Source organism: Actinocatenispora rupis, assembly GCF_016861975.1.
GTDB classification, from domain to species: Bacteria; Actinomycetota; Actinomycetes; order Mycobacteriales; family Micromonosporaceae; genus Actinocatenispora; species Actinocatenispora rupis.
In genome coordinates this window covers 113416-171086 of the sequence record NZ_BOMB01000003.1, presented here as the reverse complement: position 1 = coordinate 171086, position 57671 = coordinate 113416, and the positions used below count along the sequence as shown (strand labels likewise).

The 57671-nt window shown below is 74.1% G+C and carries 51 protein-coding genes (2 of these 51 only partly in view); 20 read left to right on the top strand and 31 right to left on the bottom strand.

Annotation, left to right across the window (positions count from 1 at the left end):
- Positions 1-210: the 5' portion of an aldo/keto reductase gene (locus Aru02nite_RS03510; RefSeq protein ID WP_203654828.1), read on the bottom strand. 732 nt of this gene lie to the left of the window's left edge; the window shows 210 of its 942 coding nt (coding positions 1-210); it begins with the start codon at positions 208-210; the stop codon falls past the left edge of the window.
- The gene (locus Aru02nite_RS03505; RefSeq protein ID WP_203654827.1) at positions 207-1064 is read right to left on the bottom strand and encodes an EamA family transporter; all 858 of its coding nucleotides are present in this window, start codon (positions 1062-1064) and stop codon (positions 207-209) included. The genes Aru02nite_RS03510 and Aru02nite_RS03505 overlap by 4 nt, the downstream gene beginning before the upstream one ends.
- 62 nt (positions 1065-1126) lie before the next feature.
- Between Aru02nite_RS03505 and Aru02nite_RS03500 the strand changes: the two genes are divergently transcribed.
- A complete protein-coding gene (locus Aru02nite_RS03500) occupies positions 1127-1636 on the top strand; it encodes an Lrp/AsnC family transcriptional regulator (RefSeq protein ID WP_203654904.1) in 510 nt (169 codons plus the stop codon).
- 73 nt (positions 1637-1709) lie between these two features.
- On the opposite strand, the gene argG is transcribed toward Aru02nite_RS03500, so the two are convergent.
- Together argG and Aru02nite_RS03490 are read right to left on the bottom strand one after the other, a co-directional pair.
- Positions 1710-3152 carry an argininosuccinate synthase gene (argG, locus tag Aru02nite_RS03495; RefSeq protein ID WP_203654826.1) on the bottom strand — a complete coding sequence of 481 codons (1443 nt, stop codon included), beginning with the start codon at positions 3150-3152 and terminating at the stop codon, positions 1710-1712.
- A gap of 103 nt (positions 3153-3255) precedes the next feature.
- On the bottom strand, positions 3256-4056 hold the full coding sequence (locus tag Aru02nite_RS03490) for a DUF2785 domain-containing protein (RefSeq protein WP_203654825.1): 801 nt from the start codon (positions 4054-4056) through the stop codon (positions 3256-3258).
- 73 nt (positions 4057-4129) lie between these two features.
- On the opposite strand from Aru02nite_RS03490, the gene dinB reads away from it, so the two are divergent.
- Entirely contained in the window at positions 4130-5317 is a 1188-nt protein-coding gene (dinB, locus tag Aru02nite_RS03485; protein WP_203654823.1) for a DNA polymerase IV, read from the top strand.
- 219 nt (positions 5318-5536) lie between these two features.
- On the opposite strand, the gene Aru02nite_RS03480 is transcribed toward dinB, so the two are convergent.
- Positions 5537-6334 carry a GntR family transcriptional regulator gene (locus tag Aru02nite_RS03480; RefSeq protein ID WP_203654818.1) on the bottom strand — a complete coding sequence of 266 codons (798 nt, stop codon included), beginning with the start codon at positions 6332-6334 and terminating at the stop codon, positions 5537-5539.
- A 147-nt stretch (positions 6335-6481) separates the two neighbouring features.
- Between Aru02nite_RS03480 and Aru02nite_RS03475 the strand changes: the two genes are divergently transcribed.
- The 4 genes from Aru02nite_RS03475 (at position 6482) to Aru02nite_RS03460 (ending at position 11171) form a co-directional block, all read left to right on the top strand.
- Positions 6482-7654 (top strand): amidohydrolase, encoded by a 1173-nt coding sequence (locus Aru02nite_RS03475; protein WP_203654817.1) that lies wholly within the window; start codon positions 6482-6484, stop codon positions 7652-7654.
- A gap of 97 nt (positions 7655-7751) precedes the next feature.
- Entirely contained in the window at positions 7752-9050 is a 1299-nt protein-coding gene (locus Aru02nite_RS03470; protein ID WP_203654816.1) for an MFS transporter, read from the top strand.
- 52 nt (positions 9051-9102) lie between these two features.
- Positions 9103-9969 (top strand): NAD-dependent protein deacetylase, encoded by an 867-nt coding sequence (locus Aru02nite_RS03465; RefSeq protein WP_239076380.1) that lies wholly within the window; start codon positions 9103-9105, stop codon positions 9967-9969.
- Complete coding sequence (locus tag Aru02nite_RS03460) at positions 9966-11171, top strand: lanthionine synthetase LanC family protein (RefSeq protein WP_203654813.1); 1206 nt, start codon at positions 9966-9968, stop codon at positions 11169-11171. The genes Aru02nite_RS03465 and Aru02nite_RS03460 overlap by 4 nt, the downstream gene beginning before the upstream one ends.
- Positions 11172-11324: 153 nt before the next feature.
- Here the strand turns inward: Aru02nite_RS03460 and Aru02nite_RS03455 are convergent, their stop codons facing one another.
- The 6 genes from Aru02nite_RS03455 to Aru02nite_RS03430 all read right to left on the bottom strand — a co-directional run bounded on the left by Aru02nite_RS03455 (position 11325) and on the right by Aru02nite_RS03430 (position 17538).
- On the bottom strand, positions 11325-12218 hold the full coding sequence (locus Aru02nite_RS03455; protein ID WP_203654811.1) for an amidohydrolase family protein: 894 nt from the start codon (positions 12216-12218) through the stop codon (positions 11325-11327).
- Entirely contained in the window at positions 12215-13324 is a 1110-nt protein-coding gene (locus Aru02nite_RS03450; protein ID WP_203654809.1) for a metallophosphoesterase family protein, read from the bottom strand. Before Aru02nite_RS03450 ends, Aru02nite_RS03455 begins: the two co-directional genes overlap by 4 nt.
- Entirely contained in the window at positions 13321-13797 is a 477-nt protein-coding gene (locus Aru02nite_RS03445) for a hypothetical protein (protein ID WP_203654808.1), read from the bottom strand. Before Aru02nite_RS03445 ends, Aru02nite_RS03450 begins: the two co-directional genes overlap by 4 nt.
- A gap of 112 nt (positions 13798-13909) precedes the next feature.
- Positions 13910-14845, bottom strand: a complete 936-nt coding sequence (locus Aru02nite_RS03440; RefSeq protein ID WP_239076368.1) for a glycoside hydrolase family 191 protein — start codon at positions 14843-14845, stop codon at positions 13910-13912.
- A 165-nt stretch (positions 14846-15010) separates the two neighbouring features.
- Entirely contained in the window at positions 15011-16762 is a 1752-nt protein-coding gene (locus Aru02nite_RS03435) for an Hsp70 family protein (RefSeq protein WP_203654806.1), read from the bottom strand.
- Entirely contained in the window at positions 16759-17538 is a 780-nt protein-coding gene (locus Aru02nite_RS03430; protein ID WP_203654804.1) for a hypothetical protein, read from the bottom strand. Before Aru02nite_RS03430 ends, Aru02nite_RS03435 begins: the two co-directional genes overlap by 4 nt.
- 108 nt (positions 17539-17646) lie before the next feature.
- Between Aru02nite_RS03430 and Aru02nite_RS03425 the strand changes: the two genes are divergently transcribed.
- The 3 genes from Aru02nite_RS03425 (at position 17647) to Aru02nite_RS03415 (ending at position 21065) form a co-directional block, all read left to right on the top strand.
- Positions 17647-18741: a phosphotransferase gene (locus Aru02nite_RS03425; protein ID WP_239076366.1), complete on the top strand. Its 1095-nt coding sequence runs from the start codon at positions 17647-17649 to the stop codon at positions 18739-18741.
- A 168-nt stretch (positions 18742-18909) separates the two neighbouring features.
- A complete protein-coding gene (locus Aru02nite_RS03420) occupies positions 18910-19818 on the top strand; it encodes a S66 peptidase family protein (RefSeq protein ID WP_203654802.1) in 909 nt (302 codons plus the stop codon).
- A 503-nt stretch (positions 19819-20321) separates the two neighbouring features.
- On the top strand, positions 20322-21065 hold the full coding sequence (locus Aru02nite_RS03415; RefSeq protein WP_203654800.1) for a S66 peptidase family protein: 744 nt from the start codon (positions 20322-20324) through the stop codon (positions 21063-21065).
- 49 nt (positions 21066-21114) lie between these two features.
- Here Aru02nite_RS03415 and Aru02nite_RS03410 read toward each other — a convergent pair whose 3' ends face one another.
- On the bottom strand, positions 21115-21966 hold the full coding sequence (locus Aru02nite_RS03410; RefSeq protein WP_239076364.1) for a TrmH family RNA methyltransferase: 852 nt from the start codon (positions 21964-21966) through the stop codon (positions 21115-21117).
- A gap of 102 nt (positions 21967-22068) precedes the next feature.
- On the opposite strand from Aru02nite_RS03410, the gene Aru02nite_RS03405 reads away from it, so the two are divergent.
- The 5 genes from Aru02nite_RS03405 to Aru02nite_RS03385 all read left to right on the top strand — a co-directional run bounded on the left by Aru02nite_RS03405 (position 22069) and on the right by Aru02nite_RS03385 (position 27420).
- Complete coding sequence (locus Aru02nite_RS03405; RefSeq protein WP_239076362.1) at positions 22069-22626, top strand: GNAT family N-acetyltransferase; 558 nt, start codon at positions 22069-22071, stop codon at positions 22624-22626.
- Between the two features lie 99 nt (positions 22627-22725).
- Complete coding sequence (locus tag Aru02nite_RS03400; RefSeq protein ID WP_203654798.1) at positions 22726-24513, top strand: ABC transporter ATP-binding protein; 1788 nt, start codon at positions 22726-22728, stop codon at positions 24511-24513.
- A 9-nt stretch (positions 24514-24522) separates the two neighbouring features.
- Positions 24523-25011, top strand: a complete 489-nt coding sequence (locus tag Aru02nite_RS03395) for a MarR family winged helix-turn-helix transcriptional regulator (RefSeq protein ID WP_203654796.1) — start codon at positions 24523-24525, stop codon at positions 25009-25011.
- Positions 25012-25170: 159 nt separating this feature from the next.
- Positions 25171-26346, top strand: a complete 1176-nt coding sequence (locus tag Aru02nite_RS03390; RefSeq protein ID WP_239076359.1) for a metallophosphoesterase — start codon at positions 25171-25173, stop codon at positions 26344-26346.
- 90 nt (positions 26347-26436) lie between these two features.
- Entirely contained in the window at positions 26437-27420 is a 984-nt protein-coding gene (locus Aru02nite_RS03385; protein ID WP_203654792.1) for a L,D-transpeptidase, read from the top strand.
- A gap of 210 nt (positions 27421-27630) precedes the next feature.
- Here Aru02nite_RS03385 and Aru02nite_RS03380 read toward each other — a convergent pair whose 3' ends face one another.
- A complete protein-coding gene (locus tag Aru02nite_RS03380; protein ID WP_203654790.1) occupies positions 27631-28359 on the bottom strand; it encodes an SDR family NAD(P)-dependent oxidoreductase in 729 nt (242 codons plus the stop codon).
- Positions 28360-28593: 234 nt separating this feature from the next.
- Here Aru02nite_RS03380 and Aru02nite_RS03375 point away from each other — a divergent pair, with 234 nt between their 5' ends.
- Both Aru02nite_RS03375 and Aru02nite_RS03370 read left to right on the top strand, forming a co-directional pair.
- The gene (locus tag Aru02nite_RS03375; protein WP_239076358.1) at positions 28594-29277 is read left to right on the top strand and encodes a nucleotidyltransferase domain-containing protein; all 684 of its coding nucleotides are present in this window, start codon (positions 28594-28596) and stop codon (positions 29275-29277) included.
- Positions 29274-29735 carry a phosphatase domain-containing protein gene (locus Aru02nite_RS03370; RefSeq protein WP_203654787.1) on the top strand — a complete coding sequence of 154 codons (462 nt, stop codon included), beginning with the start codon at positions 29274-29276 and terminating at the stop codon, positions 29733-29735. Before Aru02nite_RS03375 ends, Aru02nite_RS03370 begins: the two co-directional genes overlap by 4 nt.
- Positions 29736-29974: 239 nt before the next feature.
- Here the strand turns inward: Aru02nite_RS03370 and Aru02nite_RS03365 are convergent, their stop codons facing one another.
- Genes Aru02nite_RS03365 through Aru02nite_RS03350 form a run of 4 tightly spaced genes read right to left on the bottom strand, consistent with a single transcriptional unit; the run spans position 29975 to position 33558 of the window.
- On the bottom strand, positions 29975-30613 hold the full coding sequence (locus Aru02nite_RS03365; RefSeq protein ID WP_203654786.1) for a response regulator transcription factor: 639 nt from the start codon (positions 30611-30613) through the stop codon (positions 29975-29977).
- The gene (locus Aru02nite_RS03360) at positions 30610-31884 is read right to left on the bottom strand and encodes a sensor histidine kinase (RefSeq protein ID WP_239076356.1); all 1275 of its coding nucleotides are present in this window, start codon (positions 31882-31884) and stop codon (positions 30610-30612) included. The genes Aru02nite_RS03365 and Aru02nite_RS03360 overlap by 4 nt, the downstream gene beginning before the upstream one ends.
- A 12-nt stretch (positions 31885-31896) precedes the next feature.
- Positions 31897-32637 (bottom strand): ABC transporter permease, encoded by a 741-nt coding sequence (locus Aru02nite_RS03355; protein ID WP_239076355.1) that lies wholly within the window; start codon positions 32635-32637, stop codon positions 31897-31899.
- Positions 32638-32649: 12 nt separating this feature from the next.
- A complete protein-coding gene (locus tag Aru02nite_RS03350; protein WP_203654784.1) occupies positions 32650-33558 on the bottom strand; it encodes an ABC transporter ATP-binding protein in 909 nt (302 codons plus the stop codon).
- A 323-nt stretch (positions 33559-33881) separates the two neighbouring features.
- Between Aru02nite_RS03350 and folE the strand changes: the two genes are divergently transcribed.
- Positions 33882-34463, top strand: a complete 582-nt coding sequence (gene folE, locus Aru02nite_RS03345; protein ID WP_203654893.1) for a GTP cyclohydrolase I FolE — start codon at positions 33882-33884, stop codon at positions 34461-34463.
- Positions 34464-34562: 99 nt separating this feature from the next.
- Here the strand turns inward: folE and Aru02nite_RS03340 are convergent, their stop codons facing one another.
- A complete protein-coding gene (locus tag Aru02nite_RS03340; RefSeq protein ID WP_203654783.1) occupies positions 34563-34700 on the bottom strand; it encodes a hypothetical protein in 138 nt (45 codons plus the stop codon).
- Between the two features lie 269 nt (positions 34701-34969).
- Between Aru02nite_RS03340 and Aru02nite_RS03335 the strand changes: the two genes are divergently transcribed.
- The gene (locus Aru02nite_RS03335; RefSeq protein WP_203654782.1) at positions 34970-35200 is read left to right on the top strand and encodes a GntR family transcriptional regulator; all 231 of its coding nucleotides are present in this window, start codon (positions 34970-34972) and stop codon (positions 35198-35200) included.
- A gap of 7 nt (positions 35201-35207) precedes the next feature.
- Complete coding sequence (locus Aru02nite_RS03330; protein WP_203654780.1) at positions 35208-35459, top strand: winged helix-turn-helix domain-containing protein; 252 nt, start codon at positions 35208-35210, stop codon at positions 35457-35459.
- Between the two features lie 9 nt (positions 35460-35468).
- On the opposite strand, the gene Aru02nite_RS03325 is transcribed toward Aru02nite_RS03330, so the two are convergent.
- The 4 genes from Aru02nite_RS03325 to Aru02nite_RS03310 form a co-directional block, all read right to left on the bottom strand.
- Complete coding sequence (locus Aru02nite_RS03325) at positions 35469-37769, bottom strand: hypothetical protein (protein WP_203654779.1); 2301 nt, start codon at positions 37767-37769, stop codon at positions 35469-35471.
- Between the two features lie 89 nt (positions 37770-37858).
- Positions 37859-38812 (bottom strand): glycosyltransferase family 2 protein, encoded by a 954-nt coding sequence (locus Aru02nite_RS03320; protein ID WP_203654778.1) that lies wholly within the window; start codon positions 38810-38812, stop codon positions 37859-37861.
- 386 nt (positions 38813-39198) lie between these two features.
- A complete protein-coding gene (locus Aru02nite_RS03315; protein WP_203654777.1) occupies positions 39199-42018 on the bottom strand; it encodes an FAD-binding and (Fe-S)-binding domain-containing protein in 2820 nt (939 codons plus the stop codon).
- A gap of 42 nt (positions 42019-42060) precedes the next feature.
- Positions 42061-44919, bottom strand: a complete 2859-nt coding sequence (locus tag Aru02nite_RS03310) for an AfsR/SARP family transcriptional regulator (RefSeq protein ID WP_203654776.1) — start codon at positions 44917-44919, stop codon at positions 42061-42063.
- Between the two features lie 257 nt (positions 44920-45176).
- On the opposite strand from Aru02nite_RS03310, the gene Aru02nite_RS03305 reads away from it, so the two are divergent.
- Positions 45177-45986 (top strand): hypothetical protein, encoded by an 810-nt coding sequence (locus tag Aru02nite_RS03305; protein ID WP_203654775.1) that lies wholly within the window; start codon positions 45177-45179, stop codon positions 45984-45986.
- 75 nt (positions 45987-46061) lie between these two features.
- Here Aru02nite_RS03305 and Aru02nite_RS03300 read toward each other — a convergent pair whose 3' ends face one another.
- The 9 genes from Aru02nite_RS03300 to Aru02nite_RS03260 all read right to left on the bottom strand — a co-directional run.
- Positions 46062-46826, bottom strand: coding sequence for an SH3 domain-containing protein (locus tag Aru02nite_RS03300; protein WP_203654774.1), 765 nt, complete (start codon positions 46824-46826; stop codon positions 46062-46064).
- 21 nt (positions 46827-46847) lie between these two features.
- The gene (locus tag Aru02nite_RS03295; protein WP_203654772.1) at positions 46848-48080 is read right to left on the bottom strand and encodes a DUF8814 domain-containing protein; all 1233 of its coding nucleotides are present in this window, start codon (positions 48078-48080) and stop codon (positions 46848-46850) included.
- A gap of 211 nt (positions 48081-48291) precedes the next feature.
- Positions 48292-50541 (bottom strand): terpene synthase family protein, encoded by a 2250-nt coding sequence (locus Aru02nite_RS03290; protein ID WP_239076353.1) that lies wholly within the window; start codon positions 50539-50541, stop codon positions 48292-48294.
- A 162-nt stretch (positions 50542-50703) separates the two neighbouring features.
- Entirely contained in the window at positions 50704-51360 is a 657-nt protein-coding gene (locus Aru02nite_RS03285; protein WP_203654770.1) for a response regulator, read from the bottom strand.
- Positions 51357-52781 (bottom strand): sensor histidine kinase, encoded by a 1425-nt coding sequence (locus Aru02nite_RS03280; protein WP_203654769.1) that lies wholly within the window; start codon positions 52779-52781, stop codon positions 51357-51359. Before Aru02nite_RS03280 ends, Aru02nite_RS03285 begins: the two co-directional genes overlap by 4 nt.
- A complete protein-coding gene (locus Aru02nite_RS03275; RefSeq protein ID WP_203654768.1) occupies positions 52778-54364 on the bottom strand; it encodes an alpha-amylase family glycosyl hydrolase in 1587 nt (528 codons plus the stop codon). Before Aru02nite_RS03275 ends, Aru02nite_RS03280 begins: the two co-directional genes overlap by 4 nt.
- A gap of 92 nt (positions 54365-54456) precedes the next feature.
- A complete protein-coding gene (locus Aru02nite_RS03270; RefSeq protein ID WP_203654767.1) occupies positions 54457-55905 on the bottom strand; it encodes a serine hydrolase domain-containing protein in 1449 nt (482 codons plus the stop codon).
- An 87-nt stretch (positions 55906-55992) separates the two neighbouring features.
- Positions 55993-56994: a proline racemase family protein gene (locus Aru02nite_RS03265; RefSeq protein ID WP_203654766.1), complete on the bottom strand. Its 1002-nt coding sequence runs from the start codon at positions 56992-56994 to the stop codon at positions 55993-55995.
- On the bottom strand, positions 56994-57671 hold the 3' portion of the coding sequence (locus Aru02nite_RS03260; protein ID WP_203654765.1) for a dihydrodipicolinate synthase family protein. 240 nt of this gene lie beyond the right edge of the window; the window shows 678 of its 918 coding nt (coding positions 241-918); the start codon falls outside the window, past its right edge; its stop codon occupies positions 56994-56996. Before Aru02nite_RS03260 ends, Aru02nite_RS03265 begins: the two co-directional genes overlap by 1 nt.

Below are 57671 nucleotides of genomic sequence, written 5' to 3'. Positions count from 1 at the left end.
TCCGACAAGGGTTTCGTTGCTGCCGGGGTCACCGGTGGACGAGCCGTACAGGTCGGCGGTGTCGAGCAGCGTGACGCCGAGCTCGACGGCGCGGCGGATGGTGGCGACCGACTCCCGGTCGTCCGCGCGGCCGTACGAGTGGCCCATGCCCATGCAGCCGAGTCCCTGCCGCGAGACGGTGAGCCCGTCCCGACCCAGCGGTACCGTCATGCTGTCCTTCCCTCCCGGTGGAGCGCGACTCCCGCGACCACCAACACGATCCCGGCCAGGTCCGCGGGGCGCGGCACCTGGCGCAGGACGACCAGACCGATGACCGTGGCGGTCGCCGGCAGCAGAGCCAGCAGCAGCGCGAAACCGGCGCGGGACAGCCGGGCGAGCGCGAGCTGGTCCAGCACGTACGGCAGGACCGACGAGCAGACGCCGACCGCCGCGCCGGCCGCGAGCAGTACCGGGTCGGCGAAGGCGGGCGCGGCGGACCCGAGCGCCACCGGCGACACCACCACCGCGGCGACGAGCATCGCGGCGCCGAGCCGGTCGACGCCCGCGCCGGTGGCCGCGATCCGCTTGCTCAGCACCACGTACGCGACGAACAGGGCGCAGTTGGCGAACGCCAGCACCAATCCCAGCGGCTCGTCCCGCAGCCGTACGTCGGCCAGCAGCGCGACGCCGCCGACCGCGAACGCCAGCGCCGCCAGGTTGCGCCGGCCGCGCAGCCCGGCCGCGGCGAGCGCGACCGGCCCGAGGAACTCGATCGCGCCGACGGTGGCGAGCGGCAGCCGCGCGATCGCCTGGTAGAACACGACGTTCATGGCCGCGAGTACGAGGCCGAGGGCGAGGACCGGCAGCCACGCGGCGCCCAGCGGTGCACCGGCCCCGTGCCGCGGCAGCGACCGCCACGGCCGCCGCCACCCGCCGAACACCGCCGCCGCGGACGCGATCCGCAGCCACGCCACGCCGAGCGGCCCCACCCGCGGGAACAGCAGCACCGCGAACGCGGGCCCGAGGTAGTGGCAGACGGCCGATCCGACGAAGTACACCTGCGGCGGCACACGGGGGCTGGGCACGGCATAGAGTCTGCGATGCGGATGACGCTGCCACCATGGCAAACGTAAGGCAGGAGGCGGAGATGTCGTCGAGGAGACCGGCCAGATCCGGCGAACGCTTTCAGAACTCCAACGACCTGCTCGACCCGGCGAACCTGCGGCTGCTGGCCGCGCTGCGCGACGACCCGCGGCTGAGCATGTCCGCCCTCGCGCGCCGCGTCGGCATGTCCGCGCCGACCGTCACCGAACGCGTCGGCCGGCTGGAACGCGCCGGCGTGATCCGCGGGTACCGCCTCGACGTGGACCCGGCCGCGCTCGGCCTCCCCGTCGCCGCCTGGGTACGGGTCCGGCCCGGTCCCGGCCAGCTGCCCAAGCTCGCCGACCTCGCCCGGGACACGCCGGAAGTGACGGAGTGCCACCGCATCACCGGCGAGGACTGCTTCCTGATGCGGGTGCACGTGCCGGCACTGGACCGGCTCGCCGACGTCCTCGACCGTTTCCTGCCGTACGGCCAGACGACCAGTTCGGTGATCGTCTCGTCCCCCGTACCGCCGCGTCCGGCGCCGCTGCCCGACGAACGCACCGTGCGCTGACCACCCACGGGCGCCGCGCGACGCACGACGGCGGGCCGGCACCGCAGCGGTACCGGCCCGAGGTGCGTGTCGGTCAGTCCGTGCCGGACTCCATGGCGACCCGGTCCAGCGTCGCGTCCTCGCCGGAGTCCTTGCCCCGCGAGGCGATCGCCTCCGCGCCGCCGGCCTGCATCGCGCCGATCAGCTCGGTCGACCCCGTCGCCCCGACCAGCGCCGGGTGCGCCGTGCCGACCAGCCCGAGCCCCGCGTACTGCTCCAGCTTGGCCCGCGAGTCGGCGATGTCCAGGTTGCGCATCGTCAGCTGGCCGATCCGGTCCACCGGGCCGAACGCCGAGTCCTCCGTACGCTCCATCGACAGCTTGTCCGGGTGGTAGCTCAGCGCCGGTCCGGACGTGTCGAGGATCGAGTAGTCCTCGCCGCGCCGCAGCCGCAGCGTCACCTCACCGGTCACCGCGGTGCCGACCCAGCGCTGCAACGACTCCCGCAGCATCAGCGACTGCGGGTCCAGCCAGCGCCCCTCGTACATGAGCCGGCCGAGCCGCCGCCCCTCGCTGTGGTACGTGGCGAGCGTGTCCTCGTTGTGGATCGCGTTGACGAGCCGCTCGTACGCCGCGTGCAACAGGGCCATGCCCGGCGCCTCGTAGATGCCGCGGCTCTTGGCCTCGATGACCCGGTTCTCGATCTGGTCGGACATGCCCATGCCGTGCCGGCCGCCGATCGCGTTCGCCTCGGTCACCAGGTCCACGGCGTTCGCGTACTGCTTGCCGTTGATGGTGGTCGGGCGGCCCCGCTCGAAGCCGATCGTCACGTCCTCGGTGAGGATCTCGACGGTCGGATCCCAGAACCGTACGCCCATGATCGGGTCGACGGTCTCGATGCCGGTGTCCAGGTGCTCCAGGGTCTTCGCCTCGTGCGTGGCGCCCCAGATGTTCGCGTCCGTCGAGTACGCCTTCTCGGTGCTGTCCCGGTACGGCAGGCCGTGCTCGGTCAGCCACTCGGACATCTCCTTGCGGCCGCCCAGCTCGGACACGAAGTCGGCGTCCAGCCACGGTTTGTAGATCCGCAGGTTCGGGTTGGCGAGCAGCCCGTACCGGTAGAAGCGCTCGATGTCGTTGCCCTTGAAGGTGGAGCCGTCGCCCCAGATCTGCACGCCGTCGCTCATCATCGCCCGCACCAGCAGCGTGCCGGTGACGGCCCGCCCGAGCGGCGTGGTGTTGAAGTAGGCCCGGCCGCCGGAGCGGATGTGGAACGCGCCGCAGGTCAGCGCGGCCAGGCCCTCCTCGACGAGCGCCGCGCGGCAGTCCACCAGCCGCGCGATCTCCGCCCCGTACGCCAGGGCGCGGCCGGGCACCGAGTCGATGTCGGACTCGTCGTACTGCCCGATGTCTGCGGTGTACGTGCACGGCACGGCGCCCTTGTCCCGCATCCACGCGACGGCGACCGACGTGTCGAGGCCGCCCGAGAACGCGATGCCGACGCGCTCGCCGGCGGGCAGGGAGGTGAGAACCTTGGACATGAGTAAAAGTATGCACGCCAATGTATGACCATGCAAATCCAGTCGGCCCGGCGTGTCGGGCCTCACCGCCCGCCCCGGCGGGGGAACGGGACGGGCGGCCCGGTCAGGCCCGCGTGGCCGGGTACGCGGGGAACACCTCGTGCAGCCGGGCGGCGATCGCGTCGGTGACCGCGACCCGGTGCGTGGTCGCCGCCCGGTCCGCCACCACGTACGCCGCGCGCAGGACCGCGAGCGTGTTGGCCACGCGTACCGGAAGGGGGCCGGGCTCGCCCGTCGCGAACAGCGCGTCGACCGTGCCCAACCAGCCGGTCGCCTCGGCGGGCGTCGGCTCCGGCCGGGCCAGGACCAGCCCCAGCGCGCGGGCCACCCGGTCCTCCTCCATCTGCGCGTACTGGTAGTCCGTGGGTGCGGTGATCCGCTCGGCCACCAGCGTCAGCAGCTCGGCGAGTTCCGGGCCGGACAGCCGCGGCGACGACCCGAACGCGCCGACCAGGTCCGAGCCGTGCGCCACCGCGTGCAGCCACCCCAGCCGGTCGTCCCAGCCGCGGATGTCGGTCTCGCCCGACCACCACCCCGCGAACGCGGTACGCCACCGGCGCAGCGTCGCCGCGTCCAGCAGGTCCGCGTCCGTGTCCCGGCGTACGGCGGCGGCGAGGATCAACGGCGCGAACGTGCGCGCCTGTACCTCGGGGTGGTGGAACCGGTCGAGCATCGTCTCGCCGAGCGCCGCCAGCCGGTCGTCCAGCACGCCGCGCCCGATCCACCGCACGAGCAGCGGGTACGCCCGGTCGTCCCGGACCACCGGGTCGGCCGCGGCGAGCATCCCGGTCAGCTCGTCCACGGCCGCGTCCAGGTCCCCGGGTACCGGTGCATCGGCGTCCAGCGCCGTCGTCCAATCGATCACGACGCGCAGCGTAGCCGCAGGTACGCCGTCCGCGGAGTCGACGCCGTTCGAACAGGTGTGCGAAAATCGGCGGGTGTCCGACGAGGCGACGATCCTGCACGCCGACCTGGACGCGTTCTACGCGTCGGTGGAGCAGCGCGACGACCCGCGGCTGCGCGGCCGTCCGGTGATCGTCGGCGGCGGCGTCGTGCTCGCGGCCAGCTACCAGGCCCGCGCCCACGGCGTGCGCACCGCGATGGGCGGGCGGCAGGCCCGGCTGCTCTGCCCCGACGCGATCGTCGTACCACCCCGCATGTCCGCGTACTCGGCGGCGAGCCGCGCGGTGTTCGAGGTGTTCCGGCGTACCACGCCGATCGTGGAGCCGCTGTCGATCGACGAGGCGTTCCTCCAGGTCGGCGGGCTGCGCCGGATCCACGGTGAGCCGGCCGCCATCGCCGCCCGGCTGCGCCGCGAGGTCCGCGACCGGGTCGGGCTGCCGATCACGGTGGGCGTGGCGCGGACCAAGTTCCTCGCCAAGGTGGCCAGCGGGGTCAGCAAACCGGACGGGCTGCGCGTCGTCCCGCCCGACGCAGAGCTGGCGTTCCTGCACCCGCTGCCGGTGGGCCGGCTGTGGGGCGTCGGGCCGGTGACCGCGCAGCGCCTCGCCGAGCTGCGCATCACGACCGTCGGCCAGGTCGCCGAGCTGGGCGAGGCCGACCTGGTGTCGATCCTCGGCGCCGCGGTCGGCCGGCACCTGCACGCCCTGGCACACAACCGCGACCCCCGTCCCGTACACACCGGGCGGCGCCGGCACTCGATGGGCGCGCAGCACGCGCTCGGCCGCCGTCCGCGGTCGCCGGCCGAGCTGGATGCCGTGCTGGCGCTGCTGATCGAGCGGATCGGCCGGCGGATGCGCCGCGCCCACCGCCGCGGGCGTACGGTCGTGCTCCGGCTGCGGTTCGCCGACTACGGCCGGGCCACCCGCTCCACCACGCTCCGCCAGGCGACCTCGCGTACCCGGTTGTTGTTGGACGCGGCGCGCGGGCTGCTCGCCGCCGCCGACCCGCTCGTCACCCGCCGCGGCCTCACCCTGCTCGGGGTGTCCGTCGGCAACCTCGACGACGGGCCCGAGCAGCTGGAACTGCCGTTCGCCGACGTACGGGACGCGGCGGTGGACACCGCGGTCGACTCGGTACGGGACCGCTTCGGCACGACCGCGATCACCCGCGGCACCCTCCTCGGCCGCGACGCCGGCCCCACCGTCCCCCTCCTCCCGGACTGACCGGGCTCCTACCAGATCCTCCGGCCGCGCCGACGCCAGACCCTGGTTCGAGTCACGGTCCTTCGACTGCACCGGGTTCGCCGTCTCCGTCGCGGTCGGGGCCGGTGATCGCCCTCTGGTGGTGGGACTCCCGGATCGCCCAAGGGTGACGCCGAGATGCCGCGGTCGCGGACCCGCCGACGACCGGATCCGGCTCCACCGGGCCGAACGGTGGTCGCGTCAGGCGCGCCGACGGTGCGTGACGCTGGTACGCAGGTGGCGGCGGGCCAGGGTGGCGGCGCCGGCCGCGTCACCGGCCTCGATGGCGCGGTAGAGGGCCTCGTGCTCGGCGTACACGCCGGCGAGGTCGTCGTGCTGGCCGAGCAGCCACCGCATCCGGCCGGACAGCAGGGCGCCGATCTCGTCGAGCAGCGTGTTGCCGCCGGCCGTGGTCATCGCCTCGTGGAAGTCGGCGGCGGCGCGCCGCGCGGCGGTACCGTCGCCCCGCTCGGCGGCCCGTCGCTGCTCGTCGAGACAGGCGCGCATCCGTTGCAGCGCAACGGGATCACGGCGCTCGGTGGCCCGCCGTACGGCGAGGGGTTCGAGCGCGGCGCGGACCTCCATCAGGTCGTCGACGTCCCGGTCGGTGAACTCGCGGACGGTCATCCAACTGTTCGGCCGCGGTACGGCGAGGCCCTCGGCGGCGAGCGCGCGCAACGCCTCCCGTACGGGGACGCGGCTGACGCCCAGCTCGGCGGACAGGTCGCGCTCGACGAGCCGGGAGCCGGGGGCGCGGGCACCGTCGACGATCTGCCCGCGCAGGATCCGCGCGACCCGCGTCGACTCGGCCTCGCCGGCCCGCCGTCCCGCTCCGCGTCCGCCGTCCGTCCCGGCGCCGTCGCCCGTCACGCCGGCCAGTCTAGGAGCCGCCCGCGCGCCGCCGCCGGTACGTACCGCCGCGCCGCGGTCCGGCTGGGCGGTGCACAGGGCCGGCCCGTACCGCGGGGTGGGCCGTGCGCTGGCTCCGGTGCGCCCCACCGGATGTCCTCGCTGGGCCCGGGGTTCGTCGGCGTGCCGGAGCGGTGTCCGTACGGTGACGCGGCTCGCGTGGACGGGGCCCACATTTGGTATACCATTTGGCTGGCCCGCCGGGTGGCGGGCGACCCGAGCGGCGAGAGGTGAGAGATGGCCCGCACCGTCCTTGCGAACGTACGGCCCTGGGGCGGCGCGGCCGGCGACGTCGTCATCGAGGACGGCACGATCGCCGCCGTCGGTACGGCCCCGGCGGACGGTTCCGCCGAGGTGATCGACGGCCGCGGCCTGCTCGCCGTCCCCGGACTGGTCAACGCGCACGCCCACCTGGACAAGAGCTGGTGGGGACGCCCCTGGGTGTCGTACGGCGGGGAGCCGACAACGCAGGGCCGCATCGCGCACGAGCGGGCGCACCGCGGAGAGCTGGGGATCCCGAGCCCGGACAGTACGGTCGGGCTGGTCCGCGAGCTGGTTCGCTTTGGTACCACGGCGTTCCGGAGCCACGTCGACGTCGACCTGGGTGTCGGTCTCGACGGCATCCACGTCGTACGCGAGGCCGTCGCCGCGGTCGATCCGGGGCTGGCGCTGAGCATCGTCGCGTTCCCGCAGGACGGCGTGCTCCGCCGCCCCGGCGTACTCGATCTGCTGGACCGGGCGGCGGCGGAGGGCGCGGACCACGTCGGCGGGCTGGACCCGGCGTCGATCGACCGCGACCCGGTGGGGCAGCTCGACGCGCTGTTCGACATCGCCGACCGGCGCGGTGTCGGCCTGGACATCCACCTGCACGACCGCGGCGAGCTGGGCGCCTTCCAGTACGAGCTGATCATCGAACGGACGCTGGCCGCCGGGCTGTCCGGCCGGGTGAACATCGCGCACGGGTTCGCGCTGGGCGAGCTGCCGGCGGCGCGGCAGGAGGCGCTGGTCGAGCGGCTCGTCGAGGCCGGCGTGTCGGTGTCCACGGTCGCGTCGCCGACGGCGCCGAGGCTGCCGTTCGCCGCCCTGCACGACGCCGGCGTACCGGTGGGGCTGGGCACGGACGGCATCCGTGACCTGTGGGGGCCGTTCGGCGACGGCGACGTGCTGCGCCTCGCCGGTACGCTCGCGCAGCTCGCCGGGTGGCGCCGGGACGAGGATCTGCATGCGGCGCTGGCGATCGCGACGTCGGCGGCGGCCGGGTTCGTGGGCCGGCCGGTGCACGATCTCGTACCGGGTGCGCCGGCCGACATCGTGCTGCTCGACGCCGAGAACCCGCAGGACGCCGTGACCCGCGCACCGGCCCGCGAGCTGGTACTCGTCGCCGGCCGGGTCGTCTCCGGCACCCCCTGACCACGCCGCCCCGGTACGTCCACTGTGGACGTACCGGGGCATGGTGGTGTCGGGATCGGTTGCGGTGGGCTCGATTGCGCGAGAGGGAGTACGGCGGGTGGGTGGATCGGGTGCCCGGCTGACCGAGGCGCCGGGGGAGACCCGGCCCGCGCGGGGCCGGCTCGGCGGGCGGATGTTCGCCTCCCTGGTGCGCTACCCGGATTTCCGGCGGCTGTGGCTGTCGAACCTGTTCTTCTTCGGCGGCGTCTGGGTGCAGACGCTGATCCTGAGCTGGCTGGTGTTCGACGTGACCGGCTCGGAGTTCCGGCTGGCCGTGTTCACCGCGGTACGGCTGGCGCCGATGATGCTCGGGCCGCTCAGCGGCGTGCTGTCCGACCGGTTCGACCGGGTCACGATGCTGCTGGTCGCGTCCGGGTGGGCGCTCGCCGCGGTGGTCGTGGTGGCGACGGGCGTGTCCACAGGGCACACCGCGTACTGGGTGCTCGTGGTGGGCGGGCTGTGCCTCGGGCTCGCGCAGTCGCCGTCGCAACCGGCCCGGTCGACGCTGGTCCTCGACTACGTCGGGCGGGAGAGCCTCAGCAATGCCAACGCCCTCAACTCCATCGTCATGAACATGACGCAGGTGATCGGCCCGGCGATCGGCGGCGCGATGATCGGCGCGCTCGGCGCCCCGACCGCCCTCTGGATCTCCACCCTCTGGTACGCGCTGTCGTTGGTGGCGCTGTGGCGGCTGCGGCGTACCGGTCGGCGGGCGGCGCGTCCGCACACCGGCGAGTCGTTCGGCACGCTGCTGTCCACCGGCGTACGCGCGGTGCTCGGCAACCGGCTGGCCGCTGCCGTCCTGCTCATCACGCTCGTGGCGAACATCCTGCTGTGGCCGATCTACCAGGCGTTCATGCCGGTGTTCGCGAAGGTGAACCTGGGCCTCGACGCGACCGGCCTGGGCTGGCTGCTGACCTGCTGCGGCCTCGGCGGGCTCGTCGGCTCGCTGGTGATCGCCGCGCTCGGCGACTTCCGGCGCAAGGGCGCGCTGTTCGTCGTCGGTACGGCGACGTGGGGCGCGCTGTGGGTGCTGTTCGCGCTGTCGCGTACCACGGGTGTGTCGTTCGTCCTGATCGCCGGCGTGGGGCTGGCCAGCTCCGCGTTCGGGGTGCTGCAGACGACGCTGCTGCTGATGATGACCGAGCCGGGCGTACAGGGGCGCGCGCTCGGGTTGCAGGAACTGGCGATCGGGGTCATGCCGGTCGCGACGATCGGCCTGGGAGCCGCCGCGGAGTACCTGGGGGTGGCGGGCACCGCGGTCGTCTCCGGCGTCCTGCTCGTGACGTTCCTCGCGGTACTCGCGCTGCGGGTGCCGGCGCTGCTGCGGTACAGCGGCTCGGACCGGTTCACCTGAGCCGCCGCCCGGTGGGACCTCGTACGCTGGGCTGGTGCGGACCCGACCGATCCTGAGCTGGACGCCGACCGGGGCGTCCGCGCCGACGACCACGTCGCTCGACGAGCTGGCCGGGGTGGTGGCCGGCGGCCGGGTGCTGGTGCTCAGCGGCGCCGGGCTGTCCACCGAGTCCGGCATTCCCGACTACCGCGGCGAGTCCGGGCAGCTGCGCCGGCACGTCCCCATGACGTACGACGAGTTCGTGGGCACCGAGCAGAACCGCCGGCGGTACTGGGCGCGCAGCCATCTCGGCTGGCGCACCATCACCGGCGCCGCCCCGAACGACGGGCACCGCGCGGTGGCCGACCTGGCCCGCCGCGGCTACCTCGCCGGCGTCATCACGCAGAACGTGGACGGTCTGCACCAGGCCGCCGGTACGCCGGACGTGGTGGAACTGCACGGCAGCCTGTCCCGCGTGGTGTGTCTCGGCTGCCGGCGTACCAGCGGGCGGGACGACCTGGACCGGCGGCTACGGCGGGCGAACCCGGGGTTCGACGCCACCGCCGTCCGCGTCAACCCGGACGGCGACGTGGAACTCGGCGACGAGGACGTACGCGGGTTCCGGCTGGTGGGCTGCACCGGCTGCGGCTCCGGCGTACTCAAGCCCGACGTGGTGTTCTTCGGCGAGAGCGTGCCGCGCGACCGGGTCGACCGGTGTCACGCGCTGGTGGACGGCGCGGCGGCGCTGGTCGTCCTCGGCTCGTCGCTGGCGGTCATGTCCGGGCTGCGGTTCGTCCGGCGCGCGGCCGACGCCGGCAAGCCGGTGCTGATCGTCAACCGTGGCCAGACCCGCGGCGACCGGTACGCGGCGGTCCGCGTCGAGCTGCCGCTCGGCCGCGCCCTCACCGACCTCGCGCGGCTGCTGCCGGCCACCGCGTGACCGGCCCCGACCCGCGCGCCGGCGAACTGGCCGTCGCCGGGCTGGAGTGGCTGCTCGGCGTCGCCCGCCCGGACGGCGCCGGCCTCGCCTGGCCCAACCGGCCGGGGGACGCCGGGACCGACCCCATGCTGTACAGCGGGACCGCCGGGATCGTCCTGACGCTGCTGGACGGATACCGGCACCTCGGCGACGAGCGGTACGCGGACGCCGCGCTGCGCGGGGCGACCGGACTCGCCGCCGTCGCCGCCGACTGGGACACCGCCTCCCTGTACTTCGGGCTCACCGGCATGGCGGTCGCCCTGCACGCGGTCCACGACGTACTCGGTGACGCCGGCGCGGGGGTCGCGGCACGGCGCGCGCTGCGTACCGTGGCGGGGCGGTTCGACGGGACGCGGTGGGGGCCGCAGTTCGAGCTGCTGGGCGGGAACGCGGGGATCGCGCTCGGCGCGCTGGCCGTCGGCGACGTCGACCTCGCGCTGCTCGCCACCGAACCGTACCGGCGGACCGCGGAGCGCACCGCGTACGGCGTGCACTGGGAGACGCGGGTCGGCCGGGCCGCGCGGCAGCACCACGTCTCGCACGGCACGCTGGGCATCGCGGCGGCGCTGGCCGCGACCGGGCGCGCCGCGGACCGGCCGGACCTGGTCGAGCTGGCGCTGTCGGCCGCGGCGGACGTGGTGGCCCGCAACGAGGCCGGCCCGGACGGCTTCCTCGTCCCGCACTCGGATCCGTTGCAGGACGACGTCGAGCGGTACAACTACGGCTGGTGCCAGGGGCCGGCGGGCGACGCGCAGGCGTTCCGGTGGCTGCGGGACGTGACGGGCGACCCGGAGTGGTCCGCGCTGGCCGACCGCTGCTGGCACACCGTCACCGGATCCGGCGTGCCGCAACGGTTGTGGCCCGGTTTCTGGGACAACAACGGCCACTGCTGCGGTACTGCCGGCGTGCTCGCGCTGGCGTGCGACCGGGGTGCCGGCGGCGCGGAGTTCGCGGACGTACTGGTGGCCGACCTCGCCGCGCGCGCGACCCTGGACGCCGCCGGCGCGCGCTGGTCGAACGTGGAGCACCGGGCCACGCCGAGCGTGCTGGAACCCCGTACGGGCTGGGCGATGGGGACCGCGGGCATCGTCCGCGAACTGCTCCGGTACGCCCGGCCCGACGCCGGGTACGCGGTGCCCTGGCCGGACCATCCGCCCGCCTGACAGTCCACTATGGACTGTCAGCGCAACACCAACCAGCGCAACACGAAATCAGCGCAACGCGAATCAGCGCAACGCCAACCAGCCAATCGCCAACAGGGCAACGCCGATCAGTGCAACGCCGATCAGCGCAACGCCCGTCCCGCGCAACGCGATTCAGGAGAGTGCGAAGAGGTGGGTGGCGTTGTCGTGGCAGACCGCGCGCAGCCAGTCCGTACCGAGGCCCGCGGCGCCCAGAGCCTCCAGCGCCGCCGGGTACGGGTAGGGGATGTTGGGGAAGTCGGTGCCGAGCAGCACCCGGTCGCCGAGCGCGCCGAGCCGGGGCAGGGCCCGCCGCGGGAACGGCGCCGCCTCCTCGGTGAACTCCGTGAACGCCATGGTCGTGTCGAGCATGACTCGCCCGTACCGCTCGGCCAGGTCCAGGAACTCCTCGTACTCGGGGCCGCCGAGGTGCGCGACGACCAGCCGCAGCCGCGGATGCCGGGCGAGCAGCGCGGCGACCGGCGCCGGCCCGGTGTACGCGGCGGGCACCGGACCCGACCCGCAGTGCGTCACCACCGGTACGCCCACGTCGGCGAGCATCCCCCACACCTCGTCGAGCAGCGGGTCGTTCGGGTCGAAACCGCCGACCTGGAGGTGGCACTTGAACACCCGCGCGCCCTGCGCCAGCGCCCGGCGTACGTCGTCGGCGGCGGACGGCTCGGCGAAGAACGTGGCGCTGTGCAGGCAGTCCGGCGTACGCGCGGCGAAGTCGGCGGCCCAGTCGTTGAGCGAGCGCGCCATGCCCGGCTTGTGCGGGTAGAGCAGCGACGTGAACGCGCGCACCCGGAAGCCGCGCAGGATCGCCACCCGCTCCGCCTCCTCCTGCTGGTACGCGACGCCCCAGTCCCGGCCGACCAGCGGCCCGGCGGCCGCGAAGTACGCCCAGACCTTGGCGAGCAGGCGGGGCGGCATGAAGTGGGTGTGCACGTCGACGAGGTGGTCGAGGCCGAGCGCGGCGCGGAACGCGTCCACCCGCGCACGTTGGGCCGCGAGTACGTCGTCGGTCATGCCGTGCCCTCCAGCGGGATCGTCCACAGGTACCGGTAGTTCGTGCTCAGGGTGCCCCAGCAGCCGATCGAGTGGTCGCGCACCCGGCACTCCCAGCGGTGCCCGCCCGGGTCGTCCGCGCCGAAGTACGTGCAGAACACCGATCCGTTGGTACGCACCGCATCCACCGGATGACCGACCGGCCGTACGTCGGGGTCGATGGTGCCGCCGCAGGCGCCCGCCTGGATCAGGGCCACCGTGTGGTCGCCGTACCGGACCGCCTTGAACAGGTTCGGATCCTGGTACCAGCGGTGCCGGTGGCCGGACATCCAGGCGACCACGTTGCCGTGCCGGGCGACCAGCGCGGTGATCGCGTCGACCGGCGTGAGGAAGTACCCGACGGTGTCGTCCGCGTACGCCTCGTACGGCGGGCAGTGCGACACCAGGACCACCGGCCGGGTCGTCGCGCCGAGCTGCTCGTCCAGCCAGGCGAGCACGTCGGCCGGTACGACCCAGTTCGTCGGCGGGCCGTCCCAGGGCACGCCCGTCTCGGCGTTGTCGGCGGGGGAGTAGACCACGAACCGCAGCGGGCCGACGTCCGTGACGTAGTTGCGTTCCGGGCGCCCGCCCAGCGTCAGGGCCATCTGGTCGCCCGAGCCGCCCCAGTTCGTCTCGTGGTTGCCCACCGCGTACACCAGCGGCGCGGAGTCCGCGGCGGCGAACACGCCGAACAGGTTCTGCGCGATCGGTATCTGCGAGTCGGCCTGGCCGGCGAGGCCGCTGTGGATGGCGTCGCCGATCTGCACCCGGACGCTCACCCCGGTGACCGCGGCGGGCAACCGGAGCATGTCGTGCCGGACCGCCTCGGTACGGGTGTGCCCGGCCACCGACGGCACCTCGTTGTGCAGGTCGCCGACCAGGTGCACGGTGGTCCCGCCGACCGGCGGCCGCCACACCCGCGTCGTACCGGTGCCCCGGCTGGCGCGCGTCCCCCGGGTGTCGTCGTCGCCCCGGCTGGCGGCGCTGCCGCGGAAGTCATCGTCGTCCCGGGTGGCGTCGTTTCCCCGGGAGTCGTTGTCGCCCCGGGTGGCGTCGCTGCCCCGGGTGGTGTCGGTGCGGGTGCTCATCGGGGCACGATTCCGACCGTGACGGCTGCGGGCCCGTGCGGCAGCTTGGCCGCACCCGTACTCCGGACCGTGAAGCCGAGCGTGTCGCCCGGATCCAGGTTGGCCGCCGCGGCGTTCCACACCATCGCGTTCCACGAGTACGCGTAGCCGTAGGGGAGGTTGCCGGCCCAGGAGTCGGCGCCCGAGCGGCGGGTCCGGCCCTCGACGATCGTCGCGTACGCCCCGGCGTGCCGGCGGCCGAGCCCGATGCTCAGGTAGTCGGTGTCGCTCGCGGTGACCCCGCTGTACAGGTAGAAGAAGCCCGTCACGATCGTCAGCGGGAACGGCGCGACGAAGAAGTACGCGGTGGTGTCGGGCACGAACGGCTGCTGGTACGGGCCGAGCGAGGCGCTGACGAACTGCTCGTCGAGCGTCGGGGTGGCGTCCCTGCGCGCGTACCGGGCGTCCAGCCGTGCCAGCTGTTCATCGTCCACTGTGGACACTGGTCCTCCCGGGTGCCGTCCGCGGGCTGCCGGCGCGGCCCGCCGTGTCCGCCACAGTACTGTCCGACCCGGCCACCCGGGTACGTCCGCGTCACCTCGTCGGTCAGGTGCCGGGGCAGGGCGCCGACACGGTGTCCAGATCGACGGTCGTGACATATCCGGCGAACCCCTCCCGCCGGTACGCCGCGCACGCCGCGGCGCGGTTCGCCGGCCGGCGCGCGTAGTCGACCGCGAGCACCAGCTTGCCCGCGTCCCGCAGCCGCCGCACGTCCGTACGGTTCTCGGCGCAGAAGTCCGCCCGGCACGCCTCGTCCGTGTCCTGGAAGTACAGCTCCTCGATGCCGATCCCGTCGATCGCGCGCCGGTAGTCCGCGCGCCGGCCGAGTTCGGGCGAGTTCTGCGGCACGACGAGGAACCCGGGCCGGCGCGCCTTCGCGTACGCGCTGATCCGGCGCACCAGCGCGACCGCGTCGGCCGCCAACCCCGCCCGGTCCCGGCCCGGCACCCGCGCCAGGTCGATCTCCTGGTACGCCAGCAGCGTGTCCAGGTACGCGCCGTCGTACCCGGCGGCGATCGCCCGGTCGATCCGCGGTCGCACCACCGTGCGCCACCAGTCGTCCGACCAGTACCGGACGAAGCGCTCGCCCGGCCAGCCCGACACGTCGTCGAGCAGCAACCCCCGGTCCAGCCCCGCGTACTCCGGGCGGAAGTCCTCGATCGACCCCACCTCGAAGTACGCCAGCACGAGCTTGCCGGAGTCGCGGAGCGCACCGACCTCGGCGCGGGAGAAGTACGAGCGGCGGCCGTCGCGCGTCAGGTCGATCACCGCGAGCGGCTGCGGCGCCTTCGCCAGCCGGTCCAGCCTCCCGCCGGGATACCCCTGCAACTGGTACACCCAACTGTCCACATCGGACAGTCTCGGACGGTGACCCGGCCGTTCGGCCGGCGCGGTGCAGCCCGCCACCAACACCAGCCCCGCCACCAGCGCCGGTCCCACCAGCAGCGCCACCGCCGCGCGCCACGCCCGCCGTCCGGCCATCGTCCGCCTCCCCCGATCGGTGTCACTGTTCCTGGCGGGATGCCGGAGCGGGCGACCGGCCCCGCGCGGGGTGCCGCCGGCCACCGGGGGACGGTGCGCCGTCCGGGGATGCGTGGAGGTGTGCGGAACCCGCTCCGCAGGGCCGTACGCATCACCCACCGGCCGTCAGCCGGCGAACTTGCGCCAGTTCCAGGCGAGGTCCGCGTTGCCACCGGTACTCAGGTAGCCGACGGCGGCGGCGTCCGGCCGCGTCCAGACCAGCGCGTGCGTCGTCGAGGTCCATCGGCTCAGCTGGAACGCCTCGCCGGTCGGTGCGGCCCCGCCCGGCAGGTCGGCGCCGGAGGCGGCGACGTCCGTGCCGCTCGCCCGGTACGCGTCGAACACCGCCCGGGCGTCCTGCCGGCTGGCGTACCGGGCGAACACGACCTCCAGGTCCGTGCCGGCGCGGCAGTGCACGGTCTCGACCGGCGTGCTCAGCGGTTCGGTGGCGCGCGGGTTGTGCACGTGCCCGTCCGGCTGGTACTCGGGCTCGTCGTGGACGACCCGGCAGCCGTCCGCCCCCGACCACCCGTACGCGTCCCAGCCGTGGACGAAGTCCCGCAGCGCGGCGCTGGCGAGGGCGCTCGGCTCGACCGGCCGAAAGCTGGGACTGGGTGTCGGGTGCCCGCCGGACGACGGCGCGCCCCCGCCGTCCGCGCGGGCGTACCGCTGGACGAGGGCGGTGGTACCGAGCGCGAGCAGCGCGGCGACGACGGCGATCGCCGCCACCGGCAGCAGCACCCGGCGGCGCGACGGCGACTCCGGTACGGCCTCAGGTACCGGCACGGCGGAGCGCGGTGCGGACAGCGCGTCGAGTGCCGCCTCGGCCCGGGCCGACAGCGGCGCGGTGCCGGCGTCGGCGGCGAGCGCGCCCTCGGCGACGGCCAGCTCCGGCTGCTCCAGTACGGTCGGCGCGACGCCGGTGGCGGTGTGCAGCGCCCCCGCGACCATCGGTACCTGGCTGGCGCCGCCGACGAGCAGCACCCCGGCCAGCGCGCCCGCTGGTACCCGGGAGTCGTGGACGATGCGCACGGTGGCGGCGACCGCGCGGTCGACGAGCGGCCGGGCCAGCGTCTCGAACTCGGCCCGCGTCAGGTGCGTACCGGCGGGCCGGCCCGGCACCTGCACCGCCGCGGTCGACGCCCGGGTCAGGATCTCCTTCGCGGAGCGCGCGTCGGCCCACAACGCCTGCCGCGCGGCCACGTCGGGCACGGTGCGCCGGCCGTCGGGCAGCGGGGCCAGCAGGTGGTCGACGACCGCGGCGTCGAAGTCGAGGCCGCCGAGGTCGTCGAGGCCGCCGGAACCGACGACGGTGTCGCCGTCCGCGGCGTGCCGGAGCACGGCGACGTCGAGCGTGCCGCCGCCGAAGTCGAACACCACCAGCCCGTGTCCCACCGGCAGCCGCCGCCCGAGCACGCCGGTGAAGTACGCCGCGGCGGCGACCGGCTCCGTCACCAGCCCCAGTACGGTGAGGCCGGCGCGCCGGGCGGCGTCGGTGAGGATGCCGCGGCGGGTGGCGCCCCAGCCGACCGGGCAGGTCAGGATCGCCGGTGGCAGCGCGCCGACCGCCCGTACGGTTTCCCGCGCGACGCGTCCCAACACCGCCGCGACCAACCCCACCACCGGGTACTCGCGGTCGCCGAGCAGGACCGTACCGTCGTCGACGCGGCGCTTCGGGTTCGGTTCGAACCGGGCCGGGTCGAGCCGCGCCATGTGCACCGCGTCGCGCCCGGTGTACAGCTCGCCGCCAGGCCCGGCGTACACGGCGGACGGCAGCAGCGGCGCCCCGTCGAACAGCACCGTACGGGTGCGGTCGGCACCGCCGACCACCGCGACCGTGGTGGACGTACCGAAGTCGATCGCGAGCCGGTCGGTCACGACAGCCCCACGTCGCTCGCCCGGACCCAGCCGCACACCGGGTCACCGCCGCCGGACAGCAGCGCGAGTACCCAGTGGATGTCGCCCGGCAGGTCCGGATCCGCGGTCGGATCGGCGAACCGCGCCGACGTGTACGCCCGCGCCGCGGTGACCTGCGGCGCCTTCGGATCCGGCGCGACCCGTACGGTGAGGCGGCCGTGCACGGCCGCGGTGTGCGGCATCATCGGCACGTAGCACGTCTGCGGGGCGCCGAAGCGCGGCTTCACCCGCACCGGGAAGCCGTCCCGCAACGCGACCGTCATGGTGGCCGGCACCCGGTTGTCGCAGGCGTTGCAGTCGCGGCCGTCCCACACGTAGTAGTGCAGTTCGAAGCCGCCGCGGACCGGCCGCACCCGCTCGACGTAGCTGGCGTCCTCGAAGCCGGACAGCACCGGCCGCCGCACCTTGTGCACCTTCCCGGGCCCACCCCCGCGGTACACGAACCAGTCGGTGAACGACGAGCTGCCGCCCCCGTTCGTCGTGTACGAGGTGAGCGCGTCCTCGACGTTGTCGGCGTCCACGTCCGCGAAGTACACGTCGCCGCGGGTGATGCGGGTCGCGCCCCAGCCGTCGCCGATCTGCTGCTTCCCGTCGTGCATCCCGTCGACCGTGTCCAGGTCGAACTTCTCGATGCTCTTGTCCATCGGCCGCGCCGGCCGGAACGTGGCATCCGTCGTACCGCAGGCGGAGGTCAGCGTCAGCAGTGCCACCCCGGCCGCCACCAAGATCCGTTTCACGCGCGCAGCGTAGCGGCCGCGCGCATGCCACGCCCCGCCGGTGACCGGTACGGCTTGTCTGCGCAGATCGCTGGCCGAACCTGGGCAGACACGCCCTAGTCTCGGGGCGTGACCCACCACGAGCCCGGCGTACTCCCCGACACCGTGCGCACCGCCCGGCCGCCCGGTGCGGTCGGCCCGGTGGTCGCCGCGGAACCGTTGCGGCACAATGCGAAGAACGACGCCACCGCCGGCATCTGGCGGATCCGCGGCACCCGCGGCAGCGCCGTCCTCAAGGTCGCCCGGCCGCCCGCCGGACCCACCGGCGGCTACTGGCCGACCAGCGACGAACCGACCCACTGGAACCACTGGCGGCGCGAGGCCCTCGCGTACCGGAGCGGGCTCGCCGGCTCGGCGTACGCGGCGGGCGGGATCGCGGCACCCGACCTGCTCGCGTCCGCCGACCGCAGCGACGGCGCCGTCGAACTGTGGCTCGCCGACGTCACCGGCACCGACGGCTTCGAGTGGCCCGTACCGGACCTCGCCGGATTCGCGTACCGGCTCGGCGTCGGGCAGGCGCGCTGGGCCGGGCGGACCCCGGAGTACGGCTGGCTGTCCCGGCGCTGGCTCGGCGGCTACCTCACCGACGGGCCGAGCCGCTCCGTCGACGTACGCGACGCCGACTGGGACCACCCGCTGCTCGCCGCCTGGCCCCGGGCCGTACGGGAGGAGCTGCGCCGGCTGTGGGCCCACCGGGACCGGGCGCTCGCCGCCGCCGAAGCCGCCGAACCCACCCTCTGCCACCTCGACGTCTGGCCCGCCAACCTGCTCGCCGCCGACACCGGGCCCGTCCTGCTCGACTGGTCGTTCGTCGGTACCGGCGCGCTCGGCGAGGACCTCGCCAACCTGGTACTCGACAGCTTCACCGACGGGCTGCTCGACTCCGCGCTGCTGCCCGACCTCGCCACCCACGCCACCGACCGGTACCTCGACGGCCTCCGCGACGGCGGCTGGACCGGCCGGCCCGACGCGGTACGCGCCGCCGTCGCCCGCTGCGGCGCCGCCAAGTACGCCTGGCTCGCCCCGGCGTACGTCGGGCGCGCGGTCCGCGGTGACCTCGGCTCCTCCGCGTACCGGACGCAGACGTCGCCGGCCGCCGTCGTCGCCGCCCTGACCCCCGTCGTCACCCTGCTCGCCGACTGGTCCCGTACCGCCCTCGCCTGACCGCCGCCGGGTGTCGCGCCTGGCGTCTGGCTGTGCGTTGGGCGGTGTGGTGGCAGTCCGGTCGGTGACGCCGGCGCCCGTGCGGCGAGTCGTGGTTCGGGGTGCCGTCGCGGGCGTGGCGGCGGTCGTCGCGGCGCGTCGGGTCCGTGGGTCTGGCATCATCGCCGGATGCCTGCGGATGTCCTGCGGTGGCCCCGGATCCGGCCCGGCGACCGGGTACGGCTCGTGTCGCCGGCGAGCTGGCCGCCGGCCGACTGGCTCGCCGACGCGGCACGGGTCCTCACCGGCTGGGGCCTGCGGGTCGAGGCCGGCGCGCACGCCCTCGACCGGCGCGGCTACCTCGCCGGCCGGGACCGCGACCGGCTCGCCGACCTCAACGACGCGTTCCGCGACCCGGGCGTACGCGGGATCGTGGCGACGCGGGGCGGTGCCGGGGCGTACCGGATCGTGGACGGGATCGACGTCGACGCGGTGCGAGCCGACCCGAAACCGGTGGTGGGGTTCAGCGACATCACCAACCTGCATCTGGCGCTGTGGGCGCGATGCGGGCTGCCGACCGTGCACGGCTGCCTCTCCGGCTCCGACGCGGTGCGCACCGCGCGCCGGCTGCTCACCACCGACGAACCCGTCACCGTACGCCGGGATCCGGCCGCGCCGCTCGCCGACGTGGTCGTACCCGGGCGGGCGACGGGCCGACTGCTCGGCGGCAACCTGAGCGCGCTCGTCGGGTTCGTCGGCGCCGGACTGCCCGACCTGACCGGCGCGCTACTGTGCATCGAGGACAACCGGTGCGGCGCCGACCCCCTCCGCCTCGACGCGCATCTCGCGCAGTTGAGCGGATCCGGCGCGCTGGCGGGCGTACGCGGGATCGCGCTGGGCGACCTCGGACCCGCCGGTTCCGACGCCGACCGGGCGGCCGTCGCCGCGGTGTGCCGGGACCGGTTCGGCGCGCTCGGCGTACCGGTGCTCGCCGGGCTGCCGTTCGGGCACCTGCCCGACCAGACCTGCCTGCCACTCGGCGCCCCCGCCGTACTCGACACCACCGCCGGCACCCTCACCACGGCGGTGCGTCGATGACCGCGCCGCGGCGGCTGCGCGCCGGCGACGTGGTCCGCGTCGTACCGCCGGTGGGTGCGGATCCGGCTCCATTGAGCGCGATCGCGCGTCTCCTGGCCGACTGGGGCCTCCAGGTGGAGATCGCCGTCCCGGACGCGCCCGCCGCACGGGCGGGGCAGGGATCCGGTGCGGTGAGCGCGGATCGTGCGAGGGCGGGTCGGAAATCCGTTGGGGTGAATGAGGACCGTGCGCGTGCAGGGCGGGAATCCGTTGCAGTGAGCGCGGATCGTGCGCGGGCGGGACGGGAATCCGGTGCGGTGAGCGAGGATCGTGCGAGGGCGGGTCGGAAATCCGTTGTGGTGAATGAGGACCGTGCGCGTGCAGGGCGGGAGTCCGTTGCGGTGAGCGCGGATCGTGCGTGGGCGGAACGGGAATCCGGTGCGGTGAGCGAGGATCGTGCGCAGACGGGACGGGAATCCGTTGCGGTACCTGCGGATCGTGCGTCGGAAGGTGCGGATCCCCGCGTGGGGCGTGCCGGTCGGGGGTCGGTGGCGCGGGCGGGGGAGGCGTGGGTGGCGGCGGTCGACGCCGCGTTGCGTGACCCCCGGGTACGTGCGGTCGTGACGCCCGGCCCGGTTCCCGACCATCGCATCGTCGAGCGCCGGGGCGGCCGGCTGGTGGACCGGATCGATCTGCCCGCCGCGTGCCGCGATCCGAAGCTGGTGATCGGCGTAGCGACCCGGCTGCATCTGGCGTTGTGGCGCGCCGGCCGGATCCCCACCGTGTACGGCGAGCCCACCACCGCGCTCCGTCCGCTCGTGACGGGCGCCGAGTCGGTGACGCTGCACCGCGACCGGGCAGTACCGTCGGGTGCGGTGTCGGTGGCGGGGCGTGCCGAGGGGACGCTGCTCGGTGGCAGCCTGGCGGGGTTGCGCGGCACGCTCGGCGTGGATCCGCCGCGCCTCGACGGTGCGCTGCTGTACCTGACGGACCCGCGCGTGATCGGCCTCGGCGAGGTCGACCGGCAGCTCACGCAGGTGCGCCGGTCCGGCCTCCTCGATGGCGTACGCGGGGTGGTGCTGGGCCGGTTTCCCGGCTTCGACGGGTACGAGGACCGCGGCTGGACGCTCGTCGACGTGCTCGCCGACCGCCTCACCGACCTGGGCGTTCCGGTACTCGGCGGCGTCACGGCCCCGGTACCGCTCGGCGTGTCCGCCGCCCTCGACGCCACCGCCGGCACCCTCACCGTGGCGCCGGTAGCCACCTGACCCCCTTGGTACGCAACGGATCCCGGTGTGGAGGACCCCGCCACTCGGGTCAGCGGCGGCGGCGCGCCGGGGGACGTGTCTGGCGCGTGGGGCGCGGGCGGTCGGCGGGGGCGTCGGCGCGCTCCTCGGCGCGGCGTACCAGATCGAAGCAGAGGACGGCGGCGGCGCTGGCCACGTTGAGGGACTCGACGCCGCCGGCCATCGGGATGGAGATCCAGCGGTCGACGAGCTCGGCGGTCTCGCGGGACAGCCCTTCGGTCTCGTTGCCGAGGACGAACGCGGACAGTCCGGGGAACCGTTCGCGGTAGAGGGTGGACCGGCCGTCGCCGGACAGCCCGTGCACGCGGAAGCCGATGCGGGACAGTTCGCGCACCGCCTCGGCCGCGGTACGGCAGCGCACGATGGACGCGCGGAACGCGACGCCCGCGGACGCCTTGATGACGAGCGGGTCGATGTCGGGGGAGCCGGCGCGGGGGAGTACGACGGCGGACACACCGGCCGCGGTCGCGGTACGGATGATCATGCCGACGTTGGCGGGGTTGTTGACGCCGTCGAGGATCAGCACGTCGTGCCGGCCCCCGGACCGTATGCTCCGGACGAACTCGGCGAGGCCGCGCATCCGGGGCGCGACCACGTCGGCGATGATGCCCTGGTCGTGCTTTCCGTTGCCGGCGAGCAGTTTGACCCGTTGAGCCGGCGCGGTCCGCACCGGTACGCCCTGGCGGGCGGCGAGGTCGAGGATCCGGTCGAGGTTGCCGCCGCGCGCGGAGTCCGCGACGACCAGCTTGTCGACGCGCAGGGCGCGGTCGGACAGCACCTCCAGCACGGGCATCCGGCCGTACACCGTGATGAACGTGTCCTTCGGGTTCCGTTGCCCCGTGTCGTCGTGCCGGCCTGCCACCGCTGCCGCCCCCTCGTACGTCCGACGGACCAGGTTATCCGGCCGCGTGCCGGGTACCGTGGGGCGCCCGGCCGTACCGATGCCGAGGACCCGAGGAGCCCTGTGGACGTGCTCGCGACGCCGGTCGGCACGGACCGGTTGGTGCTGCGCCGCTTCGCCCCCGACGACGTCGCCGACGTGTACGCCTACCAGCGCCTCCCCGAGGTCGCGCGCTACCTGTACCGGCCGCCGCTGAGCCGGGCGCAGTGCGCGGAGCTGGTCGCGCGGCGGGCCGCGGCGGAGCTGCGCTGGGCGGTCGACGGGGACGACATCGGGCTGGCGGTGTGCCGGCGGGACGAGCCGGGCGTACTCGGCTCGGTGGTGCTGACGTTGCGCAGCGCGCGGGCCCGGCAGGCGGAGATCGGCTGGGTGTTCCATCCGGCGCACGCCGGCCACGGGTACGCGACGGAGGCGGCGCGCGCGCTCGCGGCCCGCGCGTTCGACGTGCTCGGGGTGCACCGGGTGTTCGCCCGGCTGGACGTGGAGAACACCGCGTCGGTGCGGCTGTGCGAACGGCTCGGCATGCGCCGCGAGGCGCACCTGGTGGAGAACGACCTGGACGGCGACCGCTGGGGCAGCGAGTACGTCTACGCCGCGCTCGCGGCCGACCTCGTTCGCTGATTCACTCAACATCTGCTGACTTTTTCGTCACGTCTCCTCGCATAGTTCGGTTGAGTTAATTCGCTTTTGCGCGCAGCACGCCTCTAAGATACTCAACACATGAGTACCAAATCGGAGGAGCGGGTGCCGCTGCGGCGGATCGTGCGGCTGTTCCGGCCGTACCGGTGGCGGGTGGTGGGGCTGCTCGCGCTCGTCGTCGTGCAGGGCGCGGTGAACGTGTCGGCGCCGTTCCTGCTGCGGGAGATCCTGGACACCGCGATCCCGCAGCGGAACACGGCGCTGCTGAGCGTGCTGGCGCTGGGCATGCTCGCGTCCGCCGCCGGCACCGCCGTCCTCGGCGCGTACGCCAGCCGGCTCGCCACGGTCGTCGGCCAGGGCGTGCTGCACGACCTGCGCGTCGCCGTGTACGACCACCTCCAGTCGATGTCGCTGGCGTTCTTCACCCGGACCCGGTCCGGCGACACCGTCTCCCGCATCACCAACGACATCGGCGGCGTGGACGGCGTCGTCAGCGGCACCGCCGCCGCGCTGGCGTCCAACGGCGTCACCGCGCTCGCCGTCGCCGCCGCCCTCCTCGTACTCGACTGGAAGCTCGCGCTCGTCGCGCTCGTCGTCGTACCGGCGATGCTGCTGCTCACGCCGCGGTTGGGGCGGCGCCGGCGGGCCGTGACCGGCAGCCGGCAACGGCGGCTGTCCGGGCTGACCGCGCTGGTCACCGAGTCCCTGTCGGTCTCCGGCGTACTCCTCGCGAAGACCAGCGGGGACGCGGCCGGGCTGCGCCGCCGGTTCGCCGCGGAGTCGGCCGAGGTGTCCCGGCTGGACGCGGCGTCGGCGCTGATCGGCCGGTGGACCACCGCGTCCCGCCGCGCCGCGCTGGTCGCCGTCCCCGCCGTCGTGTACTGGCTGGCCGGGCTGGAGGTGGCGCACGGCGTCAGCCCCGCCACGCTGGGCACGATCGTCGCCTTCACCAGCATGCTGAACCGCCTCGTCGGCCCGGTCACGACGGTGCAGTCCGTCGGGCAGGGGCTGTCCGGCTCGCTCGCCCTCTTCGGCCGCATCTTCGAGGTACTCGACCTGCCGGTGGACATCACCGACCGCCCCGGCGCCCGGCCCCTCACCGTACGGCGGGGCGAGGTGCGGCTCGATGACGTCTGGTTCTCCTACGACGGCGACGGCGACGACGGCGGCGACGGCGACGGCGCGTGGACGCTGCGCGGCATCGACCTGCGCGTACCGCCCGGCGGGACGCTCGCGGTGGTCGGCGCGACCGGCTCCGGCAAGACCACCCTCGGCTACCTGCTGGCCCGCCTGTACGAGCCGACCCGCGGCGCGGTCCGCATCGACGGTACGGACCTGCGGGACGCGACGCTCGCGTCGGTGTCCGGCGCGGTCGGCCTCGTCGCGCAGGACACGTACCTGTTCCACGACACGGTCGCCGCCAACCTGCGCTTCGCCGCCCCCGACGCCACCGACGCCGAGCTGGTCGCCGCCTGCCGCGCGGCCCGCATCCACGACGTCGTCGCCGCCCTGCCCGACGGGTACGACACGGTCGTCGGTGAGCGCGGGTTCCGCCTCTCCGGCGGGGAACGCCAGCGCGTCGCCATCGCCCGCACCATGCTCCGCAACCCCCCGGTACTCGTCCTCGACGAGGCGACCAGCGCGCTGGACACCGCCACCGAACGCGAGGTGCAGGCGGCACTCGACGCGCTGTCCGCCGGGCGTACCACGATCGCGATCGCGCACCGGTTGTCCACCGTGCGCGGCGCCGACGAGATCGTCGTCCTGGACGCCGGCCGCATCGTCGAACGCGGCACCCACGACGACCTGCTCGCCGCCGGCGGCCGGTACGCGGGGCTCGTGCTCGGGCCGGCGCCCGCGGCCGGATAAGCTGCGCGGATGGGCGAACCGGCACCCGACGAGGCGACCGTACGTGCCGCGGACCGGGTGCTGTCCGGCGTGGTCCGGCTCGGCAGCCGGATGCGCTCGGAGCGGCCCCGCGGCACCCGGCTCAGCATGGGCATGCTCGGCGTTCTGCTGCGGCTCGCCCACCGGCCCGAGATGATGCCGGGCGAGCTGGCCGAGTCGATCGGCGCGGCGCCCCAGTCGATGACCCGGATCCTCGCCGGCCTGGAGGAACGCGGCCTCGTCGCCCGGCGTACCGATCCGCGTGACCGACGGGCCAGCCTCGTCTCGCTGACCGACGCCGGCCGCGACGCGCTCGCCGCCGACGGCCGCGCCCGGCGTACCTGGCTCGCCGCGGCGATGACCGGTCTCACCCCCGCCGAGCGGGAACTGCTGGCCATCGCCGGCGACCTGATGGACCGCCTCGCCGACGCCGACCCGTACGGCGGGGCCACGGCGGACGGCGCCGGCACCCCTGAGTAACCGCAGGTCGGGGGCGGTTTTGTGGGTTGTCCACAGCGTCGGGTCGCCGGGTGTCCACAGGATCGCCGCGGCGCCGTTGGTTGACCGGCCGTACCGCGTGCCATGCTTTTGACCGCACCCGGGCGCACCGGCGCCGGGGCGGTGAGCGAGGGGTGTCGGGTGACCGCGACCGAGGACGTACAGGCACCGGCCGGGCGGCGGTCACTGCGTCCGCTGCTGTTCGGCGTGACGCTCGTCGTGGCGCTCGCGCTGCTGTTCGGCGTGCCGTGGTGGACGCTGCTGCGCGCCGGGACCGCCTGGCCCGCCGGCGTGACCGTGGCCGGCACGATCCTGCTCGCCGCCGCCCTGGTCGCGTTCCCGCTGACCATGTTCCTCGGCCACGCGCGACGCCAGGACTGGGCCGCCCGCATCGGCGACACCATCCTGGGCGTCATCTGGGTGGTGTTCGTCTGGTCCGTCGCCGGCACCCTGCTGCGCCTGGTCCTCGGCCTCGCCGGGGTCGCCGACCCGACCCGCTCCCGGATCGCCGCCGCCGCGGTCCTCGTCGTCTCCGCCGTCCTCGTCGCCTGGGGATACGTGGAGGCCATGCGCGTACCGCGGGTCCGTTCGGTGTCGGTGCCGCTGTCCCGGCTCGGCGCCGGCCTCGACGGCGTACGGGTCGTGCTCATCACCGACACGCACTACGGCCCGATCGACCGCGCCCGCTGGTCCGCCCGCGTCACCGAGATCGTCAACGGACTCGACGCCGACATCGTCTGCCACACCGGCGACATCGCCGACGGTTCCGTGACTCAGCGGCTCGCCCAGGCGGCGCCGCTCGCCGACATCCGCGCCCGCCTCACCCGGGCGTACGTGACGGGAAACCACGAGTACCTCGGCGAGGCGCAGGAGTGGCTGGACCACATGCGCGAGCTGGGTTGGGAGACGCTGCACAACCGGCACGTCGTCGTCGAACGGGACGGCGCCCGGCTGGTCGTCGCCGGTGTCGACGACCGGACCGCCGCGTCGTCCAAGACCGGGCACCGCGCCGACCACGCGGCCGCGCTCGCCGGCGCCGACCCCGACCTGCCGGTCCTGCTGCTCGCGCACCAACCGCAGCAGATCGGCGCCGCCGTCGAGCACGGCGTCGACCTCCAGCTCTCCGGGCACACCCACGGCGGGCAGATCTGGCCGTTCCACTACCTCGTACGGCTGGACCAGCCCGCCCTCGCCGGCCTCACCCGGCACGGCGAGCGCACCCAGCTCTACACCAGCCGCGGCACCGGTTTCTGGGGTCCGCCGCTGCGGATCTTCGCGCCGAGCGAGATCACCGTGCTCACCCTGCGCGCGGCCTGAGCGCCGGGCGGTGACTGCCATGCGTTCGGTACGAACGGGTCACAGCTGTCACGTTGACGCAACGGGGCGCGACGGGGCAGCGTGGCGAGCATGAGTGGTGGCAGAGCGCGCATCCTGGGTGTCGTCGGTGCCGCGGTCCTGGTGTTGGCCGCGGCGGCGTGTTCGTCCGGCGGTGGCGGCGGACATCCCGCCGCGTCCGCGGCGACACGGCACAGCAGCTCGCCGTCGCCGAAGCCGACCGGCGCCCCCGTGCACGTCTCCCTGCTGGAGTCCGACGGCGGGGTGTACGGCGTGGGTATGCCACTCATCGCGTACTTCAACCGGAAGATCACCGATTCGTCCGCGTTCACCAAGGCCGTGAAGGTCACCGTCAACGGCAAGTCGGCCGGCGGCGCCTGGTACTTCGAGAACACCGGACGGGACGGGCAGGCGCTGGAGGCACACTACCGGCCGAGGACGTACTGGCCGGCGCACGCGTCGATCAAGGTGGACTTCCCGGTGAAGGGGCTGTCCGCCGGGCCCGGCCTGATCTACGACGACAGCCTCACCCTCGCCGTCTCCACCGGTGCGGCGAACGTGTCGTCCGTCGACTGCTCCGCCGAGAAGATGACCGTGGTCTCCGACGGCCGCACCGTCCGTACGCTGCCCACCTCCTGCGGCAAGGCCACCACCCCGACGTACACGGGGACGAAGGTGTTGATGCAGAAGGGGGAGAACGACCCGAAGACCGGGAAGATGCGCCCGGACGGCGAGGTGCGGATGACCTCCAACACCCCCGGCAACAGGTACGACGAGATCGTGCCCTGGTCAGTGCGGGTCACGAACTCCGGGGAGTACGTGCACGCCGCGTCGTGGAACACCGGCAACATCGGCTCCCGGTCCACGTCCAACGGCTGCACCAACCTCAACGTCGCCGACGCGAAGTGGTTCTACGGCTTCTCCGCGGTCGGCGACGTCGTCACGTACGCGCACACCGGCGGCAAGCCGATGCCGTCCTGGGACGGCTACGGCGACTGGAACCTCGACTGGAACACCTGGGTACGTGGCGGCGCCGTGCACGCCAGGTCGAAGTGACCGCTGGCATCGAAGTGTCCGCGGGCATCTAGTGAGCGCGGGTGCCGAAGTGACCGCGCGCATCGGAATGAGCGCGGCGTCGAAGTGACCGCGGCGTCGAAGCTACCGCTGGCATCCACGTGGCCGCGGGCGCCGACATGACCGCGCGCATCGGAGTGGCCGCCCGCATCGGAGTGGCCGCGGGCGCCGACGTGACCGCTGGCGCGGTGGTCAGGTGAGGCCGCCGCTGGCGCGCACGTTCTGGCCGGTGATCCAACGGGCGTCCGGGCCGAGCAGCATGGCGACCGCGTCGGCGACGTCCTCGGGCGTACCGATGCGGCGAAGCGGGGTCAGCGCCGGGATCATCGCCAGCCGCTCCGGCGGGTTGGTGTCGCGCAGCAGTTCGGTGTCGGTCGCGCCCGGCGAGACGGTGTTGACGGTGATGCCGCGCTCGCCCAGTTCGACGGCGGCGACCGCGGTGAGCTGCTCGATCGCGCCCTTGCTCGCCGCGTACGGGGCGATGCCGGGTGCGGCGCGCACCGTGTTCAGCGTGGAGATGTTGACGATGCGACCGTCGTCGCGCATGTGCCGTGCCGCGTACCGGATGGTGGTGAACGCGGCACGGGCGTTGACCGCCAGCACCCGGTCGTACGTCTCCGGATCGGTGTCGGCGAGCGGCGTCGGGGTGAACCGCAGCGCCGCGTTGTTCACCAGGATGTCCAGCCCGCCGAGCGTCTCCGTCGCCCGCGCCATCAACGCCTCCGCGGCGTCCGGCTCGGTCAGGTCGGCGGCGACCGCGGTGGCCCGGCCGCCCGTCGCCCGCACCACCTCGTCGGCGGCGTCGACACCGCTCGCGTAGCTGAACACGACGTCGACGCCGTCCCGGCACAGTCGTTCCACGATGGCGCGGCCGATGCCGCGCGAGCCACCCGTGACGACCGCCGCCCTGCTGTCCGCCATCAGACCTCCCGGAGTCCGGGACCGACCGTACCCCTCGCGGTTCCTGCATTCCTTCCCCGGTATGGCATCCGCGCGCCCACGGGTGGCCGTGCGTGACCTGTCCGTGGCACCGCGCGCCGGCGGCCGACCGTGCGCGCCGGAGCCGCGATGGGTCGCACGACCCGGGGCGACGGTGAAACGCCGTGGCGTGGTACGGCCGGGATCGGTACGGTCCGCGTCCGGGAGGTGGGGACGGTGGCGCGACACGTACTGCTGGCGGGGATCATCGGCTCGACCGCGTACGGGCTGGCCGGGCCCGGCTCGGACGTCGACCGGATCGGCGTGTTCGCGGTCGACACGGTCGAGCTGCACGGCCTGCGCGCGCCGCGCGAATCGTACGTGACGACGCGGCCCGACGTCACCCTGCACGAGGCCGCGAAGTGGTGCCGCCTCGCGCTCGGCGCCAACCCGACCGCCACCGAACTCGCCTGGCTGCCGCCCGACCTGTACGAGACGCGTACCGCGCTCGGCGACGACCTCGTCGCGCTGCGCCGGGCGTTCCTGTGCGCGCCGCGGGTCCGCGCCGCCTACCTCGGGTACGCCGCGCGCCAGCTCCGTACCGTGGAACGACGCCTCACCGGGCCGGGCGGCGCCAACCCGCGGGTGGCGAAGGCGGCGCGGCACCTGGCGCGGCTGGTGGCGCAGGGCCGCCAGCTCTACCGGACCGGTACCGTCGAGATCCGGCTGGCCGACCCGGAACCGGTGCGGCGGTTCGGCGAGCGGGTCGCGGGCGGTGACCTGGCCGCGGCGTACCGGCTGCTGGCCGAGGCGGGCGACGACCTGGACCGGGGCCGCTCCCCGCTGCCGGACCGTCCCGACGACGAGGCCGTCGAACGCTGGCTCCGCGCCGTACGCGCCGCACACCTGGCGGTGGCATGACCGCCAGTCCCGCCGACTTCCCTTCTCCCGCGGGCACCGGCGGGTGGCCGAGTGCCGTCCTGGTGGACGTGGACGGGACGGTGGCGCTGCGCGGGGACCGCTCGCCGTACGACGAGCGGCGGGTGCATCGGGACACGCCGAACCATCCGGTGGTGGCGACGGTACGGGCGCTGGCGGCGGCGGGGCACCGGATCGTGTACTGCTCCGGGCGTACGGAGGGGTGCCGGGAGGCGACGCAGCGGTGGCTGGCCGAGCACGTGGCCGTGCCGTACGAGGCGCTGCACATGCGCCCGGTGGGGGACACCCGCAAGGACAGCGTCGTGAAGACCGAGCTGTACCGCCGGCACATCGCCCCGCGGTACCGGGTGCTGCTGGTGTTGGACGACCGAAACCAGGTCGTCCGCGCCTGGCGCGACCTCGGGCTGACGGTCCTGCAGGTCGCCGACGGCGACTTCTGACGGCACGGACGGCAGGCCCGGTGCGGAAGTGCTGGGGCGGTCAAGGTGCTGAGGGGCCGGCCCGGACAGTGCACGAGCGGCGCGCGCTCCGGGTCGGCAGGCCCGGACCGGAAGTGTTGGGGTTGTGAAGCCCGCCGGCTCGGAGTGAAATGTTGGGGCGGTCGAGGCGCTGGGGGGCCCGGAGCGGAAGTGTGTGCGCGGCAAGGGGTTCCGGGTGGCGGGCCCAGCGGGTGGTGGGGTCAGGGGCGGGGGGTCAGGTAGCCGCGGGAGAAGGCGGTGGCGACGGCGGCGGCGCGGTCGTTGACGCCGAGCTTGGCGTACGCGTGGAGCAGGTGCCGCTTGACGGTGGCCTCGCTGAGGAACAGCCGCTTCGCCGCTTCGCGGTTGGTGGCGCCACCGGCGACGAGGTCGAGCACTTCGAGTTCGCGGGGGGACAGCGGGGGTTGCGGCGCCTGGCCGGGTTGGCGCATCTGCCCCAGCAGCCGGGTGGCGACGGACGGCGCGAGGACGGCCTGCCCGGCGGCGGCGGCTTCCACGGCGCGGCACAGTTCGTCGCGCGGCGCGTCCTTCAGCAGGTACCCGGTGGCGCCGGCTTCGACGGCGGGCAGTACGTCGCTGTCGGTGTCGTACGTGGTGAGGACGAGGACGCGGGACGGCACGTCGCGGCGGGCGAGTTCGCGGATGGCGGTGACGCCGTCGGTGCCGGGCATGCGCAGGTCCATGAGGATGACGTCGGGGCGGAGCCGTACGCCGGCGTCGATGGCGGCGGCGCCGTCGCCGACCTCGCCGATCACCTCGAAGCGCGGGTCGGCGGCGAACATGCCGCGTAGCCCGTCCCGTACGACGGGGTGGTCGTCGACGATGAGCAGCCTGATCACTCCCGGCCTCCCGCGGGGATCGCCGGCACAGCGGCGGAGATCGCCGTGCCGCCGCCGGGTTCGGACTCGATGTCGAGCCGGCCGGCGAGCCGCTGCACCCGCTGCCGCATCCCGGCGAGCCCGAACCCGCCGTGCCCGGATCCGTTGGTACGCGGGGCTTTCGGCTCGAAACCCACCCCGTCGTCCACCACGTCGAGCGTCACCACGTCCTCCATGTACGACAGGGTCAGGCCGACCCGGCGGGCGTGCGCGTGCTTCGCCACGTTCGCGAGGGCCTCCTGCGCGGTCCGCAGCAGTGCCACCTCGATGTCGGTACGCATCGGGCGGGCGTCGCCGGTGGTGGTCAGCGTGGCGTCGACGCGGTTGGCCCGCGCCCACTGCCGCGCCACGTCGCCGATGGCTTCCGGGAGTCGCGCCCGGGCGAGGACGGCCGGTTCCACCGCGTGCACGGTACGCCGGGCCTCGGTGAGGCTGTCCCGCGCCAGTTCCGTCGCGTTCGCCACGTACCGGCGCAGCGCGGCGGGTTCGGCCGTGGCCCGTTCGGCGGCCTGGAGCTGGGTGAGGATGCCGGCGAGTCCCTGCGCGAGCGTGTCGTGGATCTCGCGCGCCATCCGCTGCCGCTCGTCCTGGACGCCGGCCTCGCGCGCCTGGACGAGCAGTTGCGCGTGCAGTTCGGCGTTCTCGGCCAGCGCGGCCTCCAGCCGTACGTTGGCCTCGTGCAGGTCGGCGAGCGACCGGCGCTGGCGTTCGGCGCGGCGGTCGAGCTGCTCGAAGAACGCGAAGAACGCGGCGGCCAGCAGCGCGGACAGCAGCCCGACGGCGAGCCACCCCCACCACAGGTGGTCGGCGCTGATGCCGGCCACCCCGCCCAGGAACGCCGCGGCCGAGATCATCGCCGTCACGGTCGCCCCCGCGTACCGCCAGCGGCCGTGCAGGTAGTGGAACGCCTGCGGGTACCCGACGAACGCGAAGAACCCGTACCACGGGGCGATGGCGACGAGCGTCGCGGTGAGCGCGGCGAGACCGGCGTAGTACAGGGTCATGCGGCGGCGGTCGTCGTGCCGGTCCGGGTGCAGGGTGTGGAACCACAGCAGCCACAGCGTCGCCGCGGCCGACAGCCCGAGCACCGCCGGCAGGCGTACGGGATGCTGCCAGAGCGGTTGCAGCACCGTCACCGCGGTACTGACCGCGAGCAGCAGGTACGGCAGGGCCCGGAAGGCGATGCCCTCCCGGCGCTCCCACCGCTCGGTCCCGCCCCGCGGCCCGGCCACGATCCCCACCGTTCACTCCCAGCGGAAGTGGCGCGCGGCCAGCCCGCCGGCCACGACCGTCCACGCCAGCAGTACGGCCAGGTGCAGCGGATGTGGCCACTGACCTGCTGTTGCGTCCTGCAATGATTGCACGCCCGCACCGAGCGGGCTGCCGTCGCTGATCCGCAGCAGTACGCCGGACATGGTGGCGCGCGGCACCCACAGCCCGGCGAGGAACACCAGCGGGAAGAACACCAGGGAACCGATCGCGCTGGCCGCCCGACCGTTCGGGGCGAGCGCGCCGACGAGCAGCCCGATCGCGAACACCGCCAGCGCCACCAGCAGGTAGCCGAGCAGGAACGCCGGCAGCCGCCGCGGCAGGTGCACGTCGAACGCCAGCCGGCCGACGACCAGCATCACCACCATCGTCACGCCGGACAGGACCAGGGCCATCAGCAGCTGCGCGCCGATCATCGCCACCGGCCGTACCGGCGTCGTCCGCATCCGCCGGAGCACGCCCTTCTCGCGGTAGCCGGCGAACAGCTGGGTCAGGCCGCTGAGCCCGAACAGCGCGACACCCATCGTGACCACGACCGGCAGGTACGCGTCGATCGGCCGCGCGCCGCCCAGGTCGGCGCTGGGCTCGCGCATCGACGGGACGAGGCCGAGTACGACGAGCAGCGCCGGCGCGAACGCGACCGCGAAGAACAGCACGATCGGTTCGCGCAGGAACAGCCTCGTCTCGGTGACGGTGAGCCGGAACAGGGCGGACATCCAGGAATCCCCTCAGTACTCGATCGGGCGGCCGGTCAGCGCGATGAACGCGTCGTCCAGCGTGGTCTGCTCGACGCGCAGGTCGGTGGCGGTGACGTGGTGGCGGGCGAGTGCCGTGGTCACCGCGACCACCAGCTCGCCGGTACCGGTGACCACGAGGTGGCCGCCGGCGTGCTCGACGGAGGTGACCTCGGGCAGCGCGGTCAGCAGCGCGTCGTCGAACGGGGCGGACGGGCGGAACCGGAGCCGCTGCCGGCCGTCGACCCGGGCGACGAGCCCGGCGGGACTGTCGACCGCGACGACCCGGCCGGCGTCGATCAGGGCCAGCCGGTCGCAGAGCCGTTCGGCCTCCGCCATGAAGTGCGTGACCAGCAGTACGGTGACGCCGCGGGCGCGGATCCGTTCGATCAGGTCCCACACGTCGCGGCGGGCCTGCGGGTCGAGTCCGGTGGTCAGCTCGTCGAGTACGACGACCTTCGGGTCGCCGATCAGGGCGAGCGCGATCGACAGCCGCTGTTTCTGCCCGCCGGACAGCCGCCGGAACGGGGTGCCGAGGCGGTCGGTGAGGTGGAGCGTGTCGACCAGCTCGCGCCAGTCGACCGGCGCGCGGTAGAAGGAGCTGTACAGCGCCAGCGCCTCGCCGACGCGGAGCCGGTCGGGCAGTTCCGTCTCCTGGAGCTGGACGCCGAGTACCTGGCGCAGCTCGCCGTGGTCGCGCTGCGGGTCGATGCCGCAGACCCGTACGGTGCCGGCGTCCGGGCGGCGCAGCCCCTCGACGCACTCGACGGTCGTGGTCTTGCCGGCCCCGTTGGGGCCTAGGATGCCGAAGATCTCGCCGGGCTCGACGGCGAAGCCGACCTCGTTCACCGCGAGGTGCGCGCCGTAGCGTTTGACGAGGCCGGCCACCTCGATGATTGCCATACCGGAAGCGTCCCGTCCGGCCCGGGTACGCCGAATCGACCGCACGGCTCGCCCGTGGCGCATCCGCGCATGCACCGATCGGCTCACCCCGTGACCCGCCCGGTGCACTCCGCGTACGGTCGTGCCTCCGCGCTGCCACGCCGCCGGCGTACTGCTGCGTGGTTGGCCACTGCGCCTTGACCCCCGGCGCCGATAAGACCAATACTCGTTGGCGAAATACCCGCCGGTCGGCGGCGGGCACCCCGGGCGGGGCGCCCGTTTCGCGCCGGTACGCGGTGGGTCAGGTGCCGCCCCGGGAGGTTGCCGTGCCGTCCTCGTCCGCGATGCGCGTCGTGCCCGACCCCGTCGACGGGGTGGACCTGGCCGCCGCGGAACGGCACGCCGCCGGGTTCCTGCGCGCCCTCGGCATCGACCTCGACACCGAGAGCCTGCGCGGCACCCCCGGCCGCATGACCCGGGCGTACGTGGAGCTGTTCACGCCGCGGTCGTTCGATCTCACCACCTTCCCGAACGAGGAGGGGTACGACGAGCTGGTGCTCGCGCGCGGCATCCCGATCCGGTCGGTGTGCGAGCACCACCTGCTGCCGTTCGTCGGCGTCGCCCACGTCGGATACCTGCCGGGCGAGCGGATCCTCGGGCTGAGCAAGCTGGCCCGGGTGGTGGAGTACTTCGCGTGTCGGCCGCAGGTGCAGGAGCGCCTCACCAAGCAGGTCGCCGACTGGCTGGACGAGCAGCTGCGCCCGAAGGGTGTCGGGGTGGTCATCGACGCCGAGCACACCTGCATGACCCTGCGCGGCGTACGCGCGGCCGGCGCCACCACGCTCACCTCGACGCTGCTCGGTACCCTGCGCTCGGATCCGCGGTCCCGACAGGAGTTCCTCGACCTCGCCGGCGTCAACCGCTAGCGACTTCCGGAGGGACGAGTCACCCGTCCCGTTGCGAGTGGACGCCGCCGAGGACGAACGCGACGGTCAGCGACAGCACCCAGCCGACGACGACGTCGATCACGGCGTACTCCGGACGAGCAGGCCGGCGAGCCGCACGTAACAGGTCTGCACCCGGGCGTCCCCGCCGATGTCGTCGAGCGGCACGACCCGCAGGTACGCGGTGCCGTCGACGATCGCCGCCGTCGTGCTGACCACCACCGCCCACCACGTGCCACGTCCGTGCACGCCGGCGGCCGGCGAGATCCAGACCTGGTCGCCTGCCCGCGGTGGTACCGAAGTCCTCCGAACGACACCCTTCTGCATGTGCCGGGCCTCGATTCGTGTCAGGGAACCGGTTCGGCGGCTATGCCTCCGGTTCCGCTTCGTGTCGACCCCTTGACCCTACGGCAACTTGTATAACTCGTCTAGCTCGTCTGACTCGTATCTAAAGTACGGCACGTCTGGTCGCTGGCTAGGTTCCTGGCGTGGACATCGACCCGAAGGCGCCAACCCCGGTCTACATCCAGATTGCGGATGCCCTTGCGGCGCAGATCGAGTCAGGCTCGCTGGCACCTGGAGACAAGCTGCCGAGCGAGTCCACTCTCGTGCAGGAGACCGGAGCCGCCCGGCAGACCGTCCGGCACGCCATCGCGATCCTCCGGGATCGTGGGCTGATCGTGACCGCGCCGCAGCGCGGATCCTGGGTCAAGGACTGAACCCGCCATGGGCGTGGTGGATCTCGATGGCCTGCAACCCGGCGCGGCGACGCCGCTGTACGTCCAGATCCACGATGCGATGAAAGCGGCGATCGAGTCCGGCGAGTACGCGCCCGGTTCTCGGCTTCCCTCCGAAACCGACGTCTCCCAGATGACCGGCGTGGCCCGGCTGACCGTGCGCAAGGCGTACCGGCTGCTCGCCGACGACGGGCTCGTCCGGACGATCCCCCAACGCGGGACGTACGTCGAGCCGACCTAGCCGCAGGCGCTACGGGAGTTCGTAGATGGTGACCGGGCCGTCGGTGTGCCGGCGGTGGGCGAACCGGGGCAGGCGCGGCGAGACGGGCGCGGCGCGGGTGTCGGCGAACAGCCACCGCACCGCGTACCGGCGGCGCAGGGTGGCGAGGGTCGCGGCGTCGGGTGCGGCGAACGCGCGCTCGTTCTCCTCGTACAGCGACCGGTCGCCGAACGGCTGAGCCGGGTACGCGTGGCCGTGCCGCCCGTGCGCGGCGATCGCGGCGTCGGTGTACGCCCAGCTCTCGACGAGGGTGCGGTGCCCGCCGAACCCGGACACCCAGAACGCGCGGCTGTCGCACCACGGCCGGGTACGCAGGTGGAGACAGTGCACGTTGGTGGCGACCACGTCGTCGGGGCGGGCGTGCCCGTCGAGCCACTGCGCGGCGCGGATCTCGGCCGCCCACACCGGTCCCGCGGCCGCGGTCGGCGCCGGTACTCCGGTGACCACGGCGGCGGCGCGCGGCAGCGTACCGATGGCGCCGGCGGCGAGGCTGGCCCCGAGTACGGCGGAGACGGCGACGGCGGTCCCGTGCCCGCGCAGACCGGGACGGCGGCGTACCAGCAGCCAGGCGGCGGCGAGGACGACGGCGACGACCGCGGCGGCGAGGACCGGCCGCGCCATCCCGGCCGCCCACGCCCGGTACGTGTGCGCCGGCTCGGGCGCGTGCCCGGACGCGATCCGCAGCAGCCCCGCGGCGAGCAGCCCGACGGCGCTGGCGGCGAGCAGTACCCGGGGCGCGGAGCGGGTGGCGCCCGGCCGCGGCGTCAGCAGCAGTACGGTCAGCACCGCCGCGTACGGCAGGGTCGGCAGGAAGAAGTACGCCTGGCTGTCGGAGGGGTGGAACAGCAGCCACATCGCGCCGGTGCCGGCGACGGTGGCCCCGGCCAGCAGCCACACCGCCGGATCGCGCCGGGACCGCCCCAGCGGTACGGCGAGGCCGACGATCCGGGGCGCTTGCAGCAGTATCCACCAGGCGACGATGCCGAGGGCGAACAGCACTCCGGCCGGGTGCGGGTGCGCGAGGCCGGGCGGCAGCGGGCCGGGCGCGGTCGGGCCGAGCGGCCGGAACATCGCCACGTACGGCTCGATCCACTGGAGCTGGCTGCCCACCTGCACGGTCAGGCCGCCCGCACCGCCGCCGACGAACACGGTCGAGCCCAGGCCCATCGCCGCCAGCAGTACGCCGAGGGCCAGCAGCGGCGGCCACCACGCCGGTCTGGCGTCGATGCCTTCTCCCGCAACGGTTCGGCGGGAACGGGCGGTGGCCGCGCGGGCGACCGTGGCGAGCGCGAGCCCGGCGACCAGCAGCGGCAGCCCGCTGGACTTGGCGCCGGCGCACGCCAGCGCGAGCGGCCCGACCAGCCACCAGGCACGACCGAGCGGGCGACCGCGTACCAGGTCGACGCCGAGCGCGGTCAGCACCACCAGGAACGGGACCAGGTACGTCTGGGACGGGCTGAGCAGCGACACCGGCAACCCGCCCGGTACTGCCGCGGGGCCGCCCGGCAGCAGCGGCCGGGCCAGCAGCGCGACGCCGGCGGTCACCGGGCCGGCCCACCAGCGACCGGTGACCTGGCGGGCCAGCGCGGCGATCACGACCGCGCTCACCACCAGGACCGGGCCCAACCACAGGCGGAACAGCACCACGGCCGGGTCGACGCCGGTGACCAGGCTCGCCGACGCCAGGTGCGCGTCGGACAGGTAGTGGTAGCGCAGCACCTCGCCGGCCACCTGCGGCACCTGGAACGGCATCGTACGGGTCAGCTCGTGCACCAGACCCAGGTGGTACAGCAGGTCGGGGTAGTAGTCGGCGGTGGTCGGGGGCAGCGGGGTGTGCGCCCATTCGCCTGCGGCCCAGACGATCGCGCCGACGCAGGCCGCCGCCACACCCCAGGACCACCGGAGCGGCAACGGTCGCGGCTCGGCGATCCGCCAGTGCCGGCGCATCGGCGGTACCGCCAGGAACGCCGCGGCGACCGCGACCGGCCACACCCACAGCAGGTGCTGGAATCCCGTGGCGGTACCGATCGCCCAGGCGACGAGTTCGCACAGCAGCCCGGTGACCGCGCCGTACCCGAGGTCCTCGGGGAGGTTGCCGGTGGAGCCGCGGAGCGCCCGGTACACCAGCGTGCCGGGCAGCAGCACCGCCAGCAGCCAGTACGCGGCGTAGCGGGCGATCGCGCCGACCGGCGTACCGGTGACGAGCAGTGCGGCGACGAGGGTGGCGGCGACGAGCGCCCACGGTAGGGCCGCGAATGCCGTGCGGCGCAAGCGATTCCGCGGTCCGGTCGTATCGTCGCGCTGCGGTGTCGCGTCGTCGGGTCGTGCCGCGCGGGACGGCGGCAGCGAGGTCTGCCGGGTCACGCCGGGGTCTTCTCCTCCGCGCGCGCCGCCGTGTCCGTCCCGATGTGGTACGTCGGGCGCGCCTGCACCGTCGAGTAGATCCGCGCCACGTACTCGCCGAGCAGGCCGAGGCAGGTCAGCTGCAGCGCGCCGAGGAACAGGACCGCGACGAACAGCGACGTCCAGCCGGGCACGGTCGAACCCACCGCGTACACCACGACGCCGAAGACGATCATCACCAGGCAGCCGCAGAAGCTGAGCACGCCGAGCCAGGTCGCGAGCCGCAACGGGGCGGCCGAGAAGTTCGTGACGCTGTCCACGGCGAGCCGGATCATCTTGCCCACCGGGTACTTCGTGGTCCCGGCGACGCGCTCCTCCCGTACGTAGCGCACGGTGCCGCTGGGGAATCCCAGTGCCGGCACCAGAAGCCGGTACACGGGCTGGTGGTCGGGCAGCGCGGTCAGCGCGTCGACCGCGGTCCGGCTCAACAGCCGGAAGTCGCCCGCGTCGCGCGGCACCCACGACCCCACCAGTCGCCGCATGAGAACGTAGTACGCCCCGGCGGTGCTGCGCTTGAAGACCGTGTCGGTGCCGCGGTCGGCGCGCACCCCGTACACGACGTCGAGGTGGTCGCGGCGGGCCAGCGCCAGCATCTCGCCGATCTTCTCCGGCGGGTCCTGGAGGTCCGCGTCGATGCTCACCACGTACTCCCCGCGCGCCCGGTGCAGCCCCGCGGTGAGCGCCGCCTGGTGACCCGCGTTGCGGCGCAACCGGATCAGCCGTACCTGCGGCCAGTCCGCCATCAGCTCGGCCACCTGCCGCGCCGTCCCGTCGGTACTCCCGTCGTCGACCGCGACCACCTCGTAGTCGGCGGTGATGGCGTCGAGGGCGGGACGCAACCGGTCGGTGAGCGGTCCGAGGGCGTCCTGTTCGTTGTACATCGGGACGACGACCGACAGCAGCGGTGCCATGCGATTTCCCTTACGTCTGCGCACGTTCCGCCCGTTGTACCGGTGGCGGAACCTCCGGACCGCCACGCGGGGAACACCCCGGGTGGCGGCTTCGGCCAGATCGTAAGCACCCGTCGGGCCCGAATCGGGCGACAGGGCAAGTAATTCCGTATTCGTTCATGGAGGGCCCCGTGCCGTTCACGGGAGGTTCACGAGGCAAGAGCAACGTAAAACGCCTCTGCCTCGTTGCCGGTGCGACCGGGCCGCCGGTCGCACTCCCGCGCCGTCGGGCGTGGTCCGCACTCCCGCGCCGTCGAGCGGCGACGAGCGTTGCCGGGCGCGGTGGAGCGCCCGCGCCGCACGCGGGATCCCTGTCCGGACACCGTTTCCGGCGCCGGACGCCGGGCTCAGGACCGCTTCGCCGCCAGCAACTCCGCCAGGTGTACGCCGCGCCGGTCCAGCAGGTCGTCGAGCTGGGTACGGCAGGAGAAGCCGTCGGCGAGCACCGTCGCGTCCTCGCCGGCCGCGCGTACGGCGGGGAACAGGGCGCTCTCGGCGACCTGGACGGACACCTCGTAGTGGCCGCGTTCGACGCCGAAGTTGCCGGCCAGCCCGCAGCAGCCGCCGGCCGCGGTGACCTCCGCGCCGGCCGCGGCCAGCAGCGCCCGGTCGGTCTCCCAGCCCATCACGGCGTGCTGGTGGCAGTGCGGCTGCGCGACGACGGTGGTACCGGTCAGGTCCGGTGGTGTCCACTGTGGACGGTGCCGGGTCAGCAGCTCGGCGAGGGTGTGGAACGCGCCGCTCACCGCGCTGGTTTCCTTGTCACCCAACAGATCCGGCGCGTCGCCACGGAACACCGCGGTACACGACGGCTCCAGTCCCACGATCGGTACGCCGTCGGCGGCGGCCGGCGCGAGCGCGCCGACGGACCGGCCGAGGATCCGCTTGGCGGCGTCGAGCTGCCCGGTGGAGATCCACGTCAGTCCGCAGCACAGGCCACGCCGCGGCAACCGTACGGTGAAGCCGGCGTCCTCCAGCACGCGCACCGCGGCGACACCGACCTCCGGGGTGAAGTGGTCGGTGAAGGTGTCCACCCACAGCAGTACCGGATCGCCGTCCGTCGACTGTGGACGGTGCCGCTCGAACCACCGCCGGAACGTGGTGCGGGCGAAGGACGGCAGCGACCGGCGCGCGTCGATGCCGCCGAACCGTTTGGCCACAGTGGACAGTCCGGGCGCGCGCAGCGCGGCGTTCGCCAGCGCCGGCGCGTGCGCCGCCAGCCGCGCCCACCGGGGCAGCCAGCCGAGCGTGTAGTGCGACGCCGGCCGCACCCGCCGCCGGTACGTCTGGTGCAGCACCTCCGCCTTGTACGTCGCCATGTCTACCCCGGCCGGGCAGTCCGACGAGCATCCCTTGCACGACAGGCAGAGATCCAGCGACTCGCGTACCTCCGGGGAACGCAGGCCGGACACCAGCGTGCCGTTGATGGCCTCCTGCAGGACCCGGGAGCGGCCGCGGGTCGAGTCCTTCTCGTCCCGCGTCGCCACGTACGACGGGCACATCACGCCGCCGGAACCGGTGTTGTCCGCCCGGCACACGCCCACCCCGGTGCAGCGGTGCACGGCCGTCGTCAGGTCACCGTGGTCGTGCGGGTACGTGAAGCCCAGCCCGGTACGTACCGGCGGCGCCTGCGCCACGCGGAGGTCGGCGTCGAGCGGCGCGGGCCGTACGATCACGCCCGGGTTGAGCACGCCGTCCGGGTCGAACGCGTCCTTCACCGCGGCGAACGCGGCGAGCGCGGCGGGGGAGTACATCAGGGGCAGCAGCTCGCCACGGGCGCGGCCGTCGCCGTGCTCGCCGGACATCGACCCGCCGTACGACGCGACGAGCCGGGCCGCGTCGGTCAGGAAGTCGCGGAACACCCGCACGCCGGACGGGCCGTCGGTGAGCGGGTAGTCGACCCGGACGTGCACGCACCCGTCGCCGAAGTGCCCGTACGGCATGCCCGACAGGCCCCGGTCGGCCATCAGCGCGTCGAACTCCCGCAGGTACGCGCCGAGCTTGGCCGGCGGGACCGCCGCGTCCTCCCACCCCGCGTACGCCGGCTTGTTCTCGGTGGAGCGCTGCGACAGCGCGGCGCCCGCCTCACGGATCTTCCACAGCGCGGCCTGCTGGCCCGGGTCGGTGACGATCTCGCTGTCCACCGCGCCCGCGTCGGCGATCACCTGCCGCGCGGTCGGCAGCAGCTCCGCCACCGACGCGCCCCCCAGCTCCAGGAACAGCCAGCCCTGCCCGCCCGGCAGCGCCGGTACGGCCGAGTCGCCCCGCTTGCCGCGCACCGCGTCGACGATCCGGTGGTCCATCCCCTCCAACGACGTCGGCCGGTACGGCAGCAGCGCCGGCACCGCGTCCGCCGCCGCGGCCATGTCCGGGTAGCCGAGCACCACGATCAGCGCCGCCGCCGGACTCTCCACCAGAGAGACCGTCGCGCCGAGCAGTACGGCACAGCCGCCCTCGGTGCCGACCAGCGCGCGCGCCACGTCGAAGTCGTTCTCCGGCAGGAGGTGCTCCAGCGAGTACCCGGAGACCTGGCGGTCGAACGTGCCCAGCTCGGTGCGGATCGTCGCCAGGTGCGCCCGGACCGCCTCGTGCACCGAGGTCAGCACCGGCGAGGACGCCGGGTCGGCGCCGCGGGTGGCGGTCAGCCGCTCCCCGGTGCCGGCCAGCACGTCCAGGTCCACCACGTTGTCCGACGTCTTCCCGTACGCCAGCGCGCGCGAGCCGCACGAGTTGTTGCCGATCATGCCGCCGAACGTGCACCGGCTGTGCGTCGACGGCTCCGGCCCGAACCGCAGCCCGTACTGCTTCAGCTCGCGCTGCAACGCGTCCAGCACCAGACCCGGGCGTACCCGGGCGGTGCGGGCGTCGGGGTCGACGGCGAGCACCTGGTTCAGGTGGCGGCTGAAGTCGAGCACCACGCCGGGGCCGACCGCGTTGCCGGCGATCGACGTACCGGCGCCGCGGGAGGTCAGCGGCACGCCCTGCTCCCGGCACACCGCCAGCGTCGCGGCCACCTCGTCGTCGTCCCGGGGGAACACCACCGCCTCCGGCGGCACCCGGTACAGCGAGGCGTCCGACGAGTATTCGGCGCGACGCCGGGTCGAGGTGTCCACCTCCCGGACCCCCGCGCGGCGCAGCCCGTCCACCAGTCCCGTCACGGTCTCCACCCGGCCATCCTGCAACAGTCCACCAGATGAACGGGGCCGGGGTCAGCGGCCGAGCTCCGCGCGCAGCCGGGAGGCGTCCGCGCGGCAGGTCAGGGCGGCCGGTACGTCGTGCCGGTTGCGGTGCACCTCGGCCAGCAGGTCGATCACGATCGCCTGCCCGCGCCGGTCCCCGGTGGTACGGAAGATCGACAGGGCGCGGTCGAGTGCGCGCTGCGCCCGGGGCGTGTCGCCGAGGCAGAGTTCGGCCCGGCCGACCGAGGCCAGCGCGTACCCGGCGCAGTGCGCGTCGTCCAGCGCGTCGAACACCGCGACCGCCCGGCTCAACTGCCGCAGGGCCGGTCGCGGCCGGCCCTCGTCCAGGTGCAGCGCCCCGATCTCCTTGCGTACGGTCGCCTCGCGGTGCGCGTCACCCGTGCCGCGCGCCAGCCCGAGCGCCTCCGCGAACCAGCCGCGGGCCTCCGCGTACCGGCCGCGGTCCCGGCAGATCATCCCCATCGCGTTGCGTACCTGGGCCTCGGTGTTGGCGTCCCCGAGTACGGCCAGGTCGGTCAGGGCCTCCCGGTAGTGCCGCACCGCGCGCTCGTGGTCGCCGGTGATCCGGTACACCGAGGCGAGCCCGGTCGCGGCGATCGCGGCGCCGCGCCGGTCGCCGATCCGCCGGCTCAGCGTCCAGCAGTGCCGCATCGTTCGGCGGGCCTGCTCGTACCGGTCCTGGTAGAGCAGGATCTGGCCGATGCCGCGCAGCAGCGCCGCCTCGCCGTGCAGGTCGCCGGCCGCGCGGACCGCGGCGAGCGCGCTGTCGTGCGTACGCTGCCAGTCCGGGTACCAGCTCCGGTGGTCGAAGTACGGGACGAGCGCGACGGCCAGCTCCCACGCCAGCGCGGCCAGCCCGGACCGGGCCGCCAGCTCCACCGCGTCGACCAGCGACTGCCGCTCCGCGTCGAACCAGCCCAGCGGGTTCCGTACGATCCGGGCCGCGCCGGCCGCGTCCGGACACCAGCGCGGCGAATCGCCCGGCGTGGGACGGAACACGCACGGCGGCAGCGCCTGACCGGCCCGTTCCGCCAGCGCCAGCCAGCCGGAGATCACCCGCGCCACCGCCTCCCGGCGTACCTCCGGCGGGTCGGCCGCGGCGGCCTCGGCGGCGTAGCAGTGCAGCAGGTCGTGCATCCGGTAGTGCGGCTGGCCGCTCGCGTCCGGGCCGAGCGGCAGCAGCAGGTTCGCGTCGACCAGCGCGTCGAGTACGTCGTCGGGGTCGGGCCGGGCGAGCAGCGCGCCCACCGCCCACCCCGGCAGCGCCGTACTCGTCAGCAGGCCGAGCCGCCGGAACGCCACGGCCGCCTCCGCCGGCAGGTGCCGCACGCTCAGCTCGAAACTGGCGCGCAGCCACACGTCGTCGGCGTGCAGCTCGCCCAGCCGGCGCGACTCGTCCGCGAGCCGCTCCGCCAGTACGCCGAGGGTCCAGGTGCGCCGCTCCACGAGCTTCGCGCCGGCGACCCGGATCGCCAGCGGCAGATGCCCGCAGGCGCGGCAGATCGCGGCGGCCTCGGCCGGCTCCGCGGCCACCCGGTCCGGCCCGGCGATGCGGGACAGCAGCTGCCGCGCCTCCACCGCCGCGAACGCGTCCAGCACGATCGAGTGCGCGCCCGGGATCGTCGCCAACTGCCGGCGGCTCGTCACCAGTACGGCGCAGGTGCCGCCGGACGGCAGCAGCTCCCGGACGTGCGCCGCCTCCGCCACGTCGTCCAGTACGAGCAGCATCCGCCGGTGCGCCAGCATCGACCGGTACAGCGCGGCCCGCTCCGCCGTACGCCGGGGGATCGCCGGCCCGCTCACCCCCAGCGCCCGCAGCACCTCCCGGAACACGTGCGTCGGCGCCCGCGGCGACGCGGTACATCCGCGCAGGTCCAGGTACAGCTGGCCGTCCGGGAACCGGTCCGCGACCTCGTGCCCGGCGTGCACTGCCAACGTTGTCTTCCCCGTACCGGGGGCCCCGACGATCAGCGCCACGGGCGGCGCGTACCTGTCGACGGGGGCGAGCACGGCGCGCAGCGCGGCCAGGTGGTCGGCCCGGCCGACGAAGTCGGGGATGTCGGCCGGCAGCTGCCGTACCGGCGGGTCGTCCGGCGTCACGTCACCCGCGACCGGTCCGCCGGCGAGTACGGCCCGGTGCAGGTCGGTGAGCCGGTGCCCGGGTTCCACGCCCAGCTCGGCGACGAACAGCTCCCGCGCCTGCCGGTACGCCGCGAGCGCCGCCGCCCGCTGCCCGCCCGCCGACAGCGCCACCAGCAGGTGCTCCCACAGACTCTCCCGGAACGGGTGCGCGTCGAGCAGCGCGCGCAGCTCACCCGCGGCCGCCGCGTACTGGCCGAGGCCGACGCGGATCGTGGCGTGCAGTTCGCGGGCGTCGAGCCGCAGCTCCACCAGCCGGTCCACCGCCGTACGCCAGGGCCGGTGGTCGGGCAGGTCGCACAGCGGGTCGTCGCGCCAGAGCCGCAGCCCGTCGTCGAGCAGCGCGAGCGCCCGCTCCGGGTCGCCGCGCAGCTGCTCCTGCCGGGCCGCCGCGACCAGGTCCTCGAACCGGGTCGAGTCCAGCTCGTCCGGCGCCGCCTCCAGCAGGTACCCGGTGCCGCGGGTGACGATCCGCGGCCCGTCCTTGCCCGGCGGCAGCACCCGGCGCAGCCCCGACACGTACGTCTGGAGGTTGGCGCGGGCGGAGCGGGGCGGGTCGGTCGGCCACACCGCGTCGGCCAGCTCGTCCGGACGTACCACCTGGTTGGCGCGCAGCAGCAGGTGCGCGAGCAGGACCCGGCGCTTGAGCCCCGGTACGGTCAGCGGCCCGGCGTCGCCGTGGATGGACAGCGGCCCCAGGACCCGGAAGACCGGACGGTCAGCGTCCACGGCACACCTCGGCGCAGGTCGCACCGGGCACCCGTTCGAACACCAACCGGTCGGCAGCCATCGGACGCTCCACTGGTGATCGTGCTGGGGCCTCATGGTAAGAGCAGACGAATGCCGGAAACCAGCGAAACATCCGGCACGGCAGCCTTTCGATGTAGTCACACTGTAGTCCGTTTTGACACGATCGAGCGTTCTGGTGTCCCCGGCCGGCCCTCGCGGTGAGGCCCCGGCGGGACACCCGTCGGAGGGAGGACGACGTGCCCCGTTTCCGTGTCCCGATCGTCGTTGCGGTGGCCGCCGCCGCGGTACTGCTGCCGGCCGGTGCCGCCTGGGCGGCGGTGACGGCCACCGTGCACACCAGTTCCGGCTCGTCGGTGAACGTCCGCAGCGGACCGCACACCAGTGACGCGGCCGTCGGGTCGGTCGCCGACGGTGCCAGCATCTCGGTCGACTGTCAGGCCCACGGCGACACCGTCACCGGCCGGTACGGCACGACGGACCTCTGGGACCACATCGCGTCCGGCTACCTGAGCGCCGCGTACGTGGACGCCGGTGGCGCGTCGGTCCCGGCCTGCGACTCGACACCGCCGCCGGACGGCGACCTCGCCGCGCGGATCCTGACGATCGCCCAGCAGCAGATGGGCGACGACAGCCGCAACCACGAGATCGGCGGGTACAACTGCAACTACTACACGACGGCCCTCGGCGAGCCGGGTACCGGCGACTCCTGCTCGAACGGTTGGCACACCGAGGAATGGTGCGCCGACTTCACCAAGTGGGTGTGGGGTCAGGCCGGCGCGGACACGTCCGGCTCCGACCCGTCCGCGATCAGCTTCCGCACGTACGGCCAGGACCACGGGACCTGGCACACGAGCGGGCCGAAGAAGGCCGACGCGATCGTGTTCGAGAACCACGTCGGGATCGTCGTGTCGGCGACCTCGTCGGACGTCACGTACATCTCGGGGAACACGACGAACCCGTCGACCGGGAACATCGACGCGATCGCGCAGAAGACGATCTCGCTGTCCGGCACCGGCATCCTCGGGTACTCCAGCCCAGTCGCCTGACCCGCCCGCGTACGCGAAACGGCCCGCTGTCCTCGCGGAAGGACGGCGGGCCGTTTCCCTTGGGGGTGGTTGGTGTCAGTGGTTGGCCTGGAACCAGGGCTGGGTCCACCCCAGGTACGGCTTGCCCCACGTGGACTTGATCTCGCTGATCGTCGTCTCGGTGAGGGTTCCGTTGCCGTGGATGTCGTTCGAGACGAACTTGCCGTCACCGATCGAGATCATCACGTGGCCGGCCCCGCCGGAGAAGAACGCGAGACCGCCCGGCGGGACGTTCGTGTCGCCCGCGTGCTTGAGCGACGCCGGTACCGCCAACCAGTGGTTGTACGCGGTGGTCGAGCCGCTCGCCGAGAACCCGTACGCCAGGCCGACGACGTGGTCGCAGCGGTTGTAGTAGTCCGCGACGTACGAGGTGGTCTCGTGCGAGACCGCCCACGACACCGCCTGCGCGCAGGTGCGCGGGTCGTTCAGCCCGCTGGTGGAGCAGGCCGTGGAGGTACCGGCGCAGAGCGGTGCGACGAGCCCGTCGGAGCCGGTGTAGACGTACGTGTCGGTGATGTAGCCGGTGGAGATGTGGTCCCACACGTTGCTGGTGCCGTACTTGCCGGTGACGGTGTCGCCGTAGGTCTGGCAGTCGATGGTGATGCCGGCGCCGTTGGCCACCGAGCCGACGACGGAGTCACCGGTGTGCGGGCCGGAGTGGACGTTGACCGCGGCACCCGAGTCGGTGTGTACGGTGCCGGTCGCCGCCGCGGCCGGCGCGGCGAACGCGAGGACCCCGGCGGCCGCCGCGGCGAGTCCGCCGATGACCACTCGTAGGGATCGGGCCCTGATGAACGACATGATCGCTCCTTCCGTCGAGCGTCAGCAGTTGGGCGCGACCTGCTGGTCGGATCCGGTGTAGACGTAGGCGTCCGACACGTACCCGGCCGGCGAGGTGATCTTGTCCCAGAGCGTCGTCGTGCCGTACGTGCCGCTCACCGAGTCGCCCTGGGTCTGACAGGTGATCGTCACGGTCGCGCCGTTCGCCACCGAGCCGACGACCGTCGACGAGGTGTGCGGGCCGGACCGGACGTTGAGCGAGGCGCCGCTGGTGGTCTTCACGGTGCCGGTCGCGCTGGACCCGCCGCCGCTGCCGGTCCACAGGTACGTGACCGTCACGTACCCGTTGTCGTTGAGGCCGACGTTGTAGAACGTGCCGTCGGCCAGGTCGATGCCGGCCGGGTTCGACACCGTCCGGCCGAACTGGTCCTTGCCGCCGTTGTACCCGTTGAGGTACGCGGCCTGCGCCTCCGGCAGCCCCTGCGCCAGGTCCGAGTACTCCGACCGGACCGAGCCCGGGTTCCAGTAGTCGTCCTTGGTGTTCCACGGCCCGACGTCCCACACCGGCGCGGTCTCGCACCGGGTCGGCCCGCACACCTGCACCGAGTACTGGCCGCTGCCCTTGGGGGACAGGTTCTTGCCGGACGGCAGGGCGACGAAGTGGTCGCTTCCGGTGATGACGTGGCCGTTGGCGGTGGTGCCGCCGACCAGACCCTCGCGCGTGGCGTACACGCGGTAGCTGAGCGCCGCGTGCGGCCGGACGGTCCGGCCGGTGGACGTCGCCGCCCGGGTACTGACATCCAGCCCGGTGATCTCCGGACTGGCCCCCGATCCGTTGGACCACAACGTGATCCGCAGCTGTACCTGGTTGGCCGGCGTGGTCAGCGTCGCCGGCGTACCGGACGCCTGCTGCCACGACGTCCACTGCCCACCCGTGTCCGCGGTACGCACGTCCACGGTGGCGCTGGCGCCGTCCGGCACCGTGCCGTCGACGGTGACGGACACCTGGTCGACCGGGGCGGCGAGGGTCCGCGGCGCCAGCATCTCCATGCCGTACCCGCGGTCACCGCCGGCCGCCGCCGGATGTACGTCGGGGTCGGCGATCGAGACCCGACCGGTGTTGCGCGCGAGGTTCACCTGGTCGGGGGCGAGCCGGCCGAGGCTCTCGTGCCAGCTGCCCGCCGAGCCCTTCGCGGGCGCCGTGCCAGGCGCCGCGTACGCCGTCGCGCCCAGCGTCGCGGCGACGAGCGCCGCCGCGAGCGCGACCGCTGACATCCTTGTCCTGCTGGGGATCCGCATGCTGCACCTTTCCTGCGTCGGTGGCGACGAGGGGTCGGCCGACCGTCCGTGGACGATCGACTCCACCGAGCAGCATGCGGAGCGCGACTACACACTCACTACATCCCGTACGTGGGCACACCGGGCGGCCGTACGGATCCGGCCGGTGGATCCGTACGGCCGCCCGGGGTCGGTGGCCGCGTGCCCCTCAGGGGCGGGCGGCGAGCGTGCCGGGCAGCCAGGCCGCGGCCGTACCGAGACCGGTGGGCAGCCGGGACGGCACCTGCGGCAGGCTCTGCTGACGCAGCCGGCGCAGCTCCGCCTCGGTGTACCGGACGCAGTGCCGGTGCCACTCCAGGATGCCGGCCATCCAGTCCTGCAACATCTCCGCGTGCCGGGTCAGCGCCGCGCGCACGTCGTCGTCGAGGTCCAGCTCGTCGGCGAGCGCCGGCAGGTCCACCGTGACGATGTGCTCGAACTCGGCGACCCGCGCGGCGACCAGGTCGGCGACGATGTCGCGCGCCCGCAACCGGTCCACGTCCAGGAAGTGTTCGAGCACCAGCACCATGTTGTGCATCTCGCCCTCGAACTCGACCTCCTTCTGGTACGAGTACAGGTCGTTGATGAACATGCCGACGTCCATCGCGGCGGTGTCCAGCTCGTGCAGCGTGCGGTGCTCGAACAGTTCGTCGGGCAGCGGGTCGTCGTCGCGCAGCCGCGCCAGCCGTACCGTCAGGTCCGAGCCGAACGTCTGCCGCCGCATCTCGACGTAGTCGATCGGGTCGGGCACCCGGTTCTGGGCCTGGTTGACGACCTCCCACACCCAGCTGGCCGTCATCGCGTCGACCGACTCGCGGAACCGCCGCCGGTGCCGCGGCGACATCGGCCCCGCCGTACGGGTCCACAGGTCGGCGAGGCCGCGCTCGATGCCGTTGACCGGTTCCGGTACCGGCTCGTCGGCGAGCGGCATGAACCGCTTCAGCCGCTCGTGGCACGCCTTCGCCGCGGCCACGTCCCGGCGCGCCCCGAACACCAGCGGGAAGTAGTCGTCGCCGTACGTGCCCCAGGCGAGCCAGTCGCTCGCCAGGTACAGCTCGTCCGCCCCGGCGTCGGGAAGCAGGCCGGCGGCGCAGTGCGGCAGGTCGATGCCCCGGGTACGCCGCTCGTCCCAGACCCCGCCGACCGCGATCCCCGGTACCGAGTCGTGGAAGCCCATGTCGCCGCACCAGCGGGCGGTGTGCTCGCGGGCGGTGTCGAGGTGCGGGTTGAGCCGCACCGGGTACGGCAGCGCGATGTCCGGCACCGGTAGGTGCCCCACCGGCCGGAACTGCCGGTACGCCTGGTGCCGCAGTCGGTGCGCGACGCCCGGACCGAACGACAGCCGTACGCCGCCGCCCGGGGCGAACGCCTCCGTCCCGACACCGCCCACCGCCAGCCCCGGTACGCCCAGCCCGGCGGACTCCGTCGCGCCGTCGTTCATGTACCGGCTGGACCGGGCGTGCCACTCGTGCCCGCCGGCCTGCCAGTCCTGCAACCCCTTCGTGTACGCGGCGACCGCGGCGGTCTCGGGCGGGGTGAGCCCGACGTCGGCGGCCAGCGCCGGCACCTCCACCAGCGCGGTGTTCTCGAACTGTTCCAGGCGCGAGGTGAGCAGGTCGTTGGTGAGGTCCGCGGCGCGCTGCGTCGACACCGACAGGAACGTCTCCAGGACGAGTACGGCGTTGGAGTTCTCGCCCTCCTCCCGTACCTCCCGCTGGTACGAGAACAGGTCGTTGCGCAGGTGTACGGCGTCGGCGAAGGTGTCGCACAGCACCCGCATCGGCCGGGTGGCGGCGACCCGGTCCGGCACCTCGGCACCCACCGCGTACTCGACCAGGTTCGCCGACCAGGGCGCGCCGCCCACCCGCCGCCGCATCTGCAGGTACTCGATCGGGTTGGCGATCCGCCCGCGGTTGATGTTGTCGAGTTCCCACATCGACTCGACGAGCAGGTTGTGCGTCGCGGTGACGAACCGCCGTCGCCAGCCGTCGGACATCGCCGGCACCGTACGCCGCCACAGGTCGGCGAGTCCGGCCTCGGTCGGGTTCGTCGGCTCGGGCGGGTCGTCGGCGAGGAACAGTTCCAGGTGCTCCAGGTACTCCCGCGCCCCGGCTAGGTCCTTCGAGTACTTGAAGAGTTCGAGGAAGTGGTCGTCGAAGAAGAACACCCACACGTACCAGTCGGTGACGGTGTCGAGGGTCGGCCCGTCGCAGTCGGGATGGGTGTAGGCGCACATCAGGCCGTAGTCGTGCCGGGCGAGTTCCGCCTCCGTCCAGACCAGCCCGCCGGCCGGGGTGGGCGCGTCGAGCATGCCCATCTCGCGGGCCCAGGCCATGCTGTGCCGCCGGGCGCGTTCCCGGTGCGGGTTCAGCCGGGCCGGGTACGGCAGGTAGAAGTCGGGGAGCGTGAAGGCATTCATGGACGGGCCCTTCCGCGATCGTCATGGGGGAATGACTCTCCGCGGGGATAGTGTCACTAGGCGTCGACCGTCCACAATGCCCACTACGTGCTGAAATCTGACACCGCCCGATCGGGGGAAACGCCCACCCGACCCGGCCCGACGCGGTACCCCGCCCGCGCCTCAGCCGTCGGCGGCCAGGCCCGCCTCGTGCGCGACGATCGCCGCCTGCACCCGGTTACGCGCGTCCAGGCGCAGCAGGATCGTACTCACGTGCGCCTTGACGGTGCCCTCCACCAGGTGCAGCCGGCGGGCGATCTGCGCGTTGGACAGCCCGGCGCCGAGCAGCGCCAGCACGTCGCGCTCCCGGTCGGTCAGCGCCGCCACCCGGTCCCGCGCGGCCGAGTCGCGGGCCAGCCGGTCCCGGCCGAGCCGGGCGATGACCCGGTGCGTCACCGACGGCGACAGGTACGCCGCGCCGCCCGCGACCGCGTGCACCCCGGCAAGCAGTTCGCGGGGGTCGCCCGACTTGAGCAGGAAACCGTTCGCGCCGCCGCCCAGCGCCCGCGCCACGTAGTCGTCCTCGCCGAACGTGGTCAGCATCGCCACCACCGTCGCCGGTACCTCCAGGCGGATCCGCTGCGCGGCGGCGAGCCCGTCCAGTACGGGCATGCGGATGTCCAGCAGCGCCACGTCCGGCCGGTACCGGTGGGCCGCGTCGACCGCCGCCCGCCCGTCGCCGACCTCGGCCACCACCTCGATCCCGGCGTCGGTGGCCAGGATCGCCGCGATGCCCGCCCGCATCATCGCCTCGTCGTCGGCCAGCAGTACGCGGATCACAGCACGTCCTTGGCGACGAGCCGGCCACCGGCGAAGCACACCCGGTACACGTCGTACGCGGCGAACGGGGTCGCGGCGGACCGGTAGTAGCGGCAGTCGGCGCCGCGCGGGGCGGTACGGTCCGGGCCGCGGTCGGGCGCCTGCCGCGCCGGCAGTACGGGGCGGACGGTGGCGGTGGACGATCCGACGCGCAGCGCGGCGAAGTCGGCCGGGTCGAGGGTGGCGCGCGCCGCGGCCACCGCGTACCAGGTGAGGACGGCGACGCCGATCAGCGCGACGAGTCCCGCGGTGATCCCGGTCGGGGCCAGGACCACGGCGATCCGCCACCGCCGCCGCCCCGGTACGGGCTGCTCGCCGGGTGCGGCGGTCGTCGCGTCGCGCGGTACCCGGGCGGTGAGGGTGAAGCGGTCGCCGGCGTCGTCGGTGTCGAGCGAGCCGCCGGCGGCGCGCAGCGTCTCGGCCGCGGCGGCGAGCCCGCGCCGCCCACCGCTGCCCGGAGAAGCACCCGCCGGTACGGGATTGGCGACGGTCAGCACCGCGTCGCCGCCGTCGTCCGCCAGCCGTACGGTGACCGGCGCGCCGGGTGCGTGCTTCGCCGCGTTCGTCAGCGCCTCCCGCAGTACGCCGGGCAGTGGGGTGGGGGCGGCGCCGAGGTCGCCGTGCACGTCGACGCGCAGGCCGGCGTCCCGCGCGCGGTCGACCAGGACGGTCGGGTCGTCGTCCGGCGGCGGGCCCGCGTCGTCGCGCAGCAGGTCGATGATCTCGTGCAGCCGGCCGGTCGCCGCACCCGCCGCGGCGCGCAGCTCACCGACCGCCCGCCGGTGCCGTTCGGACAGGTCGGGGGCCAGTTCGAGGGCGCCGGCGCGGACCGCGAGCAGGCTGAGTTCGTGCCCGAGGGAGTCGTGCATCTCGCGGGCGATCCGGGTCCGCTCGCGCAGCCGCGCCTCCCGTACGACCGCGCGCCGCTCGCGCGTGCGGTCCGCGGCGGCGCGCCGCTCGTCCCGGCTGCGGTAGAAGCCGAGCAGCGCCGGGAACGCGAGCGCGAGGACGACGGTCAGGGCGGGGTCGAACCAGGCCCACGGGTCGGCCGCGCGCACCTCGGCGGACAGTACGGCCGCGGCGGACAACCCGGCCAGCGCCGCCGCCCCGGTACGGGCGCGCACGACGCGCCGGCCGGCCAGGTAGCCGAGGACGCACACGGCGGGGAGCAGGACCGCGTCGTACAGGGCGGGGCGGTCGAGGGTGGCGGCGGCGACCACGATCACCGGCGCCAGCAGCGGCAGCCGGCGCGACACGGCCACCGCGGCGACCAGCGCCACCGCCGACACCGCGAGCGGCAGCCAGGACACGTCGCCGCGGCCGAGCGCCACGAACGCCCCGGCGACGGCGAGTACGAGGGCGATCGCGAGGTCGCGTCTCATCGCGCGAAGACGCCCCAGCCGTACGGGCCGAGGCGCAGGCCGTCGGCGCCGACCGTGGCGTCCGCGTACTCGACGGGCCGCGCGGTGGCGAACTCCGGCCGCGGCAGCGGCGCGGACACCGGGGCGCCGGACGGGTTCACCGCCACCAGGTACCGGTCGCCCCGCACGTACACCAGCGGGTAGCCGGTGGCGAGCACGTCGAGCGTGCCGTACGGGCCGAGTTCGGGGGTGTCGCGGCGGAGCCGGACCAGCCGGCGTACCAGGTGCAGCAGGGACGCGTCGTCGGCGCGCTGGGCGGCGACCGTGGGGCGGCCCGGGTCGGGGTCGACCGGCAGGTACAGCCGCTCGGGCGGGGCGGTGGAGAACCCGGCGCCGGGCCCGTCGTCCCACTGCATCGGCGTCCGCGAGCCGGCCCGGTTGTACCCCGGCCCGAGCATGCTGCCCTCCACGTCGGGCAGGCCCGGCACGTACCGCATGCCGATCTCGTCGCCGTTGTAGATGGTCGGCAGCGTCGGCCAGGTCAGCAGGAACGCGAACGCCGCCGGCACCTGCTCCGCGGTACGGGTGCCGCACACCAGCCGGGAGAAGTCGTGGTTGGACGTCGGCAGCGCGACGTGCCCCGGTTCACCGATCGTCGCCACCGCATGCTCGTACGCCTCGGCGAACAGTGCCGCGGAGCCGCCGCCCGCCGCGTCGAAGTAGCAGGGTACGGGCGGCCAGTCGGGGTTGTCGGTGCCCTGCCGGTTGTTCCACAGCGACCGCATCGGCATCCCCACCCCCGGCCCGCCGAACTGGAGGAAGAAGTCGGCGTGGAACCCCGCCGGTACGGCGACCGCCGGGTCGCCCCACTCGGACAGCAGTACGGCGTCGGGGTGGTCCCGGTCCAGCACCTCGCGTACGCCGGTCCAGAGCTTCGCCGTCTCGGTGAACCCGGGGTCGTCCTTGACCAGCGAGGACGCCATGTCGACGCGGAAACCGGCGATGCCGAGGCGCAGCCAGTGGTCGAGGATGGCGAGCAGCGCGTCGCGGTTGGCGCGCGGCCCGTCCGCGTCGACCGGCTGCCGCCACGGCTCGCCGGCCGCGGGCCGGGCGTACCCGAAGTTGAGGGCGGGTTGGGAGTCGAAGAAGTTGGGCAGGAAACCGCCGGGTCGGGTGCCCGGCGACGGCACGAACCCGGGCGGCAGCGGCACGGTGTCGGCCCAGACGTACCGGCCGTCGGTGGGGTCGTCGGCGGCGGCCAGGAACCACGGGTGCTCGACCGAGGTGTGCCCGACGACCAGATCCAGCAGCACCCGGATGCCGCGCCGGCCCGCCGCCTCGACCAGCCGCGCCAGGTCCGCGTTCGTCCCGTACCGCGGGGCGACGGTCAGGTAGTCGCTCACGTCGTACCCGGCGTCGCGGAACGGCGAGGCGAAGCAGGGGCTCAGCCACACCGCGGTCACCCCGAGCCACGCCAGGTGGTCCAGGCGCGCGGTGATGCCGGCCAGGTCGCCGATCCCGTCGCCGTCCGAGTCGGCGAAGCTCTGCGGATAGATCTGGTACAGCACGGCGTCGGTGAGCCAGGACGGGCTGGACGTGGGCATCGGCGTTCGGCCTTTCCGCGTGTCGTACGGGTCCATCGTGCCCTGCACCGTCCGTCCGGCGTGCCAGCACGCCGGACGGACGGTTGCCCAGGTCACCGCGGACGGCGCAGGCGCAGCAGCCGGACCAGGCGTACCGCCGGGACGACCAGGCCGGCGGCGGCCGCGACGGCGAGGAACACCACCAGGGCGGGCCAGACGTACGCGACGTGGCGGAAACCGCCGGCCCGGCCGGCGAACACGTACCCGACGACGGACGGCAGGAAGGCCAGCAGCGCCAACGGAGCCAGGTACACCACGAGCAGCGGGTACCGCCAGGCGCGGGCCCGCGCCGCCCAGCGGCGGGACCGGACCACCCCGAGTACGGCGAGCGCGGCGAGGAGGACGGTGAGGCCGAGCAGCACCCGGTCCGCGGTCGTACCGGCGGGCGCCGGATGTCCCGGGTCGTGGCCGGTGACCAGGTCGACGAGCCCGTCGGCGAGTTCGGCGCTGTCGTTGTCGATGGACAGGCCGGTGTTGGTCAGCACCGCGATGCCGTACCCGGAGTCGGGCAGCAGCACCTGCTCCGCCGTGTACGTGAACAGCTCGCCGTTGTGCCGGATCTCCGTGACACCACCGGGTCCGGCCTGCTTCCGCCACCCCAGCGCGTACCCGTCGGCGTGCGGTGCGGGCGTGTGCGACGTGCGGATGCCGGCGGCGGACAGGATGCGGCCGCCGCCCGGCCCGACGCCGCCGGAGTTCTGCGCGACGAGCCAGCGGGACAGGTCGGCGGCGGTGGTGACGACGCCGTGGCTGCCCCCGGTGAACCAGTACGGTTCGGGTTCGGTGACCGCCGCCCCGTACGCCCGGACGTGCCCGCGCGGCAGGCCGGCCAGCGCCTCGGACGTCAGGACGTTCCGGCTGGCGTCCATGCCGAGCGGCGCGAACACGTGCCGCCGCAGGTACGTCCCGTACTCCTCGCCGGAGACGACCTCGACGAGCCGGCCGGCGACCTGGTAGTTCGGGTTGTGGTAGTGGAATCGGGCGCCGGGTGCGCTGTCCAGCCCGGCCGTCCGCAGCCGGCGTACCGCGCCGTCGAGGGTGTGCGGCTGCGCCAGCCTCAGGTCCGGGAACTCCGCGTCGGACATGCCGGAGGTCTGGTCCAGCAGCTCCCGTACGGTGATCCGGTCGCCGCGCGGGTCCGCCAGCCGGAACTCCGGCAGGTACCGCCGGACCGGCGCGTCCAGGTCCACCTGGTGCGCCTCCACGAGCTGGAGTACGGCCAGCGCGGTGAACGACTTGCTCAGCGACGCCACCGGCATCGGCGTACGGGCGGTGACGGGCCGTCCGGCCGAGTCGTGCCCGTACCCGCCGACGCGGACCACGTCGCGGCCGTGCGTGACGGCGACCTCCGCGCCGGGCAGCCCGGTCCGCTCCACGTAGTCCCGTACGAAGCGGTCGATCGCGGTGCCGTCCACCCGGGCCGGTGCGGCCTGTGCCGCCGGCGTACCGGCCAGCAGGGTCGCCACCGCGGCCGCGGCGGCGAGGATCGTCGTCGTTCTCATGCCGCCGACGCTACGAATCGGACCTGCCGGGCCGCCCCGGTCGGACGGCACCGGCCACCCCCGACCTTCGTCAGGGGTCGCCCGGTGTCAGAGCGTGAAACCCGCCGGGAACGGGTCGGTCGGGTCCAGCAGGTAGTTCGCCGTGCCGGTGATCCACGCCCGCCCCGAGAACTCCGGTACGACGGCCGGCAGCCCACCGACCGTGGTCGTGTCCACCACCCGCCCGACGAACTCCGTACCCAGCAGGGACTCGTTCGCGAACTCGGCGCCGACGGCCAGCTCGCCGCGCGCGTGCAGCTGCGCCATCCGCGCCGACGTGCCCGTACCGCAGGGGGAGCGGTCGAACCAGCCCGGGTGGATGACCATCGCGTTGCGGGAGTGCCGGGCGTCCGAGCCGGGTGCGAGGAACTGCACGTGCTTGCAGCCGCCGATCGCCGGGTCGAGCGGGTGGGCCGGCCGGCGCTGCCGGTTGACCGCGGACATCACGGCCAGCCCCGCCGACAGGATGTCGTCCTTGCGGGACCGGTCGAACGGCACGCCCACCGCGGCCAGGTCGAGGATCGCGTAGAAGTTCCCGCCGTACGCCATGTCGTACGTGATCCGGCCCAGCTCCGGGACGTCCACCACCGCGTCCCGCTCCACCAGGAACGAGTCGACGTTGCGCAGTGTCACCCGTTCCGCGTGACCGTCGCGTACGGCGACGCGGGCCTCCACCAGACCGGCCGGCGTGTCCAGGCGTACCAGGGTCTCGGGTTCGGTCACGGTCACCATGCCGGTCTCCACGAGCACCGTGGCGACCCCGATCGTGCCGTGGCCGCACATCGGCAGCAGCCCGCTGACCTCCACGTACAGCACGCCCCAGTCGGCGTCCGGCCGGGTCGGCGGTTGCAGGATCGCGCCGGACATCGCGGCGTGCCCGCGCGGCTCGTCCACCAGGAACCGGCGCAGGTCGTCCAGGTGCTCGGCGAAGTACACCCGGCGCTCGGCCATCGTGTCGCCCGGCACCGGCGCCACCCCGCCGGTCACCACCCGGGTCGGCATGCCCTCGGTGTGCGAGTCGACCGCGCTGATCGTGCGTACCGAGCGCATCACGCACCACCCCGTACGGCCGCGACCGCGCGCGCCATCGCCTCGCGTACCTGCGCGTCGTGCTCGGGGGTGAGCGGGCCGCGGGGCGGACGGCAGGGCCCGCCGTACCGGCCGACCAGCTCCATGCCGAGCTTGATCGCCTGAACGAACTCGGTCCGCGAGTCCCACCGGAACGCCGCGAGCAGCGGCTCGTACCGGCGGCGCGCCTCGGCGAGGTCGCCCGCGCGGGCCAGCTCGTACAGGGCGACGGACTCGGCGGGGAAGACGTTGGGGAAGCCGGCGAACCAGCCGGTCGCGCCCATCAGCAGCGCCTCCACGGTGACGTCGTCGGCGCCGGCGATCACGGCCAGGCCGGGCGCCGCCTCGCGGATCGCCGACACCCGCCGGACGTCGCCGGAGAACTCCTTGACCGCCACCACGTTGTCGATCTGCGCCAGCTCGGCCAGCAGGTCCGGCGTCAGGTCGACCTTCGTGTCGTACGGGTTGTTGTAGACCATGACGGGCAGCCCGACCGACGCGACCGCCTCGTAGTGCGCGACGACCTCGCCGCGGTTGGCCCGGTAGATCGTCGGCGGCAGGCACAGCACCCCGTCCGCGCCGTCCTCGGCCGCCAGTTCCGCCCAGTGCTTCGCCTGGTGCCAGCCGACCCCGTGCACGCCCACCACCACGATGCCGTC

Excerpts from the sequence above, each read along its gene's own strand:
- Aru02nite_RS03300 (WP_203654774.1), bottom strand. The coding sequence starts at position 46,826 with ATGTCGTTCATCAGGGCCCGATCCCTACGAGTGGTCATCGGCGGACTC.
- Aru02nite_RS03385 (WP_203654792.1), top strand. The coding sequence starts at position 26,437 with ATGAGTGGTGGCAGAGCGCGCATCCTGGGTGTCGTCGGTGCCGCGGTC.
- Aru02nite_RS03275 (WP_203654768.1), bottom strand. The coding sequence starts at position 54,364 with ATGCCCACGTCCAGCCCGTCCTGGCTCACCGACGCCGTGCTGTACCAG.
- Aru02nite_RS03395 (WP_203654796.1), top strand. The coding sequence starts at position 24,523 with ATGGGCGAACCGGCACCCGACGAGGCGACCGTACGTGCCGCGGACCGG.
- Aru02nite_RS03295 (WP_203654772.1), bottom strand. The coding sequence starts at position 48,080 with ATGTCAGCGGTCGCGCTCGCGGCGGCGCTCGTCGCCGCGACGCTGGGC.
- Aru02nite_RS03270 (WP_203654767.1), bottom strand. The coding sequence starts at position 55,905 with ATGAGAACGACGACGATCCTCGCCGCCGCGGCCGCGGTGGCGACCCTG.
- Aru02nite_RS03455 (WP_203654811.1), bottom strand. The coding sequence starts at position 12,218 with ATGACCGACGACGTACTCGCGGCCCAACGTGCGCGGGTGGACGCGTTC.
- Aru02nite_RS03290 (WP_239076353.1), bottom strand. The coding sequence starts at position 50,541 with ATGAATGCCTTCACGCTCCCCGACTTCTACCTGCCGTACCCGGCCCGG.
- Aru02nite_RS03500 (WP_203654904.1), top strand. The coding sequence starts at position 1,127 with ATGTCGTCGAGGAGACCGGCCAGATCCGGCGAACGCTTTCAGAACTCC.
- Aru02nite_RS03320 (WP_203654778.1), bottom strand. The coding sequence starts at position 38,812 with ATGGCACCGCTGCTGTCGGTCGTCGTCCCGATGTACAACGAACAGGAC.
- Aru02nite_RS03350 (WP_203654784.1), bottom strand. The coding sequence starts at position 33,558 with ATGGCAATCATCGAGGTGGCCGGCCTCGTCAAACGCTACGGCGCGCAC.
- Aru02nite_RS03265 (WP_203654766.1), bottom strand. The coding sequence starts at position 56,994 with ATGCGCTCGGTACGCACGATCAGCGCGGTCGACTCGCACACCGAGGGC.
- Aru02nite_RS03475 (WP_203654817.1), top strand. The coding sequence starts at position 6,482 with ATGGCCCGCACCGTCCTTGCGAACGTACGGCCCTGGGGCGGCGCGGCC.
- Aru02nite_RS03280 (WP_203654769.1), bottom strand. The coding sequence starts at position 52,781 with ATGAGACGCGACCTCGCGATCGCCCTCGTACTCGCCGTCGCCGGGGCG.
- Aru02nite_RS03380 (WP_203654790.1), bottom strand. The coding sequence starts at position 28,359 with ATGGCGGACAGCAGGGCGGCGGTCGTCACGGGTGGCTCGCGCGGCATC.
- Aru02nite_RS03330 (WP_203654780.1), top strand. The coding sequence starts at position 35,208 with ATGGGCGTGGTGGATCTCGATGGCCTGCAACCCGGCGCGGCGACGCCG.
- folE (WP_203654893.1), top strand. The coding sequence starts at position 33,882 with ATGCGCGTCGTGCCCGACCCCGTCGACGGGGTGGACCTGGCCGCCGCG.
- Aru02nite_RS03440 (WP_239076368.1), bottom strand. The coding sequence starts at position 14,845 with ATGGCCGGACGGCGGGCGTGGCGCGCGGCGGTGGCGCTGCTGGTGGGA.
- Aru02nite_RS03370 (WP_203654787.1), top strand. The coding sequence starts at position 29,274 with ATGACCGCCAGTCCCGCCGACTTCCCTTCTCCCGCGGGCACCGGCGGG.
- Aru02nite_RS03420 (WP_203654802.1), top strand. The coding sequence starts at position 18,910 with ATGCCTGCGGATGTCCTGCGGTGGCCCCGGATCCGGCCCGGCGACCGG.
- Aru02nite_RS03355 (WP_239076355.1), bottom strand. The coding sequence starts at position 32,637 with ATGTCCGCCCTGTTCCGGCTCACCGTCACCGAGACGAGGCTGTTCCTG.
- Aru02nite_RS03400 (WP_203654798.1), top strand. The coding sequence starts at position 22,726 with ATGAGTACCAAATCGGAGGAGCGGGTGCCGCTGCGGCGGATCGTGCGG.
- Aru02nite_RS03450 (WP_203654809.1), bottom strand. The coding sequence starts at position 13,324 with ATGAGCACCCGCACCGACACCACCCGGGGCAGCGACGCCACCCGGGGC.
- argG (WP_203654826.1), bottom strand. The coding sequence starts at position 3,152 with ATGTCCAAGGTTCTCACCTCCCTGCCCGCCGGCGAGCGCGTCGGCATC.